Here is a 56,425-nt window from a genome sequence, read left to right on the forward strand (position 1 = left end):
TGGTCGACCAGCAGGCGGTGCTCCAGGTGCTGGCCGGCGTCGACGAAGTAGACGCCGAGCAGGTCGGCGTCGCCGCCGGGGGCGGTGTAGGACACGCTGGGCGACAGCCGTACCAGGTCGCCGCCGAGGGTCACCGTGAAGCTGCGGAAGGTGGCGTCCTTGGCCAGCTGGGCGTGGTGGTGGGAGACGTGCACGGCGTCGTCGTCCCAGTCCTGCAGGCTGACGACCTTGAGGGTGGCGCCATCGCCGACGACGAACTCGATGTTGTCGGCGTAGACCGCGCTGCCCTTGTGGTCGAGCACGATCACGGCCTCGGCCATCGGCTCGACGCGCACGACGATGTGGCCGTAGGCCGCGCCGTCGCCGGAACCGGTGAGCGTGACGACCGTGGGCTTGGAGGTGACGGCCTCGCGGGGCACGGTCAGGACCGTGGCCTTCTCGAAGCTGTTGTAGGCCTGGGCGCTGACCCGGTCGGCGGGCACGTAGGCCTTGCCGACGCGCGGGTCGTCGCGGCCCACGGTCTCCATCGTGACCTCGGCGGCGGCGTCGACGTCGACGACCACGTGGCCGGAGGCGGCAGCCGTACCGTTGTGCAGGCCCTTGAGGCGGGACAGCGGCGTGAAGCGCCAGGCCTCCTCGCGGCCGTTGGGCACCTCGAAGTCGTCCAGGCTGTAGGACTGCTTCTCGTGCAGGGTCGACAGGGGCTTCTCGTTCAGGCCCATCAGCCGACGGCTCCTTCCATCTGCAGCTCGATCAGGCGGTTCAGTTCGAGGGCGTACTCCATGGGGAGCTCGCGCGCGATCGGCTCGACGAAGCCGCGCACGATCATCGCCATCGCCTCGTCCTCGTTGAGCCCGCGGCTCATGAGGTAGAACAGCTGGTCCTCGCTGACCTTGGAGACCGTGGCCTCGTGGCCCATCTTGACGTCGTCCTCGCGGACGTCGACGTAGGGGTAGGTGTCGGAGCGGCTGATCTGGTCGACCAGGAGCGCGTCGCACTTCACCGTCGAGGCGGAGCCGTGGGCGCCCTCCTCGATCTGGACGAGGCCGCGGTAGGAGGTGCGGCCGCCGCCACGCGCGACGGACTTGGAGATGACGCTGGAGCTGGTGTGCGGCGCCAGGTGCACCATCTTGGAGCCGGCGTCCTGGTGCTGGCCCTCGCCCGCGAACGCGACGCTCAGCGTCTCGCCCTTGGCGTGCTCGCCCATCAGGTAGACGGCCGGGTACTTCATCGTGACCTTGGAGCCGATGTTGCCGTCGATCCACTCCATGGTGGCGCCCTCGTAGGCGACGGCGCGCTTGGTGACCAGGTTGTAGACGTTGTTCGACCAGTTCTGGATGGTCGTGTAACGGCAGCGGGCGTTCTTCTTCACGATGATCTCGACGACGGCGCTGTGCAGCGAGTCGCTGGAGTAGATCGGCGCGGTGCAGCCCTCGACGTAGTGGACGTAGGAGTTCTCGTCCACGATGATCAGGGTCCGCTCGAACTGGCCCATGTTCTCGGTGTTGATCCGGAAGTAGGCCTGCAGCGGGATCTCGACCTCGACGTTCGGCGGCACGTAGATGAACGAGCCGCCCGACCACACGGCGCTGTTGAGCGAGGCGAACTTGTTGTCGCCAACCGGGATCACGGAGCCGAAGTACTCCTTGAACAGCTCCGGGTGCTCCTTCAGGCCCGTGTCGGTGTCGAGGAAGATGACGCCCTTCTCCTCGAGGTCCTCACGGATCTTGTGGTAGACCACCTCGGACTCGTACTGGGCGGCCACGCCGGCGATCAGGCGCTGCTTCTCGGCCTCGGGGATGCCCAGCTTGTCGTAGGTGTTCTTGATGTCGGCGGGCAGCTCGTCCCACGAAGCGGCCTGCTTCTCGGTCGAGCGCACGAAGTACTTGATGTTGTCGAAGTCGATGCCGGTCAGGTCGGAACCCCACGTCGGCAGCGGTTTCTTGGAGAAGAGGCGCAGACCCTTCAGGCGCAGGTCAAGCATCCATTCCGGCTCGTTCTTGAGCGCGGAGATGTTGCGCACGACCTCTTCGGACAGGCCACGCTTGGCTGCCGCACCCGCGGCATCCGAGTCGGCCCAACCGAACTTGTAATTCCCGAGGCCTTCCAGCTCCGGGCGGTCGGTGACAGTCACCTTCCGGTCTCCTTGCTCTCTCTTATCCGAACGGGGCTGACGTGCGTGGTGCACACCCCGTCACCGTGTGCGATGGTCGCCAGCCGCTGCACAGGAGTGCCGAGCAGCTGGGCGAACGCCTCGGTCTCGGCCTCACACAGCTGCGGGAACTCCGCCGCCGCGTGCGCCACCGGGCAGTGGTGCTGGCAGAGCTGCTCGCCACCGGAGGCCGCCTTGCTGGCGCTCGCCGCGTAGCCCTCTGCCGACAGTGCCTCGGCCAGCACCTGGGTGCGCTGGTCTTCCGGCACCTCGCGCATGATCGGCTCGAGCCGCCTGACCAGGTCTGCCACCTGGGCGCGGGCGAACTCGGCCACCGCTTCCTCACCCATGCGCTCGGCCAGGAAGCGTAGCGCGCTGCCCGCCAGGCCGTCATAGGCGTGCACGAAGGCACTGCGCCCCGCGTCGGTGATGGCGAACAACTTGGCAGGTCGCCCCCGCCCGCGCTGACCGCGCGGCCGGACCGTACGAGGCTCGATCATCCCGTCGGCCAGCAACGCGTCGAGATGGCGGCGCACCGCTGCGGGCGTCAGCCCGAGCCGCTCGCCGAGCGAGGCGGCCGTGACGGGACCGTGCTCCAGGATCAGCCGAGCGACGCGGGCGCGCGTGCTGCGCTCGCTGCCTGGCTCGATCGATGGGGCCACGTTTTTCACAACATCAGTGTGCCGTAATTCCTTCCCAGTTCACAAACGGATCCGGAGAATGCGGGAATGCAATTTCTCACGCAGGCAAGCCTTACCTAACCGCGCGATGGCCCAGCAGGACGAAGGCCAGTCCCGCGGCCACCACGAGCCCGAGCATCACCGCGGCCATCGGCATCGCGGACCCCGCCCCGGCCAGACCCACCAGCGGGGCGGCGACGGCGCCGAGCGCGAACTGCAGGACACCGAGCAGGGCGGAGGCGCTGCCCGCCACCTGGTGCGGCTGCGAGGCCAGGGCGAGCGCGCCCGTACCGGGCAGGACCAGGCCCTGGCCGCACATGATGACGAACAGCCCGGCCACGATGCCGAGCAGCCCGAGCCCGGCGGCGGCGGCCAGCACGAGCAGGGCGGCCCCGGTCAGCGCGACGGCCAGCCCGGCGAACACCAACCGCCGGGGGTTCACCCGCCCGGCCAGGCGCCCGCCGATCTGCGCCATGATCGTCAGCCCGGTGGCGTTCAGCCCGAAGATCAGGGAGTACTGCTGCGGCGAGGCGCCGTACACCTCCTGCAGCACGAACGGCGAGCCGGAGATGTAGGCGAACATGGCCGCGAAGGCCAGCCCAGCGGTCAGCGCGCACGCCATGAAAGCCCTGTCGCCCAGCAGGCGCCAGAACGTGAGCACGGTGTGCTTGAGCCCGCCGCTCTCACGCTCCTCGGCGGGCAGCGTCTCGCGGACCCCGGTCAGGACCGCGGCCAGCAGCGCCAGTCCGGCCAGGCTGAGCGCCACGAAGACGCCGCGCCAGGAGGTGAAGGCGAGCAACTGGGCGCCCGCGATGGGGGCCAGGATCGGGGCCAGGCCGCTGACCAGCATGAGGGTGGCGAAGATGCGGGCGATGGCGGCCCCGTCGTACAGGTCGCGGACGATGGCGCGCACGAGCACCAGTGCCGCCCCGCCGAGCAGGCCCTGCAGCAGCCGGAACACGATCAGCATCGGGACGTTCGCGGCGAAGGCACACAGCAGCGAGGCCACGGTGTATCCGGCCACGCCCACGATGAGCGGGATGCGCCGCCCACGCACGTCGCTGACGGGCCCGGCGATCACCTGCCCGGCCGAGACGCCGATGAGGCAGGCGGTGAGCGTGAGCTGGACCTGGGCGGGGGCGCTGAGCATCTCGCCGGTGATGGCGGGCAGCGCGGGCAGGTACATGTCGATCGACAGCGGGCCGATCGCGCTGAGGGCGCCCAGGATCACCAGCAGAAGTCCGCGCCGGCCTACTGCCTTGGGCGCGGCTTCGACCACGGACATGCGTGAACCCTCTTCCCTCGCGGGCGGCTGGATGGCGACCCAGGAGGGCCGAGGGTTCTAAACCAGGATTAGGTCAACCTAATTCCCGGATTGTCACAAATTTTCACGCGGGTTCGTTGAGCTGGATGACGGACAGTGCCGCGCCCTGGGGGTCGAGGAGCACGCCGAACCGTCCGGGAGGCGCGTCCATGGCGTCGACCAGGATGTTCGCGCCGAGGTCGCGGGCCTTGGCGATGGTGGCGTCCAGGTCGGCGACCGCGAAGTAGACCATCCAGAACGACGGGACGGTGGCCGGGTAGTTCGGCGACATCGGCAGCATGCCGGCGATGCTCTTGCCGTTGTTGTGCCATTCGGTGTATGTCATGCCGCCGCCCATGTCCTGGGTGACAGGCGTCCAGCCGAAGACGGAGGAGTAGAAGCGCGTGGCGGCGTCCACGTCGCGGGTGGACAGCTCGTTCCAGCAGAAGGAGACGGGCTCGTTGACCAGTTCGGCGCCCTGGTGGTTGCCGGCCTGCCAGACGGAGCAGAAGGATCCGTCGGCGCCCTGGAAGACGGCCATGCTGCCCTCCTGGAAGATGGCCATGGGCTCCATCACGACGGTGCCGCCGGAGTTCTTGACGCGGTCGGCGACGGCGGCCGCGTCGTCGGTGGCGACGTAGGTGTTCCAGACCGAGGGCATGCCCTCGCCCATCGTGGGGCCGATTCCCGCGACCTTCTTGCCGTTCGACGTGAACTGCCCGTAACCCCCCGCCGCGGGGTCGTCGATCATCTCGGCCTGCCAGCCGAAGACCTCGCCGTAGAACCTGCGCGAGGCGTCGACATCGGTGCTGGAAAGGTCGACCCAGCAAGGTACGCCGGGTTCGTATCCACTGCGTTGCGACATTGCAACCCCTCCTCTGACGTGGACCTACCCCTCAGACTTTCACTCCTGCGGCCGGGATTCCGGGAAACGACGCGGTCAATTGCTGTCCATATCCGGCCAGGTCGGAGACCGCTCCAGGGGGTCTCTAGACTCGTGGCCATGGAATCCCCTGCCGTCGAGATCGTCGATCTGGTCAAGCGCTACGGCGGCACCACCGCCGTGGACGGCCTGACCCTGTCGGCCGGACGCGGCGCGGTCACCGCCATCCTGGGCCCGAACGGCGCGGGCAAGACGTCCACGGTCGAGATCTGCGAGGGGTTCCGCAAGGCCGACGGCGGCACCGTGCGGGTGCTCGGGCAGCCGCCCGACCTGCCCGAGCTGCGCCCCAGGGTCGGCGTGATGCTGCAGGCCGGCGGAGTGCCCCCGGCGGTGCGCTGCGCCGAGTGGCTGCGGCTGGTGTCCCGCTTCTACGCCCACCCGCTCGACTCCCAGACCCTGCTGGTACGGCTCGGCCTGGCCGAGCACGCCCGCACCCCCTACCGGCGCCTGTCCGGCGGCCAGCAGCAGCGCCTGTCGCTGGCGGCGGCCGTGATCGGGCGGCCCGAGCTGGTCTTCCTCGACGAGCCCACCGCCGGGCTCGACCCGCAGGCCAGGCACGCCTGCTGGGACCTGGTCGGCCAGCTGAAGACCGCCGGGGTATCGGTGGTGCTGACCACGCACCACATGGAGGAGGCCGAACGGCTGGCCGACCATGTGGTGATCATCGACAGGGGCCAGGTGGTGGCCGAGGGCAGCCCCGCCTCGCTGACCGGCGCCGAGCGGCAGCTGCGCTTCCGCGCCCGCCCCGCGCTCGCGCTCGAGGAACTGCTCAACGCGCTCCCCGACGGCAGCGCGGCCAAGGAGTCACCCGCGGGCCACTACATCATCGAGGGGCAGGTCGGCCCCGAACTGCTGGCGACGGTGACCGCCTGGTGCGCGGCCGAAGGCGTGACCGCCGACGACCTGCGCATCGAACGCCGCACCCTCGAGGACGTCTTCCTGGAGCTGACGGGCAGGGAGCTGCGATGACCACGCTGGACCTCACCCCCGCGCCCGGCGCGGCGCCCTTCCCGCGCATGGTGCTCGCGCAGGCCGGCGCCGAGGTGCGCGCGATCCTGCGCAACGGCGAGCAGCTGATGCTGACGCTCATCATCCCGGTGCTGCTGCTCGTGGGCTTCTCGCTGGCGCCGCTGGTGGACGTGGGCGGCAGCCGGATCGACTTCGTGGCGCCCGGGGTGCTCGCGCTGGCCATCATGTCGACCGCCTTCACCGGTCAGGCCATCGCGACGGGCTTCGAGCGGCGGTACGGCGTGCTCAAGCGGCTCGGCGCCACTCCCCTGTCGCGGCCCGGCCTGATGCTGGCCAAGACGGCTGCCGTGGTGGCCGTCGAGCTGCTGCAGGTGGTCGTGATCGTGGCCGTGGCGCTGGCGCTCGGCTGGCATCCGCACGGCTCGCCGCTGGGCGCGCTGCTGCTGGTGCTGCTGGGCACGGCGGCCTTCAGCGGGCTCGGGCTGCTGATGGCGGGCACGCTGCGGGCCGAGGCCACGCTGGCCGCCGCCAACCTGGTCTACCTGGTGCTGCTCGGGCTGGGCGGGGTGATCTTCCCGCTGTCGAAGTTCCCGCCGGGGATGCGGTCGGTGCTCGAGCTGCTGCCGATCTCGGCGCTCACCGGCGGCCTGCGGGCGGTGCTCGCCTCCGGCGCGGCCGTGCCCGTGGGCGCGGTGGGGGTGCTGGCCGCCTGGGCGGTGCTCGGGCTGGGGCTGGCGTCCCGCTTCTTCCGCTGGGAGTGAGTACGGCCCGCGCGCCGTACCGCTTCCTGGCCAGAGCGGCGACGGACTGGCTGAAGAGCAGGGCGTAGCGGCCGTGGGCCGCGACGGCTATCGCTACCCCTTGAGCGGGTTATGTCGGTCGCGGTCTGTACCCTCGGAGCTCTATGAACCCTGAGGAGCCCCCATGACCGCCTTCGCGCTGAACGAACCTTTCGACCGCCGGCCGAGCGTGCCGGAAGGGGTGCGTGCCGCCGCCAACTCGATCCCGCCCTCGACGCTGATTTTCCTGGGGATCCTGTCGGTGCAGCTGGGCGCCGCGTTCGCCAAGGAGCTGTTCGGCACGCTGCCGCCGAGTGCCGTGGTGTTCGTGCGGATCGCGGCCGGCGCCGCGATCATGGCGACGGTGGCCAGGCCCAGGCTGCGCGGGCTGACCTGGCGCGACTGGCTGGTGGGGCTGGCGTTCGGCGCGGTGCTGGCGCTTATGAACCTGACGTTCTACGAAGCGCTGTCGCGGCAGCCCCTGGGCATCACGGTGGCGATCGAGTTCCTCGGCCCGCTCGGTGTGGCGGTGGCCGCCTCGCGGCGCCGGCTCGACCTGCTGTGGGTCGGGCTGGCCGGGCTCGGCGTCGTGTTGCTGGCGCCATGGGGCCAGTCGGCCGGGACGAGCTGGGTCGGCATCGGGTTCGCGCTGGTGGCGGGGGCCTGCTGGGGTGCCTACATCCTGCTGTCGTCGGCCGCGGGCAAGCGGTTCCCCGGCACGCAGGGCCTGTCGTTCGCGATGGTCGTCTCGGCGATGCTGATCGCCCCCATCGGCATCACCACCGGCGGGTCCGACCTGCTCCAGCCGCACCTGCTGCTGATCGGGGTCGGGGTGGGCCTGCTGTCGTCGGTGATCCCGTACTCGCTGGAGCTGCAGGCGCTGCGGCGCATGCCCAAGCACGTGTTCGGCATCCTGATGAGCCTGGAGCCGGCCGCGGCCGCCCTCATCGGCGTCCTGCTGCTCGGCGAGATCCTCGGCGTGCAGCAGTGGGCCGCGATCTGCTGCATCGTGGCCGCCAGCCTGGGGTCCACCCGCCGTTCCTGACGCCGGAGATACGGCCGCCGCGCGCCCGGAGGATGGGGCCTCGGGCGCGCGGCGGTCATCCGACTCGGCCTGTGGAGTGGGCGGGCGGCCGAGCCGCGGAAGGGCATCGGCGGAGGGTGGGGTCCGCTTAGCCCAAAAAGTTCGTGAACACTTTCACAAAGCATCGTATCAGGGAATCGGACATTTCGCCCAACCTGCGAGGCTTCCCTTTGACAGGCCCACCTCGCATGATGTCTCTATGAGATGCATTGGCTACGCCCGGTGACCACGCCTGTCCGGCGGACGAGCGACTGGATGGCGGTCGTCCGGGCCGAGGAGAGCGCGCAGCCCGACGCCTACTACGTCGATCCCTGCGCCGAGGTGTTCGCCACCGAGCAGGCCAGGAAGGTGGTGGACGCCTTCAAGCCGTTCCATCCCCCGTCCGAGATCGTGCCCGTGCGCGGCAGGCTGGGCGACCAGACGCTGCTGTCCTCCCGCGTACGGCAGGCCGTGTCGGTGGGCGCGGGCAGCGACTCCCGCCCTTACCGGCTCCCGCTCGACCCGCCGTTCGTCTACTACGAGGTGGACCTGCCAGGACAGCTGTCCGGCAAGGCCGAGGCGCTGGCTGAGGCGGGATTCCAGCCCCGCTGCCGGGTCGTGTCCGTGGGGACGGACCTGCGTTCGCCGCCCCCGGCGGTGGCCCCCGGCTTCGACGCCATCGTCGCGACGCACTGGATCGTCGAGGGCGTCCTCTACTACCTGACCCGCGCCGAGGCCGACTCGGTGATCGGCTGGATCACGCGGCAGTCGGCTCCCGGCTCGTGGCTGACGTTCGACGTCCCGCATCCCTGCTTCTTCACCGATCCGGATCGCCGGCCGTTCCTGCGCGAGATGGCCGCGCGCGGCGTTCCCTTCGTGGGTGCCGTGGAGGACCCGGTGGCCTGGCTCGCCCCGCACGGCTGGACCGCGGAGGCCGCCACGCACCGCGACGTCGCCGAGGGCCGCTGCCCGTGGCTACCGCCTCTGCCGCCCCGCCTCAGCGCCCGCAAACAGGACATCTGGCTGACCCGCGCGCGCCGCTGACCGGGTCACTCGGGGCGGTCGGCCCAGATGCCGCGGACGTGCTGGATGTGCTCGGACATGATGTGCTCGACCGTGGCGGCATCGCCGGCCTCGAGGGCGTCCAGGAGAGCCAGGTGCTCCCTGCCCGAGTCGGTCAGCGTCCCCCTGGCGTACAGCTGGGACAGGCCGTAGAGGCGGGCCCTGTTGCGCAGGTCGCGGACCACCTCGACCAGGTGGGCGTTTCCTGACAGCGCCAGTAGTTCCACGTGAAACCGCAGGTCAGCGTCCACGTATGCGAGCAGATCCCCACGTTCCGCCGCAGAGACGATCTCCTGCGCGACAGGCCGCAACCGCGCGAACTCCTCCGCCCGCCCGGGGTCGGCCAGCCGGGTGACGGTCGGCACCTCGATCAGCTGCCGGATCTCGGTCAGCTCGTCCAGGTCGCGGTCTGACAGCTCGGTCACCCGGAAGCCCTTGTTCCTGACCGCCTCGACGAGTCCCTCCTTGGCCAGGTCGAGCATGGCCTCCCGCACGGGCGTCGCCGACACGCCGAACTGCGCGGCCAGCACGGGCGCCGAGTACACGACGCCCGGACGCATCTCGCCCGTGATCAACGCGGCGCGGAGCGCATGCGCCACCTGCTCGCGCAGGCTCTGCCGCTCCCCCACCACCGGCAGTTCGAGCCGATCCTCCGCACCCATCAGGGCCACCTCATCCTTCCTCGCACCCACCGAGGCCTCCTAGGTCCACGCTTCGTAGGCGGCGGCCGCGACCACGAGGTCTTCCCATGCCATACCCGTGCTCTTGAAGACGCGCGGCCCTCTGACGGGCGGGACCCTGCCGGCGACCAGGTCGGCGAGGTTTCCTGCCAGGTGACCAGAGGTGATCGTACCTTGGCGCAACGGGATGATCACATCACCTGCTTCAGCCAGGGCCGCGGTTCTGGCCTCGACGACCACGGTCGCCCGGGCGATCAGGTCCGAGTCGAGCTCGCGGACGTCGGGCTCGTGGGATCCGACGGCGACCACCGTGGCGCCGTCCCGCACGGCCTTGCCGGGGAAGAGCGGCTCGCGCGCCGTGGTGCAGCAGGCCACGATGTCCGCCTCCGCCACGGCCGCCTCGACCTCGGACGTCCCTGCGGTCAGCGAGGTCGCGGGCAGGCCCAGGGAATGGGTACGGCCGGCCAAGGCCTGGGCGCGCCCGGGGTCGCGGGCGACGAGCGTGACGTGGTCGAGGGGACGGATCGCGCGCATCGCCAGGATGTGGCCCCACGCCTGCGGGCCCGTGCCGAACACGACGAGCCTGCGCGCGTCGGGGCCGGCCAGGTGCTTGACGGCCAGCGCCGACACGGCCGGGGTGCGCAGGGACGTGATGGCGATGCCGTCCAGGAGGGCCACGGGTGTGAGGGTGTCACCGTCGAACAGCAGGTACGTCCCCTGGATCCTGGGCAGTCCCCTGGCAGGGTTGCCCGGGGCGATCGTGACGGCCTTCAGCCCCGCGTAGCGGCCCGCGGCGGCGGGCATCATGAGCAACTGCCCGCCCGGCAGGTCGACGCTCGGGCGCTGCGGGGTGTCCTCGGGGTCGAGGCCGCCGCGCAGCGCCTCCTCCAGGAGCTGTACGGCGAGCGTCACGGGCACCAGCCGCTCGATCTCCGCGGCGTCGAGATACGGAAGCGCGTTCATGACCCCAGCATCCCGCCTCGAGCCCCTACCCCGCCCCAACACCAGGAAGGCCGCGCCCCCACGCCCCGGCAGCGCCAGGGATGCGGGCTGCGGGTGACATGGGGGCTCGCCGTACCAAGGCGCCGGGCAGGACCGCACGCCGTCCCGCCGACGCGGCGCCAAGAGGGTGACGCCCTCAGGCCGACGCGGTGCCAGGGACGTCGGTCGCGGGTGACCGGTGGGCTCGCCGTGGCAAGGCGTGAGGTAGTGGCGTACGCCTTGCTGGGGGCGTGGCGAAAGGGGGTGGGGGTGTGGAGGTTTGGCGTGTTGAGGTGGTGGGGTGGGGTCATCGGAGGGTGAAGCCGGGGCCGAGAGGGTCGGCGGGGTCCAGGTCGAAGGTGTGGCGGCCCGTGCGGTAGGCCATGCCGTCGATTTCGGGGATGATGCCGTCCGGGGTCACCGATGCCACGCGGGCGTGGAAGGTGGTGCCGATGATGCTGGAGTGCTCGAGGGACTCCAGTGACGGGTGGTCGGCGGCCAGGAGGGCGAGCCGGGCGGCCGTGCCCGAGCCGCAGGGCGAGCGGTCCACCTCGCCGTCGGCGAAGACCGTGACGTTGCGCTGCCTGACGACCGTGTCCGTGCCGGGCAGTTCGTCGTAGAAGATCACGCCGTAGACGCCGGAGAGGCGGTCGTCCGTGGGATGGCGGGAGGCCGGATGGTCCGCCAGGGCGGCCTTGATACGGCGGGCGTGGGCGATCAGGTCGGTCAGGTGCTCGGGCGCTACCGTCAGGCCGACGGCCGAGGCAGGCAGCGAGGCGTAGATGGCCCCGCCGTAGGACACGTCCACCGTGACCCCCGCCACCGGCACGTTTCTGGCCAGCACGGTCGAGGGGACGTTGCGGAAGGTCACGGACTCGATGCGGCCCGCCGTACAGGAGACCAGGGCCGTGACCCGCCCCGAGGGGACGTCCACGACCACGGGCGTGACGCCGTCGGGGTCGGCCTTGACCAGGCCCTCCTGTACGGCGTGCACCGCCAGGGCGATGGTGCCGTGGCCGCAGGCGGTGGAGTAGCCGTCCTTGTGCCAGAAGAGCACGCCCAGGTCGGCGCCCGGGTCGTCGGGCGGGACGAGGAAGCAGCCGTACATGTCGGCGTGGCCGCGCGGCTCCTGGACCAGCAGTTGCCGGACGAAGTCGAACCCGGGGGCGTTGACCCGCCGCTCGAGCACGGTTTCGCCGGGGATGTCCGGAGCCCCGGAAGTGACGATCCGGAAGGGCTCCCCGGCGGTGTGGTAGTCGATCGTGGTGATCACGGCCCCTCCTTCGCCGGACCTGTGATCAAGATGCTCGCTCACAGGATGAACCCCTCGGGGAACGGGTCGCGGGGGTCGAGGAAGTACTGGGCGGTGCCGGTCACCCAGGCGCGGCCGGTGATCGTGGGCAGGACGGCGGGCCGGTCGCCCACGGTTGTCTCGCCGATCAGCCGCCCGATGAAACGGGTGCCGATGAACGACTCGTTGACGAAGTCGGTCTCCAGCGCCAGCTCACCCCTGGCGTGCAGCTGAGCCATCCGCGCGCTGGTCCCCGTGCCGCACGGCGAGCGGTCGAACCAGCCGGGGTAGATGGCCATGGCGTGCCGCGAGTGCTCGGCGGTGGAGCCGGGCGCGGTGAAGTAGACGTGGTGGCAGCCGCGGATGCGGGAGTCGAGCGGGTGCACGGGCTCGTCGGCGGCGTTGATCGCCTCCATCGTGGCCAGCCCGGCGGCGATGATCTCGTTCTTGGCGGCCCGGTCGAAGGGCAGCTTGTAGGCGTCGAGGTCGACGATGGCGTAGAAGTTGCCGCCGTAGGCCAGGTCGTAGCCGATGGCCCCGAACCCGGGCACGTCCACGACGGCGTCCAGCCTGTCGGCGTAGGCGGGCACGTTGCGGATCGTGGCCGACATGGCCATGCCGTCCTGGACGGCGACCTCCACCTCGACGAGCCCGGCGGGCACCTCGAGCCGGATCGTGGTGACGGGCTCGACGACCTCCACCATGCCGGTCTCGACCAGCACGGTGGCCACGCCGATGGTGCCGTGCCCGCACATGGGCAGGTATCCGGACACCTCGATGAACAGCACGCCCCAGTCGGCGTCGGGCCGGGTGGGCGGCTGGAGGATCGCGCCGCTCATGGCGGGGTGGCCGCGCGGCTCGTTCATCAGCAGGTGCCGGATCGGGTCCAGGTTCTCGATGGCGTAGACGCGCCGCTCGGCCATGGTGGCGCCGGGGATGACGCCCACGCCGCCGGTGATGACGCGGGTGGGCATGCCCTCGGTATGGGAGTCGACGGCGTGGAAGACCCGCCTGGTCCTCATCGGAGCCCCTCGGCCAGGGCCTTCTCCGTGGCGGCGCGGACCACGGCCTCCTGCTCGGGGTCGAGCGGCAGGCGCGGGGCGCGGCACGGCCCGCCGTTCCTGCCGGCGATGTCCATGGACAGCTTGATGGCCTGGACGAACTGCGTCTTGGAGTCCCAGCGGAGCAGCGGGTGCAGCTTGCGGTAGAGCGGCATGGCCGTGTCCAGGTCCCCGGCGACGGCCGCCCGGTAGAGCGCCACGGTCGAGGCGGGCAGCGCGTTGGGGTAGCCGGCGATCCAGCCGACGGCGCCCGCGAGCGCCAGCTCGACCAGCACGTCGTCGGTGCCGATCAGCAGGTCCAGCCCGGGCGCCAGCTCGGCCAGCTCGTAGGCGCGCCTGGGGTCGCCGGTGAACTCCTTGACCGCCACGATCAGGCCCTCGTCGTACAGCCGGGCCAGCAGCGCGGGGCTGAGGTCGACCTTGGTGTCGTAGGGGTTGTTGTAGGCGACGATCGGGATCCCGGCCTTGGCCACCTCGCGGTAGTGCTCGACCACGATCTGCTCGTCGGCCCGGTAGGTGTTGGGCGGCAGCAGCAACACGCTCCCGCACCCGGCGTCACGGGCCTGCTCGGCCCAGCGCCGCGACTCGGCCGAGCCGTAGGCGCCCGCGCCCGGCATCACGTTGCGCCCGCCCACGGCCGCCACCGCGGTCTCCACCACCTTGGCCCGCTCGTCAGGGGTGAGCGTCTGGTACTCGCCGAGCGAGCCGTTCGGCACCACGCCGTCACAGCCCTGTTCGACGAGCCACCGGCAGTGCTCGGCGAAGCCCTCGAAATCGACCGACAGGTCGTCACGGAGGGGCAGCGCGGTCGCCACCATCACACCGTGCCAGGGCTTAACGCGATTCGTCATCATCGATCCTCTCCAGTGCGCCGAGCGTGATCGGCTGAACAACGGGTCTCCGGGGGGCCTCGGGCGCCTCCCCGGTCAAGCAGGACACGGCGTAGCCGCACATCCTGCCCTGGCACCAGCCCATTCCCGGGCGTGCCAGCAGCTTGACGGAGCGCGCGTCGGTGGCTCCCAGCGCCTGCGCCTCGCGCACGGCCGACAGCGGCACCTCCTCGCACCTGCACACGAGCGTGTCCGCGGCCAGCCACTCCTGCCAGCCGGGCCGCACGGGGTAGGCCTTGAGCAGCGCCCGCGCGAACGCCCGCGACCTCGCCCGCCGCCGCACCAGCACATCGGGTACGGCGGGCCCGTCCAGCGCCCCCTCGTGGGAAGCGGCGGCGTGACGGGATGCGGCGGTCAGGGCGGCGGCGACGGCCAGGCCCGCGATGCGGCCCTCGAGTTCGGCCAGCGGGGCGCCGCCGACGCCGGTGGGCTCGCCGGCGGCCCACACCCCGGGCACGGAGGTGCGCTGGCGGGCGTCGACGGCGACGACCTGGGTGCCGTCGAGGTCGGCCCTGGTGGCGCAGCCGAGCTGGACGGCCAGGTCGAGCTGCGGCACGAACCCGTACGAGACGGCCAGCGTGTCGCACGCGATCGTCCGGGTCTCCCGCACCCGCCAGTCCCTGTCGAGCCGCCCGACGGTGACGTGGGTGAGCTCGTCGCGGCCGTGCGCGGCCACGACGGCCTGCCTGCCGTGGTACGGCACGCGGTGCCTGGCCAGCGTCAGCGCGTATCCTGCGGCCTCGCCCGCCTTGCCCATGGCAAGCAGCGGATGCCGCCCGAGCCCCACCCGGGATCCGGCCTCCAGCACGGCCGCGACGTCGGCGCCCGCCTGGGCCAGCCCGGCGGCGACCGGCAGCAGGAACGGTCCCGTGCCTCCCACCACGACGCGGCGGCCCGCGATCACGTGATTCCCCTTCAGCAGCGCCTGCGCGCCGCCGGCGGTGAGCACGCCGGGCAGGTCCCACCCGGGGAAGGGCAGCGGCCTGTCGTGCGCCCCGGTGGCGATGAGCAGGTGGCGGGCGTGCAGGGTGACGGGCTCGTCCTGGTGGGTGGCGTGCACGGCGAAGGTCTCGCCCTTGGCCACCGACCACACCTGGTGGCCGAGGCGTACGTCGGCCAGCTCGCCCACGGCCGCGGCCTGCCGCAGGAACCGCGCCAGCCCGGCCTGAGGGCCGGGGTCGGCGCCGCGAACGCCGTCGGGGGCGTGGCGGAAGTACTGGCCGCCCAGGCGGGCGCCCAGGTCAAGCAGGGCCACCCGGAGGCCCGACTGCGCGGCGGCGAGCGCGCCCGCCACCCCGGCAGGGCCGCCGCCGACCACAATGAGGTCATAAGTCATGACGTGGTCACCTCGTCCCCGGGCCTGGCCTCCAGCAGGCACGCCCGCTGCTCCCGAGCCCCGTTGACGGTGACCAGGCAGTCGAAACACACCCCGATCCCGCAGAACAGCCCGCGAGGCCGCCCGCCGAACCTGGTGGTCCGCCACGACCTGATCCCGGCGGCGTGCATCGCCGCCCCCACGCTCTGCCCCGGCTCGACGTTCACGGTCCGCCCGTCCACGCTGATCTCGAAGCTCATCGATCCTCCTCGAAACGGTCGGGACGGAAGGGCCGCAGGTCCATCGAGGGAGACTCCTCCGACAGCAGCTGCGCGAGCAGCCGCCCGGTCGCGGGCGCCAGCCCGATGCCCGCCCCCTCGTGCCCGCACGCGTGGTAGAGCCCGGGAACGCGTGGATCGGCCCCGATGACGGGCAGGTGGTCGGGGCAGTACGGCCTGAACCCGCAGTAGGTCCTGATCACCCGCACGTCGCGCAGCACCGGGAACAGCGCCGTGGCCTGCGCGGCCAGCCGCCGCAGCACCGTGGTGGACGGCGTCCTGTCGAAGCCGACCCGCTCCCTGCTGGCCCCGATGAGCACGGTGCCCGAGGCAGTGCCCTCGACCACGGCGGAGGTCTCCAGCCCTTCCGAGTCGCTGGCCACGTTCGTCACATAGGCGGCGGTGTAGACCTTGTGCCGGATCAGCGGCTCCCGCAGCGGCTCGGTCACCAGGATGAACCCGCGCCGCGGCAGGATCGGCAGCCGCACCCCGGCCAGTTCGGCGACCGACCCGCCCCAGGTGCCCGCGGCGTTGACCACAGCCCCGGCCAGGATGTCCCCGGCGGAGGTCCGCACGCCCCTGACGCCGCCGTCCGACAGCAGGAAACCGGTCACGTCCACGCCGGTGCGCAGCCGTACCCCGCCGAAGCGCTCGCGCGCGGCGCTGAGCAGGCGGGCGGCGGCCAGCATGGGCTGGACCTGGGAGTCCTGCGGGTAGAAGACCCCTCCCACGAGGTCCGGCGTGAGATGCGGCTCATATGCGGACACGTCGCGCGTGACGGTGTGCTCGACACCCTGCTTGGCGGCCAGCTCGACGAGCTGCTCCAGAATCGCGGGGGTTTCGGCGACGACCAGGCCGCCCTTGGCCTCGAACTCGAAGTCGATCCTGCCGGCGAGCGAGCGCCACAGCTCGTTGGACAGCAGGGCGAGGTCCAGCTCGGGTCCCGGCTCCTTGTCCGAGACCAGCACATTGCCCTCGCCCGCGCCCGTCGTGCCGCCCGCGACCGGGCCGCGGTCGACGACGGTGACATCCAGGCCGGCCTCGGCCGCGTAGTACGCGGTCGCGGCGCCCACAACTCCGGCACCGACGACGATCACGTCGGGCATGTCCACCTCCCGCCAGTAATATGTCACATATTTCCTTGGATGGGAAGGCGTTCGACCTCCACTGATGCCTCCCCCGTCACCGTGATGCGGACACCTGCCGCCTCGTCGGTGAAGACCTGCCCGGGCGCGTAGGCGGCGTCGTCGAGTTGGTGACACCCGGCGGCGGGCGGCTGGCCGGGACGGGCGTCCATGACCCTGATCGGGCCCTCGCCGGTGGCGACGGAGGAGTCGACCCGGTAGATGAGCACGCCGCTGGAGCAGGCCCGCGCGTCCAGGCCGGTCCGGGAGCGGGCCTCGACGGCGTAGGCGCTGGTCTCGCCGGTCTTGACCACGACGAGCCTGGTCGGGCCGTCGAGCCGGTAGCGGCCGCTGACAGCGCAGGCGACCTGGTCGTCGCCGAGCCAGCCGAGCTTCCACTGGTGCCAGCCGAAGTAGCGGGGCGCGGGGCCGCTGATGAGCCCCATCAGGTCCCAGCCTCCGACGAAGCGGTGGTAGTCGGTGCCGGTGAAGGCGTACAGGTCGGGCAGGCCGAAGATGTGCCCGGTCTCGTGGTCGATGACCTTGTAGCCCCAGCGCCACATGTCCTGGCCGAGCGTGACGGACCAGCGCACCGGCCGCCCGTCGGCGATCACCCCGGGCGCGGCCGGGTCGTAGAGGTAGGTGGGCGAGAAGGTGACGGCGGCGGCGTTCTTCGGCGGGACGATGTAGACGATGTCGTAGGAGGAGAAGTCCACGTCGGGATCGGCGGCGGCGACCGCGTCGCGGACGTAGCGCTGGTGCTGCTCGTAGGAGATGCCACGGTCGAACCCGTAGGCGGTGCTGTCGGACGGCATCCGGAACCAGGTCCGCACGGGCGTGATGGCCAGGCGCGCCCGCCCGTTGGAGGCGGTCCGCAGCCACCCGGCCGCCGGGCTGAGCGCGTCCTCGTACTCCTGGGTGCTCCCCGAGGCGGGCGCGTCGGGGAAGTCGACGAACAGCATGACCGCCCTGATCACGCCAAACGCCCTGCTGAACTGCCGGTGGTCGGTGTCGTGCCCTTCGTCGGTCCATCCCGTACGGCCCGGCAGCGCGCACCTCGAAACCGGGGCTTCCTTGTGCGGGACCGGGGTGAGCGTGAGGGCGACCGTGAGCGCCAGGTTGATGAGCATGGGGGGGTGTCTCCTTTTCAGAGCGCCAGTTGGATGAGCCGGTCGAGCACCTGCTCGCCGGAGGCGGTGACGCCGTCGTGCTCCCACTCGTTGGTCACCCACGCCCGCACGTTGCCCACGCGGGCCGCGGTCTCCAGGGAGAGCCCGGCGTCGACGTACATGTCGTCGTGGTAGACGGCGGCGGCCACGGGGACCTCGTTGGCCGCCAGCCGGTCGAGGTCGTACAGGCCGGGCCAGTCGTCGACGTGGGCGAGCAGGTGCGCGGCCTCGGCGTAGGGGCGCAGGGAGGCGATCTCCTCGAACATCCAGGGGTAGATCATCTCCCCGGTGAACGGCAGGTCCACGAAGGCCCGGTCGGCGGCCCAGGCGGTCGGCTCGCCGTACCGGCCGTAGATGCTCTCCTGCAGCACGGCGAACAGCGGGTTGCCGGTGAACCCGGTCTGCAGCATGACCCGGTAGCGGAAGTCGTGCGACAGCTCCTCGCCGTCCCAGGCGTCCTCGAGCAGCCAGTGCACGCGCTCGAAGCCGGTGCCCATCCCGAACTCCAGCCCGAGCGTGCGCAGCCGCCGCACCGTGAGCCGGTCGCCGTCGGGCAGCCGCACGTCGCCGGCCGTCAGGTGGGCCTCGATGGCCCGCATCCTGTCGGCGTCCTCGGGGTAGCGCGCGTGGAAGCGCCTGACCTTCTCCGCCACCCTCGGGTACGTCCTGGCGTACACCTCGTCCGCGGTCGCGGTCAGCCCCGGCAGGCCGCCGGTGACGTAGCAGGCCTTGAGAGCGTGCGGGGCGCGCGAGAGGTAGGTCATCGTGACGAAGCCGCCGTAGCTCTGCCCCAGGGTCTCCCAGCGCTCCACGCCGAGCTCGCGGCGGATGTGCTCGCAGTCGGCCACGATCGAGTCGGCCCTGAAGTGGCGCAGGTGGTCCGCCAGCGCCCGCTGCGAGCCGAGCCGCGCGGGGAGGCGCGGCGTGACCGGCGTGCTCCGGCCGGTGCCGCGCTGGTCGAGCAGCAGCACCCGATGGGTGCGTACGGCCCTGGCCAGCCACCCGTCGGCCGCCAGCGGCCTTGGCGACCTGCCGCCGGGCCCGCCCTGCAGGTAGAGCAGCCAGGGCAGGTCGTCGGCCTTGCGCGCGGGGTCGGCGACGGCGCGGGCGAACACCTCGATCGCGGGGCCGCCGGGGTCGGCGTGGTCGAGCGGCACGTGGAAGGTGTGGTCGGTCAGGTGGAGCCCTCTCAAGACGTTCCTCTCAGCTCAGCGGGTGGTGGCAGGCGACCTCGTGGCCGTTCTCCCGTCGCTCCAGCGGGGGCCGTTCGGCCGCGCACACGCCGGTGGCGCGGTCGCAGCGGGTGCGGAACGGGCAGCCGCTCGGCGGGGCGGCCGGGCTCGGCAGGTCGCCGGAGAGCACGACCCTGGGGCGGGTGCGCTCGATCTTCGGGTCGGGGATGGGCACGGCCGACAGCAGCGCCGCGGTGTAGGGATGGGCGGGAGCGCCGAACAGCTCCTCCCTGGAAGCGACCTCGACCACGGTGCCCAGGTACATGACGGCGATCCGGGTGCACACCTGCCGCACGGCGCCCAGGTCGTGCGCGATGAACACGTAGCCGAGGCGTTCCTGCTCCTGCAGGTCGAGCAGCAGGTTGAGGATCTGCGCCTGCACCGACACGTCCAGGGCCGACACCGGTTCGTCGCAGACGATCAGCTTCGGCCGCAGCGCCAGCGCCCGGGCGATGCCGATGCGCTGCGCCTGCCCGCCGGAGAACGTGCGCGGAAGCCGGTCGGCGTGCTCGGGCAGCAGCCCGACCCGTCGCAGCAGTTCCTCGATCTCGCCCGGCTCGGGCCGCAGCCCCTGGTAGCGGTAGGGGGCGGTGAGGATCTCGCGTACGGTCCTGGACGGGTTGAGCGACGAGTACGGATCCTGGAAGATCATCTGCAGGTCCCTGCGCACCGCCCGCAGGGCCCGTTCGCCGAGCCCGGTCAGCTCGCGCCCGGCGAAGCTGACCGTGCCCTCGGTCGGGTCGATCAGCCGGGTGATCAGCCGGGCGGTGGTGGACTTGCCGCAGCCCGATTCGCCCACCAGCCCGAGCGACTCTCCCTCGGCCACGGCGAGCGTGACGCCGTTGACCGCGGTGATCGGGCCGAAGCGTTTGACAAGGCCAGTGGCCTCCAGCAGCACGCTCATGTCACCTCCAGGCGGTGTGGCACGGGACGGTCGATGCGCGGCACCGCGGCCAGCAGCCGCCGCGTGTAGGGGTCGCGCGGGTCGTCGAACACGCTGACCGCGGGACCCCGTTCGACGGCCCGGCCGTCGTACATGACCAGCACCTCGTCGGCCATCCCCGCCACCACGCCCAGGTCGTGGGTGATGAGCAGGACGGCGGTGCCGTACTCCCGCCTCAGTTCGCCGAGCAGGGCCAGGATCTGGGCCTGCACGGTCACATCCAGCGCGGTCGTGGGCTCGTCGGCGATGATCAGCTCGGGTTCCAGGCAGAGCGCCATCGCGATCATCACGCGCTGCCGCATCCCGCCGGAGAACTGGTGCGGGTAGTCGCGGGCGCGCCTGCCCGGCTCGGGGATGCCGACGCGCTCCAGCATCCGCACCGCGACCTCGCGGGCGTTCCTTGAGCCCGTACGGCGGTGCGCGCGATACGCCTCGGCGATCTGGAAACCGACCGGGTAGTAGGGGTTGAGCGACGACAGCGGATCCTGAAAGATCATCGCCATCCGGTCACCGCGCAGCCGCCGCACCGCACGGGGCGGCGCCGACAGCAGGTCCTGCCCGCAGAAGCGGATCCGGCCGGAGACCGTGGCCTCGCGCAGCAGCCCCATCACGGCCAGGCTGGTGACCGATTTGCCGCAGCCGGACTCGCCCACCAGGCCCAGCACCTCGCCCGCGGCGACCTCCAGCGACAGCCCGTCGACCGCGCGCACCGGGCCGAAGGCGACGCGCAGGTCCTCCACACTCAGCAGGCTCATGCCGCCCCCAGCCTGATGCGCGGGTCGAGCACGGCGTAGAGCAGGTCCACGGTCAGGTTGGCCAGGACGACGAAGCCGGCGGCGAACAGCGTGACGCCCAGGATGACCGGCTGGTCGGAGCTGTTGATCGCGTCGGCGGCCAGCTTGCCGACGCCGGGCAGCCCGAACACCGACTCGGTGATGAGCGCGCCCCCGAGCAGCGCGCCCAGGTCCATGCCGAACACGGTCACGATCGGGGTGAGCGCGGGCCGCAGCGCGTGGCGGCGGATCACGGTGGCCTCCGGCAGTCCCTTGGCGCGTGCCGTACGGACGAAGTTCTGCCGCAGCGCGCCGATCAGCTCGGTGCGCGAGAGCCGCGCGTACATGCCCGCGTACAGCGTGGCCAGCGCGATCCACGGCATCAGCATCGAGGCGAACCACCCGGCCGGATCCTCGGCGAACCCCGCCACGCGCGGGTAGGGCAGCACCCGCAGCACCACGACCAGCACGTACTGCAGCACCAGCGCGGTCAGGTAGACGGGCAGCGACACCCCGCCGAGCGCCGCGGCCATCGCCGCGCGATCCCACCACGACCCCTTGCGCAGCGCGGCGAGCACGCCCGCGCCCACGCCCACCACCAGCCACAGCACGGCGGCGCCGAGCGCGATCGAGGCGCTCACCGGCAGCCTGCTGACCAGCAGCTCCCGCACCGGCACATGGGTCTGGAAGCTGAACCCCAGGCACGGCACCGGGCACTGGACGGCGGTCGCGCCGGTGCCGTAGGAGCGACCGGCCACCAGCCCCTTCAGGAACGCCGCGAACTGCTCGGGCACCGGCCGGTCCAGGCCGAGCTGCCCGCGGATCTCGGCGATCCGCTCGGGCGTGCAGGCCTTGCCGCAGGCCTGCTGCGCCGGGTCGTCGGGCGCCACGTAGAAGATCGCGAAGGTGAGCGCGCAGATGACCAGCAGGATCCCGGCCGCCGCGGCCAGCCGCCGCGCGAGGAAGGCGATCATCGCTCCCCCTGCAGGGCGTCGCCGACCAGGTGGAAGGAGAGCACCGTCACCAGCAGCAGCACCCCGGGGATCAGGAAGTAGACCGGGTCGGCGGCGTACCACGGCACCGCGGAGGCGATCATCTGCCCCCACGAGGGGGTCGGCGGCCGCACCCCCACGCCCAGGAACGACAGCCCGGCCTCCGTCGCGATGTAGCCGGGGATCGACAGCGTGGCCACGACCAGCACCGGGCCGGTCAGGTTGGGCAGGATCTCGCGGAACAGGATCGCGCCTCGCGGCGCCCCCAGCACCCTGGCCGCCTCCACGAACTCGCGCCCGGCCAGCGCCATCGCCTGCCCCCTGACGATCCTGCCGATGTACGGCCAGCCGAACAGCCCGAGCACCCCGACGAGGATCAGCTCCCGGTCGCCGTCCGGGGACACGGACATGACGGCGATCATGAAGATCAGGCTGGGGAACGACATGAGCAGGTCCATCAGCCGGCCCACCACCATGTCGGCCCACCCGCCCAGGTACCCGGCCGCCAGCCCGAGCGCGGTGCCGACGGCCGTGGACACGACGGTGGCCGCCAGCGAGATCAGCAACGAGACCTGCGCGCCCCACACGACCCTGGCCAGCACGTCCCGCCCGCTGCCCGGCTCGACACCCAGCAGGTGCTCGGGCCCGATCCCGCCCCAGCCGCCCTTGGGCAGCCCGCCCAGGGCCGGGTCGATCGCCTCGGGATGGAACTCGGTCGGCGACTGGCCGGTGGCCGCCGTGACGATCGGGGCCGCGGCGGCCGCCAGGACCAGCAGGCCGATGACGGCCGCTCCCGCGAGCGCGGCGCCTTTCAGCCTCATGCGGCGCCCTTGAGCCCGACCGTCGCGAGATCCACCCGGCCGACGAAGGCGACGTGGCCGTAGGCGCCGGTCACGTTGGGGCCGATCAGGAAGGCGGACCTGTCCCACAGGAACGGCACGATCGGGGCGTCCTTCATGATGCGGGAAGCCAGTTCGCCGTAGGCCGTGGCCGCTTCGGCGGGGTCGGTCATCGCGGCGATCTCGTCGAAGCGCCGGTCGACTTCCTTGACCGAGTACCGGGAGCGGTTCTGGTTGCCCTGTTTGACGATGGCGCGGCCGTCCAGGATGTTCGGCAGGAACGTCGACGGGCCTGTCCAGTCCGGGGTCCAGCCGTCGATGACCAGGTCGTGCTCCTGTGACAGGGTGCCCACCGTGCTCCAGTAGGCCGACGAGCTGATCTCGTTGACCTTGACGCGGATCCCCGCCCTGCCCAGGGCGGCCTGGACGGCCTCGGCCTGGGCCTTGCCGCCGGGGGTGGCGGGCGCGTCCAGGGTGAGGTCGATCCCGGCCGCGTGCCCGGACTCGGCCAGCAGCGCCTTGGCCCTGTTCACGTCCTGGGGGTAGGGGTCCTCCTGGGTGTGCCCGGGGATCGACGGCGGCAGGATCGTGGTGGCCAGGTCTCCCGCTATCGGACCTCCTCGGGTGGTCCTGAGCGCCTCCTTGTCCAGGGCGTAGGCGACGGCCTGCCGTACGCGGACGTCGTCGAGGGGCTTGCGGGCCGTGTTGAGCGCGAGGAAGCGGGTGTTGGTCGACTGGCCGAGCACCAGACGCTCCTTCAGCCGCGGGTCGGTCTGGACCTGGGCCACCGAGGCGGCGGTGATGGGCTCGAACTGGACAGCGTCGGCGTCCTCGCCCTGCGCGGCGATCATCCGCTGGTCCACCACGGCGGGGTCGAGGTTGAGATCGATGATCACCCGATCGGGCCGCGCGGTGCGCACCGGGTCGGTGGTCCTGTCCCAGTGGGGGTTGCGGACCAGCTCGATCCGCTTCTTGGGCTCGAACGAGGCGATCTTGTAGGGGCCGGAGGAGAAGGGCCGGTTGTCGTAGGCGACCCCGGCCTCCTTGTCCTTCGGCACCGGCGAGAACAGCGGCAGCGACACCGCCGAGCCGAAGTCGGCCACCGGCCGCACCAGATGGAAGACGATCGTCGCGTCATCGGGCGTCTCGATCGAGGCCAGCTCGTCACCCTGGAGCGGCCCCTTGTACGTCGACCCGCCCTTCAGCCAGGTCCGCGCGTACGGCGGGCCCTCGGGCAGCTCGGGGGCGAAGGAGCGCTCGACGCCGTACTTGACGTCCTTGCTGGTGATCGGGCGGCCGTCCTCGTACTTGACGCCGGGCTTGAGGTGGAAGGTCCAGGTCCTCGCGCCGTCGGACGGGGTGCCGAGGTCGGTGGCGAGGTCGGGCACGATCGTGCCGCCCGCGGCGCCGGGCGCGGCGGCGTTGGTGGTGAGCGTGCGGTAGATCAGGCGGGCCACGTCGATCGTCGAGGTGACGTAGTTGCGCGCCGGATCGAGATGCTCCAGGTCCAGCGGCGACAGCACGTGGAGCGTGCCGCCGCCCTTCTGCTGGACCCCGGAAGTGCTCTGCCCGCAGGCGCTCGTGACGGCGGTCATGACGGCGAGCGCGAGAAGGACACGTCTCCTCATCACCCCTCCTATGTGAAATGGCACATGTTGTTATGGCGGCATCCTGAACTCCCGGTTAACTGTCGGACAGCTCCCGAAAACCCATAACATCGGGTTATGGAGCTGGAGGTCCGCCACCTGCGCGTGATCTGCGCGGTGGCCGAGAGCGGCAGCCTCACCAAGGCCGCCAAGTCGCTGCGGCTGTCGCAGCCGGCGCTCACCGCCCAGCTGCGCAGGATCGAGTCGATGCTCGGCGGGGTGCTCTTCGACCGGACCGTGCACGGGGTGCGGCCCACCGCCTTCGGCGAGCTCGTGCTGGCCAGGGCCCGGTCGGTGCTGCCCGCCATCGACGACCTGGCACTGGGCCTGCGGGCGCTTGACCGGCCGCAGCGGCTGCGGATCGGTTCGGTCAACGCGCCGCTGCTGCCCGGGCTGGTGTCGGCGCTGCGCGGCGAGCGTTCGGGCACGACCGTCAGCACGGTCACCCGCGGGGCCTCCACCCGGCTGGTCGAGCTGGTCGAGGCCGCCCATCTGGACCTGGCCGTGGTCGGCGACTGCCCGGGGTTCGAGCTGGCCACCCGCCCCGGCGTGGTGCTGCATCCGGTGGTGACCGAGCCGACGTTCGCGATGATGGCCGCCGACCATCCGCTGGCCGCCAAGGCGGAGGTCACGTTGCGGGAGCTGGCCGGCGAGAGCTGGGTCGCGCCGCCGCCCGACGACGATCGCGTGCGGGAGTACTGGTCGACCGTCTTCCACGCCGCCGGGCTCAGGTTCCACGTGCTGCACGAGGTGGAGGGGCAGGTGCAGACCGACCTGGTGCTCGCGGGGCAGGGCATCAGCCTGTGCCAGGCGACCTTCCGCCAGCTGCCAGGGCTGGCGATCCGGCCGATCGCCGGCAACCCGCTGTGGTACCGCCACCTGCTGGCCTGGCACCGCGACGGGCCGCTGGCCGCCCGGTCCGAGGAGGTCGCCGAGGCGGCCGGTCGTGCCTATCAGACCGTGACGACCCGCAACGAGGTGTATCCGGCCTGGCTCGCGGGCTGATGGCAGGACCGCCCATACCGCCCCCTACCATCGATGACGTGAAGCTTTCGAAGGACCACCTCCTGTCGTTCTGGACTCCCACGCCGGAGTCCATGCGGGGATGGGCGCTGGCGTCCGTGGTGGTCAACGCGGGCATCACGGTGACCGGCGCGGCCGTGCGCGTCACCGGCTCGGGCCTGGGCTGCCCGACCTGGCCCAGGTGCACGCCTGACAGCTTCGTGCCCATCGCGCATCCCGAGACGGAGATGTCGACGATGCTGGTCGAGTTCGGCAACCGGCTGCTGACGTTCCTGGTGCTGGCCGTCGGCCTCGCCTGCGTCATCGCCGCGATACGGCTGGCGCCGCGCAGGAAGGCGCTGGTACGGCTGGCGCTGCTGCAGCCCGCGGGCATCGTGGCGCAGGCGCTGTGGGGCGGGCTCGTGGTGCGCAGCCTGCTCAACCCGATCACGGTGAGCGTCCACTTCCTGATCTCGATCGGGCTCATCGCCGCCTGCTGGATGCTCTACGCCCGCGCGGGCGAGGCCGACGGGCCGGCCAGGCGCACCGTGCACCGCGACATCCGCAGGCTCGGCCACGTCCTGCTGCTCGCGGTGATGGCGCTGCTCGTGGTCGGGGTCGTGGTGACGGGCACGGGCCCGCACTCGGGCGACGCGCTGGCCTCGCGCTTCCCCTTCGACATCGAGGCCGTGGCGCGCCTGCACGCCGACCTGGTCTACGTCGTGGTCGGGATGACCTTCGCGGTGCTGTTCTCGCTGCACGTCAGCAACTCGACCAGGATCGCGCGGCGGGCGGCGCTCGGCCTGCTGGTGGTCGAGCTCGCGCAGGGCGTCATCGGCTACACCCAGTACTTCCTGGCCGTGCCGGCCTTCCTGGTGGGGGTGCACGTCCTGGGCTCGACGCTGGTGTGGATCGGGGCGCTGCGGCTCGTCACGTCGCTGCGGACGCGGGGCCCGGTGGACGAGGCTCCAGCCCCCTCCCCCAGCGCGGCTACCGCCGCCGTCTGAGCCTTTGTGCCAGGGTATGTGGTGATAGGTCCGCCACTCCCCCACCGGTGCGAGGTGCCGTTTGCCTGGATTTATCGGCCGATTGGCGAAGCTGCTGGGGAATGTCCGCCACTCTCGTAAGGCGCAGCGGCGTGCCTACCAGGCGCTCGTGCTGGTCAGCGTGCTCACGCTGGCGCCGACGACCTGGGCCGTGCTCTACAGCGCGGGCCATCGGGAGGTGGCCGACACCGACGGGTGGCTGCGGCAGGTGCCCGACCTGGGGACGGCGCTGGTGCTCGGCGCCCGGGTGAACGGCGAGGAGCCGACCCCGATGCTGGCACGCAGGCTCGACATCGCCGCCGAGCTCTACCGGGCGGGCAAGGTCAAGGCCCTGCTGCTGTCGGGCGACAACAGCCGGGTCGGCTACGACGAGCCGACCACGATGCGCGACTACCTGACCGCCAGGGGCATCCCGGCGAGCGCGATGGTGCTCGACTACGCGGGATTCGACACCTGGGACTCGTGCGTGCGGGCGCGCAAGGTGTTCGGCGCGCAGCGGCTGACCGTGGTGACGCAGCTGTTCCACCTGCCCCGGGCGGTGGCGCTGTGCCGGGCGGCAGGCCTGGAGACGTACGGGGTGGGCGACGACTCGGCCAAGCAGTGGCCCGCGCCGACCTACAGCTACGCCGTGCGCGAGCTGTTCGCCACGGGCAAGGCCGTGGCCGACGCGCTGGTGTTCAAGTCCGATCCGGTCTTCCCCGGCCCTCCCGAGACGTCGCTGCGCCGCGTGCTCGCAGGTTGAAACACCAAAAGATGCCGATCTTCGGCGGCGTTTCTGGCAATTCCGCGACCTATCACGATCTTTGATCACTGGTTACATTCCAGGTCGGCCCGCGCAGCTCGTCATCCCGGGGGGGTCCGGGTTCTCCGCCGAACCTGTGCGGTGCGATGTTGACAGGAAGCCTCCGGCGCGTGGCGAGCGCAGCCTCGACGAGGAGGTTCGTTCGTGTTATCCAGTTCCGGCTTAACCCGTGCGTTAAGGCTGGCATCGGTGACGGTCACCCTAGGGGTCGTCGTCGCCATGGTCCCGGCCTCGGCGCACGCCACCCCGCCCCCATCACCCTCGAAATGGAAGGCCACCGCCATCACCGGCGGCCAGCTCACCGACGGGGCCAAGTCCGATACGGGCAAGCTCGCCAAGAGCGACCAGTCGCTGCTGAAGTCCACCTCGGCCGCGCCGGTCACGGTCATGGTCAAGCTCGACTACGACTCGCTCGCCGCCTACCGCGGCGGCCTCCCCGGCCTGCCTGGCACCAGCCCCGCCGTCACCGGCAAGTCCCTGGACATCAAGAGCGCCGACGCCAAGAAGTACGACAAGCACATCGAGGACGTGGAGAACGCCTTCCTCGGCGAGCTGGCCAAGAAGGTGCCAGGAGCCGTGGTCGGCCAGCGCGTCAGGACCGTCTACGGCGGCATCGCGCTCAAGATCCCCGCCGACAAGGCGGCCGACGTCCTGAAGCTGCCCGGCGCGGTGGCCATCCAGGAGGACAAGCCGCAGCAGCTGCTCACCGACTCCAGCCCCAGCTTCATCGGCGCCGACGCCATCTACAGCCAGCTCGGCGGCAGCGGCTCCTCGGGCAAGGGCGTGATCGTCGGCGACCTGGACTCCGGCGCCTGGCCCGAGCACCCCTCCTTCGCCGCCAACCCGTCGCTGCCCGCGCCCGCGCCCACCAAGGACGGCACGCCGCGGGTCTGCAACTTCGGCGACAACCCGCTGACCCCGGCCAACGACCCGTTCGCGTGCAACAACAAGCTGATCGGCGGGCGGCCGTTCCTGGACACCTACAACGCCGTCATCGGCGGCGAGGTCTACCCGGACAGCGCCCGCGACTCCAACGGGCACGGCACGCACACCGCCACCACCGCCGCCGGCGGCCCGGTGGCCGACGCGAACCCGCTGGGCATCAGCCGCGGCCCCATCCACGGCATCGCCCCGGCCGCCGAGGTCTCGGTCTACAAGGTCTGCGGCGCGCAGGGCTGCTTCCCCTCCGACTCGGCGCAGGCCGTCGGGCGGGCCATCCTGGACGGCGTCCGCGTCATCAACTTCTCCATCTCCGGCGGCAGCGACCCGTTCAGCGACCCGGTCGAGCTGGCCTTCCTGGACGCCTACGCCGCGGGCGTGCTGGTGTCCGCGTCGGCGGGCAACTCCGGGCCCGGCGCGAACACCACCGACCACCGCAGCCCGTGGGTGACCACGGTGGCGGCCTCGACGCAGTCCAGGACCTTCCAGTCGACCATCACGCTGAAGGGTTCCGGCGGCGCCACAGCCACGATCAAGGGTGCCTCGATCACCGCCGGGCTCAGCTCTCCGCTGCCGGTGGTGCTTGCCTCGGCGCCGCCGTACAACAACGCGCTGTGTACCGTCCCGGCTCCCCCCGGGCTGTTCGTCGGGAAGATCGTCGCCTGTGAGCGCGGCCCCAACCGGGCGCTGAAGGGCTTCAACGTCAGGCAGGGCGGCGCCGCGGGGATGATCCTGTACAACAGCTTCCCGTTCGACGTGTTCACCGACGCGCACTGGATCCCGTCGGTGCACATCGACAAGCCGGAGGCCGACACCCTGCTCAGCTTCCTGTCCGCCAATCCCGGCGCGACCGCGTCGTTCACCCAGGGGACGAAGGCCACCTGGCAGGGCGACGTGATGACGTACTTCTCCTCGCGTGGCCCCGGCGGTGACTTCCTCAAGCCGGACGTGACCGCGCCCGGTCTGCACATCCTGGCCGGCCAGACGCCGACGCCCGAGTCCGCGGCCGAGGGCCCGCCCGGCAACCTCTACCAGGTGATCGCCGGCACCTCGATGTCGGCGCCGCACGTGACGGGTTCCGCGGCGCTGCTGTTCGCGCTGCACCCGGACTGGACTCCCGGCCAGGTCAAGTCGGCCCTGGAGACCACCGCCACGACCGCGGTCACCAAGCCCGACCGCAGCACGCCGTCGGACCCGTTCGACCGCGGCGGCGGCCGGATCGACCTGACCAAGGCCGGTGACCCCGGGCTGACCCTGGACGAGACGGCGGCCAACTTCGCCGCCTCGGCGGCCGATCCGCTCAACAGGATCGACCTCAACCTGCCGTCGGTGAACGCGCCGATCATGCCGGGCGTCATCACCGCCAAGCGCACGGTCACCAACGTGACGAACAAGACGCTCACGTTCACCGCGACCGGCAAGACCGTCAGCGGCGCCAACATCACGGTGCTGCCGCCGGCGTTCAGCCTCAAGCCCGGCAAGAGCGCCAAGCTGACCGTGGTCATCACCGCGCCGGACCTGGCCAACGGGCAGTACTTCGGCCAGGTGGACCTCAAGCAGGTAGGCGGCTCCAGGGCGCTCCACCTGCCGGTGGCGTTCTTCCGCCAGCAGGGCGCGGTGCCGGTGGACCAGACCTGCGCCCCGGCCACGATCCCGCGCGGCACGGGCGAGTCGACCTGTACGGTCACCGTCCGCAACAACACCTTCAAGGACACCGAGGTGACCGCGCTCAGCACGCTCGACTCGCGGCTGCGGCTCAACAGCGTGACCGGAGCGACCCAGATCGGCAGCCAGGTCGCCACCGCCAAGGCGACGCTGACGGCCAAGCAGCCGGACAAGCCGGTCATCTCCCCCGGCGCCGGCCCGGCGGGCTACCTGCCGCTGGACGCGTTCGGGATCACCCCGCAGCCGATCGGTGACGAGCAGGCGCTGAACTTCACGGTGCCCGCCTACACCTTCGCGGGCAAGACCTACACCCGCCTCGGCGTCGTGTCCGACGGCTACACCGTCGCGGGCGGCACCAACGGCGCGGACGACATCGCGTCCACGCCGCAGACGCTGCCCGATCCGGCCAGGCCCAACGCGGTGCTCGCGCCGTACTGGACCGACCTGGACGGCACCGGCGCTCCCGGCATCTACATCGCGAACCTGACCGACGGCGTCAGCAGCTGGATCGTCGTCGAGTGGCGGCTGAACATCTTCGGCAGCACGGCGCAGAAGGTGTTCCAGCAGTGGATCGGGATCAACGGAGCGGAGGACATCAGCTACGCCTACGACCCGGGCAACCTGCCCGGCAGCCCGCCCGCGGGCTTCGGCCTGACCGTCGGCGCGGAGAACGACGAGGGCACGGGCGGCAGCCAGATCACCGGCCCGCCCACGCAGGACCTGGTCGTCCACAGCACGCCGGGCGCCCCCGGCGGCATCCTGACCTACACGATGAAGGTCAAGGGCGTCAGCACCGGGGTCGGCAGCGTGACCACGGCCACCTCGACCGACGAGGTCAAGGGCATCACCGTGGAGGTCGACAAGATCACCGTTCAGTGAGTCACTGACTGAGCCGCGGACGGCCCGTCCGTCCGCGGCTCAGCCGCGACCTGGGACGGGGTTGGGGAAGTCGGCGCGGGCGGCGCTCATGCACTCAAGCAGCGCCCGCTGCTCGGTGTGGAAGGTCTGCTCGTCGACGATGCGGCGGGCGGCCCGCTCGTGCAGCAGGCCCAGCTCGGTGGCCGCCAGCTGGTAGTCCTTCATCGCCTGCAGGGCGCGCTTGCCGCCGCGGCTGCTTGCCCACTGGCGGGCCCGGCGCCGCCGCGACAGCGCCGACAGCATGTGGACGTCGGCCGGGGTGACCAGGCGGGTCGGCTCGTAGGGCGGCAGATAGCGCTGCAGCAGCCCGACGACGCGGCGCCGGTCGCGGAAGACCACGCCGATCAGTACCAGCAGCACGACCAGCAGGATCAGGTAGGCCACGACCAGCCCTTGGAAGCCGCCGTAGGAGGCCAGGCCGTTCCACAGGCCGTGCAGCGTCATGGCGCCGATCCAGCCGACGAGGATGATGAAGACCCGCCCGGGGCCGCTGCGCTGCGCGGCATAGGCCACCGCGACGCCGATCATCGAGGTGAACAGCGGGTGCGCGAACGGCGACAGGATGCCGCGCAGCACCACGGTCACCGCCAGCCCGGCAGCCCCCGCCTCGGAGTTGAGCGCGGCCAGGTAGTAGCTGACGTTCTCGCTCATCGCGAAGCCGAGCCCGACCATGCTGGCGTAGATGATGCCGTCGGTCGGCCCGTCGAGCTCGGCCCGGCGGAACCTCAGTATCCCGAGCAGCACCAGGCCCTTCATGGTCTCCTCGACCGGGGGCGCGCCGAACGTGGCGGCGATGTTGCGCGCGCTGGCCTGGGAGATCCCCGCGGTGTCGACGATGTAGTGCAGGTTCAGCGAGTTGATGATGCCCGCCGCCAGCACGGCGACGCCCATGCCCCAGGCGAAGGCGAAGATCAGGTTGCTGCGCGGCTCCGGCTCGAGCCGGTCGAGCGCCAGCACGGCCGCCAGCAGCAGCGGCACCGGGGCGATCGCGAGCACCAGCGCGATGGCGAACTGCACGGGCGCGCCGTTGATCACGTCGAAGGAGAGCGAGACGATCGCGCAGATGCCCGTCAGGACCAACCCGAAGATCAACGCGAACGAGGGGCGGTCTTTGAACACCCAGCGTGGATCACGGGACGCCATAGAGTGACTTTAACTGATCAGGCCATCAGGCGAGGAGCGGGTCGATCGCGACCGCGAGGAAAAGCAGCGCCAGGTAGGCGTTGGACCAGTGGAAGAAGCGCATCGGCCGCAGGTCGACGCCGGTCTTGCCGGAGTTGAGGCGGCCCAGCAGGCGGTGCACCTCCCACAGGCACATCGCGCCCAGGACGGCCGCCACGATCGGGTAGAACATCGTGGTGTGCGCCACCGGCCACAGCAGCAGGGAGCAGATCACGGTCGCCCAGGTGTAGACGATCGACTCGATGATCACGCGGCGCTCGGTGGCGACCACCGGCAGCATGGGCACCTCGGCCGCCGCGTAGTCCTCCTTGTAGCGCATGGCCAGGGTCCAGGTGTGCGGCGGCGTCCAGAAGAACACCACGCCGAACAGCACCAGCGGCGCCCAGTCGAGCCGCTCGGTGATGCCCGCCCAGCCGATCATCACGGGCATGCAGCCGGCGATGCCGCCCCAGACGATGTTCTGCGCGGTGCGCCGCTTGAGGATCATGGAGTAGACCAGCACGTAGAACAGGATCGCGGCCGTCGACAGCGTCGCAGCGAGCCAGTTCGTGGTCACCCAGAGTCCAATTGTGGACAAAATTCCCAGCACGATGCCGAAGACGAGGGCGCCGCGGGGCGAGACCTGGTGCCGGGCAAGCGGCCTGCGCCTGGTGCGGCGCATCTTGACGTCGATGTCACGGTCGACGTAGCAGTTGAGCGCGTTGGCGCTGCCCGCCGACAGCGTGCCGAACACCATGACCGCCACGGACGTCCACAGGGGCGGCAGGCCGTGCGCGGCCAGGAACATCACGGGCAGGGTCGTGATCAGCAGCAGCTCGATGATCCGCGGCTTGGTCAGCGCGATGTAGGCCTTGACGACCGTGGCGAAGCTGCGCGGCGTCTCGGGCGCGCGCGCGGGGGCCGTCGTCTGCCTATTGGTGAGCACCGTCAAGGCGCTTCCAGCACAAGCGGAGTCAACGCGTAACCTCTGAATTAGAGCGGATCCATGGTGGGACAACCAAACTGTAGTGGCAGGGATGGCCGGTCCAGCCAAAGGGGGGTCTTGACCGCTCTGTGACACGCACTGCGTGGAGTGGGGGAATCGATCAACGACCCGACTCGGTTAGGGTCCGATGTGGGCGGGAAATGCCGACCGGCTACCACCAATGACAACTAGATTCCGGAGATCGAGCAGTTGAGCACCGAACTCGTGCCAGCCCTTGAATGGACCGACCTCGACAAGAAGTCGGTCGACGTCGTTCGAGCCCTGGCGATGGACGCAGTGGAGAAGGCGGGCTCGGGACATCCCGGCACCGCCATGAGTCTGGCCCCCGCCGCATACCTGCTGTTCCAGCGTACGATGCGCCACGATCCGACGGACGCGACGTGGCTGGGCCGCGACCGTTTCGTCCTGTCGTGCGGCCACTCAAGCCTGACGCTGTACATCCAGCTGTACCTGTCGGGCTACGGCCTGACGCTCGAGGACCTGGAGCGGCTGCGTCAGTGGGACAGCCTCACCCCCGGCCACCCGGAGCACGGGCACACGGTCGGCGTGGAGACCACCACGGGTCCCCTGGGCCAGGGACTGGGCAACGCGGTCGGCATGGCGATGGCCGCCCGTCGCGAGCGCGGTCTGTTCGACCCCGACGCCGCGCCGGGCACCTCGCCCTTCGACCACCACATCTGGTGCTTCGTCAGCGACGGCGACATCGAGGAGGGCATCAGCCACGAGGCCAGCTCGATCGCCGGCCATCAGAAGCTGGGCAACCTCATCGTCCTCTACGACGACAACCACATCTCCATCGAGGACGACACGCTGATCGCCAAGTCCGAGGACGTGCTCAAGCGTTACGAGGCCTACGGCTGGCACACGCTCAGCGTCGACTGGACCGAGACCGGCGACTACGTCGAGAACGTCGAGGCGCTGCACCAGGCGCTCGAGGCGGCCAAGGCGGAGACCGACAAGCCCAGCTTCATCCGGCTGCGCACGATCATCGGCTGGCCTGCGCCCAACAAGCAGAACACCGGCAAGATCCACGGCGCCGCGCTCGGCGACGAGGAGGTGGCCGCCACCAAGCGGATCATGGGCATGGACCCGGGCAAGACCTTCGACGTGCCCGCCGACGTGCTCGAGCACGCCCGCCAGGTGGCCGACCGCGGCCGCGAGGCCCACGCCGAGTGGGAGAAGGGCTACGCCAACTGGCGCGTGGCCAACCCCGAGCGGGCCGCCGAGTACGACCGCATCTCCCGCCGGCAGCTGCCGAACGGCTGGGCCAAGGCGCTGCCCGAGTTCGACACGGGCGGCTCGATGGCCACCCGCAAGGCCTCGGGCGAGGTGCTCAACTCGCTGGCCAGGGTGCTGCCCGAGCTGTGGGGCGGCTCGGCCGACCTGGCCGAGTCGAACAACACCACGATGAAGGGCGAGCCGTCCTTCATCCCCGAGGAGTACCAGACCAAGGAGTTCCCGGGTAACCGCTACGGCCGGACGCTGCACTTCGGCATCCGCGAGCACGCCATGGGCGCCATTCTGAACGGCATCGCGCTGCACGGCGGCACCCGCCCCTACGGCGGCACGTTCCTGGTCTTCTCCGACTACATGCGGCCGTCGGTACGGCTGGCGGCGCTGATGAAGCTGCCCGTCACCTACGTCTGGACGCACGACTCCATCGGCCTGGGCGAGGACGGCCCGACCCACCAGCCGGTCGAGCACCTGTGGGCGCTGCGCGCGATCCCCGGCCTGGACGTGGTGCGCCCGGCCGACGCCAACGAGACGGCCGCGGCGTGGAGGACGATCCTCGAGCACACCGACAGGCCCGCCGCGCTGGCCCTGACCCGGCAGAACATGCCGGTCTACGAGGGCACCAACGCCGACGGCGTGGCCCGGGGCGGCTACATCCTGCGCGAGGCCTCCACCGGCCAGCCGCGTGTGATCCTCATCGCCACGGGCAGTGAGGTGGAGCTGGCCATGGGCGGCCGCGACCTGCTCGAGGCGCAGGGCATCCCGACGCGGGTGGTGTCGATGCCGTGCGTGGAGTGGTTCCACGCACAGGACCACGCCTACCGCAACGCGGTGCTGCCGCCGTCGGTCAAGGCGCGTGTGTCGGTCGAGGCCGGCATCGCGCTCGGCTGGCGGGAGTTCGTCGGCGAGCACGGCGACTCGGTCAGCCTCGAGCACTTCGGCGCCTCGGCACCGTACCGGACGCTGTACGAGCAGTTCGGCCTGACGGCGGACCGGGTGGCCGCGGCCGCCAAGTCCAGCCTTGCCAAGCTGGGCCACGACAAGGGCGAGACGACGGGAAACTGAGATGAGTAGCGAGATCCTCAACAAGCTGTCGGGTCAGGGCGTATCCATCTGGCTCGACGACATCAGCCGCGACCGGCTGCGCACCGGCAACCTGGAGCAGCTGATCCGGGACAAGAACGTGGTGGGGGTCACCTCCAACCCGACGATCTTCGCCGGCGCGCTGGGCAAGGGCGACGCCTACAACAGCCAGCTGCACGACCTGGCCGTGCGGGGCGTGGAGGTGGGCGAGGCGGTACGCGCCATCACCACCTACGACATCCGGTGGGCCGCCGACGTGCTGCGCCCGGTGTTCGACGCCACGCAGGGCACGGACGGCCGCGTGTCGCTCGAGGTCGACCCGCGCCTGGCCCGCGAGACCGAGAAGACCGTGGCCGAGGCGCGCGCCCTGTGGTGGATGGTCGACAGGCCGAACCTGTTCATCAAGATCCCGGCCACCCTGGAGGGCCTGCCGGCCATCACGCAGGCGCTGGCCGAGGGCATCAGCGTGAACGTGACGCTGATCTTCTCGCTCGAGCGCTACCGCCAGGTCATGGACGCCTGGCTGGCCGGTCTCGAGGCCGCGCAGGCCAAGGGGCTGAACCTGGCCACCATCGAGTCGGTCGCCTCGTTCTTCGTCAGCCGCGTCGACACCGAGATCGACAAGCGGCTGGACAAGCTGGGCAAGGCGGAGCTGAAGGGCAAGGCGGGCATCGCCAACGCGCGCCTGGCCTACGCCGCCTTCGAGGAGGTCATGAACTCCGAGCGCTGGCAGCGGCTGCGGGCCGCGGGCGCCCGGCCGCAGCGGCCGCTGTGGGCCTCGACCGGTGTCAAGAACCCGGACTACGTCGACACCATGTACGTCGACGAGCTCGTCGCCCCCGGGACGGTCAACACCATGCCGGAGAAGACGCTCGACGCCACGGGCGACCACGGCCGCATCCAGGGCGACACCATCCGCCCCTTCTACGAGCAGGCCTGGAACACCATGGCCGCGCTCAAGGAGGCCGGCGTCGACTACGACGACGTGGTGAAGGTGCTCGAGGACGAGGGCGTGGAGAAGTTCGAGGCCTCCTGGAACGAGCTCCTGGAGAGCGTCAAGAAGAACCTGGTCGTCTAGGTAATGGACGTCACGTACCGCGACGAGAGGGTGGCGGATGCCGCCGCCCCCGTCGCGGCGCGGCTCGTCGACCGGGGCGTGCCCGAGCGGCTCGCCGCCGGCGACGCGTCGCTGTGGGGTGAGGGGACGGAGGCGGCCGATCGCCTCGGCTGGCTCACCCTGCCGAGGAGCTCCCGCGAGCTGCTGCCTGAGCTGGAGAAGCTGACCGAGCGGATCCGCGCCCTGGGCCTGACGCACGTGGTGCTGTCGGGCATGGGCGGCTCGTCGCTCGCGGCCGAGGTCATCTGCGACACCGCCGACGTGCCGCTGACCGTCCTGGACACCTCCGACCCCGGCCAGGTACGGCGGGCCCTGGCGGACCGGCCGGAGACCACCGCCGTCGTGGTGTCCAGCAAGAGCGGCACGACGGTGGAGACCCTGGCCCACCTGAGCGTCTACGAGACGCTGTTCCGCGAGGCGGGCGTCAACCCCGCCGACCGGATCGTGGTCGTCACCGACCCCGGCACACCCCTGGAGCAGCACGCGATCGACGCGGGCTACCAGCTCGTGCTGGCCAGACCGGACGTGGGCGGCCGCTATTCGGCGCTGTCGGCGTTCGGGCTGGTGCCGAGCGCGCTGGCGGGCGCCGACGTGGCACGCCTGCTGGACGAGGCCGAGGAGGTGCTGCCGCTGCTGGCCAAGCGCGACGGCAACCCGGGCTTCGACCTGGGGGTGGCGCTGGGCGCCGCGGCGCTGGGCGGGCGCGACAAGCTGCTGCTCGAGGACCAGCTGTCGGGGATCAACGGCCTGCCCGACTGGATCGAGCAGCTGGTCGCCGAGTCCACCGGCAAGCAGGGCCGCGGCATCCTGCCTGTGGTGGGCGCCGAATGGCACGGCGCCGCCGACGAGCTGGTGGTGGCGATCGAGTCCGACGACGGCGACCTGCGCGTGGACGGCCCGCTCGGCGCGCAGTTCCTGGTCTGGGAGTACGCCGTGGCGCTTGCCGGGCTGGTGCTCGAGGTCGACCCGTTCGATCAGCCGGACGTGGGCGAGGCCAAGCGGAACACGGCGGCGCTGCTGGCCATGCCCGCGCTGCCGATCGAGGAGCCCATGCTGGTCGACGGTCCCGTCGAGATCTACGGCGTGACCGGGGCCAAGGACCTGCCCGGCGTGCTGTCGGCGATGCTGAAGGCGGTCCCTGCCGACGGCTATCTGTCCTTGATGGGCTATCTTGATCGGCTGGCGGCCTTCGACGCTCCCGTGCCGGAGAACGCCGACTTCGAGCAGATGACCGACGCGTGGATGGCGGCCGACGCGGCCACGCTGCGGGCGCTGCTCGCCCTGCGTACGGAGCGGCCCGTCACGTTCGGCTGGGGTCCGCGCTTCCTGCACTCCACCGGGCAGTACCACAAGGGCGGGCCACGCAACGGGGTGTTCATCCAGATCACCGGGGCGGTTGCCGAGGATGTCCTGGTGCCGGGGGAAGAGTACTCGTTGGGGACTCTCCAGCTCGCCCAGGCGCTCGGGGATCTGGGCGCCCTGCTGGAGCGCGGGCGGCCCGCCGTACGCCTGCACTTGACCGATCGCGCGGCAGGTGTCGCGCACCTGCTCGCAGCCGCACAGGAGGCTTGAGATGAATGACCTGGCCGCGCCCGCGGAGGAAGCCGTGGTAGCGGCGACCGCCGCCGCGGGCCCCGCCACCACCCTCGACGTCGCGCTCAATCCGCTGCGCGACCCGCGGGACAAGCGGCTGCCCCGGGTGGCAGGACCGTGTGTGATGGTGCTGTTCGGCGTGACCGGTGACCTGGCCAAGCGCAAGCTCCTGCCGGCGATCTACGACCTGGGCAATCGCGGGCTGCTGCCGCCCGGTTTCTCGCTGGTCGGCTTCGCCCGGCGGGATTGGAAGGACCAGGATTTCGCGCAGCTGACGCATGACGCGGTGAAGGAGCACGCCAGGACGCCCTTCCGCGAGGAGGTCTGGAAGCAACTGCGTGAGGGCATCCACTTCGTGCCCGGCGAGTTCACCGACGACGGCGCCTTCGACGCGCTGGCGATGGCGCTGAAGGAGATTGACGAGACCCGGGGCACCGGTGGCAACTACGCGTTCTACCTGTCGGTGCCGCCGAAGTTCTTCCCGACCGTGGTCAAGCAGCTGAAGCGGACCGGGCTGGCCGACGCGCCGCCCGGGTCGTGGCGGCGGGTGGTCATCGAGAAGCCGTTCGGGCACGACCTGAAGAGCGCGCACGAGCTGAACGAGATCACCAACGAGGCCTTCGCCGAGTCGGCGATCTTCCGGATCGACCACTACCTGGGCAAGGAGACCGTCCAGAACATCCTGGCGCTGCGCTTCGCCAACAACCTCTACGAGCCGATCTGGAACCGCAGCTACGTCGACCACGTGCAGATCACGATGGCCGAGGACATCGGCATCGGCGGCCGCGCGGGTTACTACGACGGCATCGGCGCGGCCCGCGACGTGATCCAGAACCACCTGCTGCAGCTGCTGGCGCTGGTGGCGATGGAGGACCCGACCTCCTTCGACGCCTCCGCGCTGCGCAGGGAGAAGGAGAAGGTGCTCAAGGCCGTCCGGCTCCCGGCCGACCTGGGGCTGAACACCGCCCGCGGCCAGTACGACGCGGGGTGGCAGGGCGGCGAGAAGGTCGTCGGCTACCTGCAGGAGGAGGGCATCCCGCCCACCTCGACCACCGAGACGTACGCGGCCATCAAGCTGGAGATCGCCAACCGGCGCTGGGCGGGCGTGCCGTTCTACCTGCGCACGGGCAAGCGGCTCGGCCGCCGCGTGACTGAGGTGGCGGTGGTGTTCCAGCGGGCGCCGCACCTGCCGTTCTCCAAGACCGACACCGAGATCCTCGGCCAGAACGCGCTGGTCATCCGCGTCCAGCCGGACGAGGGCGTCACGGTGCGGTTCGGCTCGAAGGTGCCGGGCACCGCGATGGAGGTGCGGGACGTGTCCATGGACTTCGCCTACGGCGAGTCGTTCATGGAGTCCTCGCCCGAGGCCTACGAGCGGCTGCTGCTGGATGTGATGATCGGCGATCCGCCGCTGTTCCCGCACCAGCGGGAGGTCGAGCTGTCGTGGAAGATCCTCGATCCGATCGAGGACTTCTGGCATACGCAGGGCCAGCCCGAGGGCTATCCGTCCGGATCCTGGGGTCCGGAGTCGGCCGACGCGATGATGGCCCGCGACGGGCGTGTCTGGAGGAGGCTCTGATGCCCACTTTCATGCTGACGGACACGGTCGCGGGGAAGATCTCCTCGCAGCTGACGCACCTGCGGCACGCGATGGGCGCGCCGACCATGGGCATGGTGCTGACGCTGGTCGTGGTCTGCGACGAGCGCGACCAGTACGACTCCACCCGCGCCGCCACCGAGGCCGCCCGCGAGCACCCCTCGCGCATCCTCGTGGTCGTCAAGCGGGAGCCCGACGAGACCAACCGGCTCGACGCGGAGATCCGCATCGGCGAGTCGACGCCGGGCGAGGTGGTCGTGCTGCGCCTGTACGGCGAGCTGACCGAGCACGCCGACTCGGTGGTCAGCCCGCTGCTGCTGCCCGACACGCCGGTCGTGGTGTGGTGGCCGGGCGAGGCCCCCGCGGTCCCTGCCAAGGACCCGATCGGGGCGCTGGCCCAGCGGCGCATCACCGACGCCCGCTCCGCCCACGACGGGATCAAGGAGCTGGTGACGCGGGCCAAGGGGTACGCGCCCGGCGACACCGACCTGGCCTGGGCGCGGATCACGCCGTGGCGCAGCCTGCTCGCGGCGGCCTTCGACCAGCCGGTGGGCAAGGTGAAGAAGGGCACGGTCGCGGGCCCGGCCGGTCACCCGAGCGCGCCGCTGCTCGCGGCCTGGCTGTCGGAGCGCCTCGGGGCGCCGGTCAAGGTGACCGAATCGGGCGGGCCCGGGCTGACGTCGGTGCGGCTGGGGCTGAACGACGGGGAGCTGGCGGTCTCGCGCCACGACGCCCGCCTGGCCAGGCTGGCGCGTCCTGGCCAGCCTGACCGCAACGTGGCGCTGGCCCGCCGCCAGACCTCCGAGCTCCTGTCGGAGGAACTGCGCCGCCTGGACCCCGACGAGACCTACGAGTCCGCCGTCAAGCGCGTAGCCCGCAGCTATCGGGGTTAGTCGCCGGTTCTCGGGGCGGCAGCCGTACGGCAAGGCCGCCCCACCGCCACCCGCCGCACGGGGCTTGGCTCCGTCCGGGGAGACGCTCCTGCGGTGATGCGGGGCGGGCCGCCGTCACGACGCCCACCACCCATCTGCCCTGGGACCTACGGCCGGTTTGCGGTGGCTTGCCGTACCAGGGCGAAGCTTGTCGTAAAAGATCATTAAGAGAAGTCGAGAAACGCACCTCGGGGGTGGAAGAGTGGAGGACGTGAGCGTGGCAAGTGTGGTTGTGCATCGGGATGCCGACGTGCTGGCCAAGGCGGTCGCGGCGCGGATCATCACGCGCCTGGTGGATGTGCAGGCGGCCAGAGGCAGCGCGTCGCTGGTGCTGACCGGCGGGACGGTCGGCACGGCCACGCTGGCGGCGATCGCCGAGACGCCCGCGCGGGACGCCGTCGACTGGGAGCGGCTGGACATCTGGTGGGGCGACGAGCGTTTCGTCCCGACCGGCGATCCGGAGCGCAACGAGACAGGCGCGCGGGCGGCGCTGCTCGACCACGTGGACGTCGACCCCGAGCGGGTGCACGTGATGCTGGGCCCCGACTCGGGGCTGACGGCCGAGGAGTCGGCCGACGCGTACGCGGTCGAGCTGAGCAAGGCGGCGCGGCCCGAGGATCACGGGCCGGTGCCGCGCTTCGACATCATGCTGCTCGGCATGGGTCCCGACGCGCACGTGGCCTCGCTGTTCCCCGGGATGCCCGCGCTGTACGACACGCGCTCGGTGGTGGCCGTGCACGGCTCGCCCAAGCCGCCGCCCACCCGGATCTCGCTCACGCTGCCGGCCATCCAGGCCTCGCGCGAGGTGTGGGTGGTGGCCGCCGGCGAGGAGAAGTCGGGCGCGGTCCGGCTGGCCCTGTCGGACTCGGGGCCGGTCCAGGTGCCCGCGGCCGGGGCCCGGGGGCGCAGCGGCACCCTGTTCCTGCTGGACAGGGCGGCCGCCAGTAAGATCCCTCCGGGCCTCGGCCGCATCGCCTCCCCCTGAGGGTCAGCGGACGGGGTGGATGTACCAGGCCCCGTAGCTGCCGACGCACTCGAAGTCGGACCACTCGCCGTTCTCGATGCCCCTGTTGCCGGCGCTCAGGCACCCCGACTCGTACTCGTACGGGCCGAGCGAGGTGCCGAACGCGGCCGCGGGGGCGATCGGCGCGGGCGGAGCGGCGGAGGCCGATGCGGCCGTCGTCCCGGCCGCCAGGAAAGCGCCGATGATCAGTGCGCCCAGTGTGATGCGTCTCATGGTGAAATCCCTCCCGTTCGTGTTGTCACGATCGAGTGTTCTTTCACGCCGTCTCACAGGCGTTTCACGCGCGTGTCAGGGCGTCGATCTCGTCGAGCAGCGCTTCCTTGCGATCCTTGGGCAGGTAGGACGCGGTGACGCCGTTGCGCGCGAGCTGCGCGAGCTCGGTCTTGCCGAAGCCGAAGACCTCGGCCGCCACCCGGTACTCGCCCGCCAGCGTGGTGCCGAACATGGGCGGGTCGTCGCTGTTGAGCGTGACGAACAGCCCCTCCTCCAGCATGCGCGGCAGCGGGTGGTCGCCGATGTCCGCCAGCTGGCCGGTGCGGACGTTGGAGGTCGGGCAGACGTCCAGCGGGATCTGGGTCTCGCGCAGGTGCGCCACCAGCCGCGGGTCGTCCAGGCAGCTGATGCCGTGGCCGATGCGCTCGGCGCCGTAGCCGTCGATGACCTCCCAGATCGTCTCGGGCCCCGACATCTCCCCGCCGTGCGGGACGCTGTGCAGGCCGGCCGCGCGGGCGGCGGAGAACGCGTCGCGGTAGGCGTCCCGGTACTTGGGCCGCTCCTGCTCGATCCCGCCGATGCCGAAACCTACCAATGCGGCGGGAGGTTCCTGCAGGGCGTGCTCGACGGTGATGCGGGCGGACTCCTCGCCGTACTCGCCGGGGATGTCGAAGATGTAGGCCACCTCGACGCCGTACTGTTCGCGCGCCTGGGCGGCGGCCAGGTCGAGCGCCTCGGTGACGGCGCGCATCGGCAGCCCGACCATGTGGTGCGCGTAGGGCGTGACCTGGATCTCGAAGTAGCGCCCGCCCTGCGGGGCCAGGTCGCGGGCCAGCCCGGTGATCAGCGTGGCCACGTCCTCCGGCTCGCGGACCAGTGAGTTGACGGCCCGGTAGACGCGGGCGAAGTGGGGGAAGTCGACGAAGGTGTAGAAGTCGCGCAGTTCCTCCTCGGTGGTGGGAACGCCGTTGCCCGGGTGGCGGCGGGCGAGTTCGAGCACGGTCGGCAGCGAGGCCGAGCCCACCAGGTGCACGTGGAGTTCGACCTTGGGCAGGGCGTCGATGAAGGCGTCGATGGTCATGCCGCCGACCTTAAGCGGCTCAATCGGTGTGATCCTAGGCTTTTGGCCCGAATCTCACAGCAAGATGTCAGCTTTCCGCCGCTATGGTGATCGGGTGGATGCCGATGCCTACGAGCGCGGGTTCGCCCGCCTCACCGCGCACACCGTCGACCCGCTGCTCAACCTGGTACGGAAGAGCCGCGCGATCAGGCTGCTCGACGTGGGCTGCGGCACCGGCGTCGTCACCGGCGCGGCCATCGCGCTCGACGCCGAGGTGACGGCCGTCGACAGCGACCTCGACATGCTGGAGCTGACCGCCCGCCGCCATCCCTACGCGACCGTACGGCTGGCCGCCCTGCCGGAACTGCCCTTCCCGGACGAGACGTTCGACGCCGCCGCGGGAAACTTCGTGATCAACCACGTCGAGGACGTGCCCCGGGCCGTGGACGAGCTCCACCGCGTCCTGCGCCCCGGCGGCACGCTCGCGCTGAGCTGGTGGAACCGTCAGGAGATGACGGCCACGTCGGTCATCGCCGAGGCCGCCGGGATCACCGTCCCGCCGCCGGTCCCCGACGTGGCGGCGGCGATGCGGGAGGCGGGTTTCGGCGGCGTGGCGGTGGACACGATGCGCTGGCACCACCGGGTCGGTCTGGACGCGTGGTGGACCGACGTGCTGGCGGCGGGCGGCCCCCGGTTCGGGATGATCGCCGAGCTGCCGCCGGAGGAGATCGAGCGGATCAGGCAGGAGTACCTCAGGCTGGCCGAGCCCTACGCGGCCGGCGGGTTCCCCGTGTGCGCCCTGCTAGCCCACGGCACCCGCTGACCAGGCGCGCACCAGCGGCAGCAGGTAGGCGTCGATCGACTCGCCGACGAACGCGTCGTCGTAGACCGGTCCCGTGAAGATCGTCTGATGCCACACCAGCGCCTCGGCGAGCGTGAACACCCGCACGGGATCGACCGGCCCGTCCAGCTCGCCGCGCTTCCTGGCTCGCTCCAGCGTCTCTCCCACACCGCTCAGGTCCCTGGTGGGCATGTGCGCGCGCAGCGTGCGGGCCAGTTCCTGGTGCGAGACCAGCGTGGAGGACAGGCCGATGATCAGCGTGTGCTTGCGCTCGACCGCGCCGCACAGCCCGAGGAAGAGCGCGACCAGGTCACCCCTGAGCGACCCGGTGTCGGTGCCGGTGGGCACCTCCATGTCGAAGCGGCCGCAGATCACGTCCACGACCAGCTCGGGCTTGCCCGCCCAGCGCCGGTAGATGGTCGCCTTGCTGGCCTTGGCCCGCTTGGCGATCTGGTCGACCGTCATCCGGTCGTAACCCACCTCCGAGAGCAGCCCCATCGTGGCGTCGAGGATGGCCTTCTCCCGGTCGGGGTCGAGTGGAGCCACGTGCACGTCCTTCAGCTGTAGGCGATCTCCTCGAATCGTACGCCGGTCAGCTCGCTGGATACCTCCCACAGCCGCGCGGCGAGCTCGCCGGACCTGGCCGTCTTCGACGGGGTCAGGAGCTTGGTCTTGGGCCCGACGAACTCGCCGCCGCGGATCTCCGGCGACGTGGCGGCGTACAGCGAGGGCACCGCCCCGGCCGCGGGCGACCGCATGATCAGCGCCATCAGCGGCTTCAGCGGGCCGACCTTGACGATGTTGGTGGCGGTCATGCCCGGGTGGCTGGCCGCGCTGAGCAGGTCGGCGCCCGCCTTCTCGGCCCGGCGCTGCAGTTCGAGGGTGAAGAGCAGGTTGGCCAGCTTGGAGCGGCCGTAGGCGCTCATCCGGCCGTAGCCGCGCTCGAGCGCCAGGTCGTCGAAGTCGATCCTCCCGCCGGCGTGGGCGTCGCTGGAGACCGTCACCACCCTGGCCTGCCCAGCCCTCAGCAGCAGCGGGAGCAGCAGTCCCGTGAGGGCGAAATGCCCCAGGTGGTTGGTGCCGAACTGCAGCTCGAAGCCGTCCTTGGTGAGCCTGCGCGGGATCAGCCCGATGCCCGCGTTGTTGACCAGCAGGTCCACCCGGTCGACGGTGCTCGCGAACTCCCTGACCGAGGCCAGGTCCGCCAGGTCGAGCCGCCCGTAGGTGACCTTGGCATCGGGCACCTCCTGCCTGATCGCGGCCAGCGTCGCCTCCCCCTTGACCGCGTCGCGGGCGGTGACCACGACCTCGGCGCCGTGCCTGGCCAGCTCGAGCGCCGTGGGCAGGCCGATGCCGCTGTTGGCACCGGTGACGACGGCCTTCCTGCCGGTGAGGTCGGGCATGCCCGAGGGGCTCCACGTTCTCATCGCCACTCCTATGGTGTACGAAACCGTTTCGTACACCATAGCTGTACGAAACGGTTTCGTACAGCGCTCCCTTAGCGCGCCTTCTCCAGGCGCTGGCGGGCGTGGCGTTCCTCGCGGCGGGTGACCTCCAGGCGCTGGTCGGCGTCGGTCAGCTTCTTTCGGGCCTTGGCCAGCTTGCGCTCCAGGCTCGCGACCTTCTCCGCCCGCGCCTCGCGCTCCTGTACGGCCAGCGCCAGCGCGTCCCGCCACTCCTGGTAGGCGGATTCCGCCTCCTCCAGCTCGTGTGCACGCCTGGCAGCCTCCTCGGCCTTGGCCGCCTCGTCCTCCTCCTTCGGCTTGCGCTGGGGGCGTTTCCTGGGGGTGGGGGCGGGGGCGAAGCCGCTGTAGCTCAGCGGCTTGACCAGGCGGCCCTGCCGTACCTGGTCGGCGGCGTCGGCGTCGACCACGGCCGCCTCCAGCGTCTGCTCCACCTCGGCCGCGGCCGCGGCCGAGAGGCCGGGCCTGAGCGACCTGGCCAGCCTGCCGCTCACCTCGCCGCGGCGCCTGGTCAGCTCGGCCAGCGCATCGGCGTCCTGCGCCTGCCAGGCCGAGCGCAGCTCCTCCCCCAGCCGCAGCAACTCGGTGAGCTCGCCGGCATGCCGCCTGGAGGCCTGGTTGACCGCCCACGCCGACACGGTGGGTTTGCGCAGCGCCGCTATGTCGCGCGCCAGCCGTACCTCTCCCGCGTCCTTGGCCGCGCGGGCCTCGGCCTCGCGTGCGGCGGTGAACTCGCCCGGCGGCAGCGCGTAGAGGCGGTCGGCCACCTCGTCAAGATCCACACTGGTCAAATACCCCGCGGGGGCGACTTTGTAGCGCACCGGGGCTTGGCGGGGCGGGGGAAGCTACTGTGGAAGGAGTCCCTCGAACGGAGGCCCCCGTTGTTCGAGCGCTTCACCGACCGTGCGCGCAGGGTCGTCGTCCTGGCCCAGGAAGAGGCGCGGACGCTGGACCACAACTACATCGGCACCGAGCACATCCTGCTCGGCCTGATCAGCGAGCGCGAGGGCGTGGCCGGGCTCGCGCTCGAGGAGAGCGGCGTCGAGAAGGACGCCGTGCGCGCCTTCATCGAGCAGGAGGTGGGCCGGGGCTCCGAGCAACCCGCCGGGCACATCCCGTTCACGCCGCGTGCCAAGAAGGTCCTGGAGCTGTCGCTGCGCGAGGCGCTGCAGCTGCGCCACAACTACATCGGCACCGAGCACATCCTGCTCGGCCTGCTGCGCGAGGGCAAAGGACTGGCCTGCCAGGCCCTGGTGCACCTGAACCTGTCGCTGGAGGAGCTGCGGCAGCTGGTCATCGACCGGGTGGGCGCGGTGCCGCGCGAGCGGCCGAGCCCGGAGATGCTCTTCACCGGCACCTCGGCGCTGGCCGAGCGGCTGTCCAGGATCGAGGAGAGCCTGGCCCGCATCGAACGCCATCTCGGCATCGGCGGCCGGGACGACGAGGCGGCCTCAGGCTGACACCAGGGCGCCCACCGGCAGCCGGGCCTCCACCACGCCCGGGTCCTCGGTGTAGCCGAGGGTGGCGCCCAGTGAGATGAGCAGCCTGCGCATCCGCACGTTGTCGGACAGCATGGTGGCCCGGACCTCGGCGTACCCGAGGTCGCGCGCCTCCACCACGAGCATCCTGGCCAGTGCCTTGCCCAGACCGCGCCCCTGCCAGCGGTCCTCGACCAGGAAGGCCATCTCGGCGATGCCGGGGTCGGGGGTGAACATCAGGTTGGCCATCGCCACCGCCTGACCGTCGTGCCCGGCCACCAGCGAGTGCCCGCGGCCGCGGTCGCACAGCCTCTCGAACATCCTCGGCGGCAGCACGGGCATCGAGGTGAAGTAGCGGAAGCGGCGCGACTCCGGCGAGCAGCGCTCGTGCAGGTCGCGCACGGCCTCGCGGTAGATCGTGGTGAGCGGCTTGATCGTCAGCTCGGCGCCGTCGGCGAGCCTGACCGTCCGCTCGGCGCCGGCGTGCTCCGCGGGCGGCTGGGCCAGCCGTACGAACGAGGCCGCGCGGGCGGCCTCCGTCAGCGTGAACGGCAGGCCCGCACGGCGCAGCCGCACCGCGCGGCGCGCGGCGACGGGCACGACGAGCTGGGTGGGATCAGGCAGTTCGCTCACTTGTTCACCATAGAGCCAGCGGGCATCATCCGCGCGCAGCAGCTCCGCCAGCAACTCCGGCAGCCGCCACGGCATCGCGCGCAGCCGGGAGGCCAGCAGCAGCGCCCTGGTGGGCTCGTCGGTCAGCTCGTGCGCGCTGGCGGGGACCACCTGCACCCGCCGGCCGCCCGCCTCCTCCAGCGCCTCGCGCACGCTGTCGGCCGAGGCCGGGATGTCGGCGACGAACTCGTCTACGGTGCCGTCGGCGTCAGGATGGACGCTCAGTCCGAGAATGTTGCCGCCCTTTTCGGCCAGCGCCGCGGCCAGCGAAGCCAGCCGCCCGGGCCGCTCGTCCACCGTGGTGCGGATGCGCAAGAATCCCATGCGATCCAGCATGCGGGGAGTCTGTTACACCTCCGCTAACCTCGTGTTTCATCGCGAAGAGGAGTTTCATGGACATTGTCTATCGAGGTGGGCGGGTCTTCGCCGCCGCCGGGTTCGCCGAGGCCGTGCTGGTGCGCGACGGCGTGATCGCCGCCGTCGGATCGGAGAGCGAGATCGTCCGGCAGGCCGCCACGCACGACGTGGTGGACCTCGACGGCGGGTTGCTGGTGCCCGGGTTCACCGACGCGCACATCCACCCCGTGCAGGCAGGCTTGGAGCGCGCCAAGTGTGATTTGTCCGACATTTATGGACTTGAGGCTTATCTGGCGAAGATCGCTGACTATGCCGCTCAGCATGGTGACAAGGACTGGATCGACGGCGGCGGCTGGGACATGTCGGCCTTCCCCGGCGGGCTGCCGCACCGCTCCCAGCTGGACTTCCTGGACAGGCCCGCGTACCTGATCCAGCGCGACCACCACGCCGCCTGGGTCAACACCCGCGCGCTCGAGCTGGCCGGCATCACCGCGGGCACTCCCGACCCGGTCGACGGCCGGATCGAGCGTGACCCCGACGGGACGCCGAGCGGGGTGCTGCACGAGGGCGCGATGGACCTGGTCGGCCTGCTCACCCCGCGCCCCACCGCGCAGGACCTGGACGACGCGCTGGTCGAGGCCCAGCGGCACCTGTTCTCGCTGGGCATCACCGGCTGGCAGGACGCCATCGTGGGCTCCTACGCCGGCTCCGACGACCAGCTGCCCACCTACCTGTCGGCGGCCGGGTCGGGCAGGCTGGTGGCGCGGGCCGTGGGCGCGCTGTGGTGGGACAGGACGCGCGGCCTCGACCAGATCGACGAGCTGCTCGAGCGGCGGGCGCGGGCCGAGGGCCTGGATCGCTTCCGCGCCGACTCGATCAAGATCATGCAGGACGGCATCACCGAGAACTTCACCGCCGCCACGCTCGAGCCGTACTGCAGGTGCGGCGGCACCGGCCTGTCGTACGTCGACCCGGGCAAGCTGAAGGAGTACGTGGCCGAGCTGGACCGGCTCGGCTTCCAGGTGCACTTCCACGCGATCGGCGAGCGCGCGGTCCGCGAGGCGCTGGACAGCTTCACGGGGACGAACCCCGGCAACCGCCACCACATCGCGCACCTGCAGATCATCGAGCCGTCGGACGTGCCGCGCTTCGCCGAGCTGGGCGTCACGGCGAACCTGCAGCCGCTGTGGGCCACCCACCACGCGCAGATGGACGAGCTGACGCTGCCCTTCCTCGGCGAGCCGCGCTCGTCCTGGCAGTACCCCTTCGCCGACCTGCAGCGCGCAGGCACCCGTTTCTGCGCGGGCAGCGACTGGCCCGTCTCGGACGCCGACCCGCTGCAGGGCATGCACGTCGCGGTCAACCGCACCGAGCCCGGCGGCTCCGTGCACGCCTCCTACCCCACGGCCCAGGAGCCGTTCCTGCCCGAGCAGCGGATCGACCTGGCCACCGCGCTGACCGCCTACACGGCGGGCTCGGCCTGGATCAACCGCTCCCCCGCCGGGATCATCGAGCCGGGCCGGCCCGCCGACCTGGTGGTCCTGGATCGCGACCCGTTCGCGCTGCCGCTGGGCGACATCTGGACGACGAAGGTGCGGATGACGTTCGTGGACGGGAAGATCGTCCACGAGGTGTAATTGACCCTGTGCCGTTATCACGGGGGAAGAGGGTCGTGGTCGTCGACGATGACGACATCAGCCGCACCGGAATCGTCCATATCCTGACCGAGACGCCCGGCCTGGAGGTGCTGGCCGGGCTCGACCATCGCACCGCCGCCACCTGGCCCGGCTGGGCCGAGGTGGACGTGGCCGTCGTCGACGCCGCCGACGAGCGCCGGGGCGACGACCAGTTCCCCGGCGTGGCCGTCGTCCAGGCGATCCGTCAGGTCAACGGCCACGCCACCGTGATCGTCCTGACCGGCCACTTCCTGGACGGCGCCGTCCGCCGGCGGATGCGCGAGGCCAGGGCCGACTACTTCTACCACCGCAGCCAGCTCAGCGACGCGGCCAGGCTGCGGGCCACCGTGCTCGACCCCGCGGGCAGCGTCCCCGAGCCGCTCGATCCCGAGGAGGAGATCAGGCACGGCATCTCCGCGCACAGTAGGGTCAACGCCGCCGTCGCCTACGCCCTGGCGCAGGACCTGCCCGCCAAGCTGCGCGAGCGCGCCAACCCGCGCTCGCGCGCCTGGGAGCGGCTGCGCAGGGAGTTCAACCAGCAGGCCAGGCTGGCCGCCATGACCTCCGACGGTCGCGTTCCCGACCGCCCGCAGGACCTGCCGTCGCTGCCGCAGATCTCCCGCTTCCTGGCCTGGGCGACCCGCGTGAAGACGCGCGGCCTGGACTCTGACGGGTCCCGCGGCCTCGATGACTGATCCGCGACCATCACTGCGCATCTCACGCGCGGCGACGCGGGCCAAAGCGTTCACCGCCACCCGCTTGTTCCTCAATCTGCGCCTGGCCTCGCGGGTGACGGTCGGCATGTCGGCGGCCACGACCGGCCGCCCCTGGCTCGCGGTCGCGGCCTTCGCCTGCGTCCTGTACGACGTGCTCTACTACCTGGCGCTCCGGCGCGGCCTGCGCATCCCGCTCCCGGTACGGCTGGCGCTGGACGCCGCCGACGTGAGCCTCTGGTCGGTGCTGTACGGCGCCCCGCTCGACGCGCCCGCCCTGGTGGCCGGGCCCCTGGCCTTCGAGATGGCCCTGATGCACGGCGCGACCGGCCTGCGGGTACCCCTGGCAGTGTGCGTGGCGGCCAATGCCGCGCTGCTGGCCACCGGCGCGCCGCTGAGCCCTGCTCCGCTGTTGTGGCCGGGCTTCAGCGCGGTCTGCGGCCTGTTGTTCGACCGCTACCTGGAGGCCAGGCTCCGCCAACGGCTGCGCACCGCCGAGGCGGAACGCCAGGCCGCGAGGAGCCAGGCCGAGCTGGCCGGGCGGCACAGCGTCGCCGTCGGCGCCGACACCGTCGTCGACCTGCTCACCCGCACCTGGCCGCTGCTGGCCGTGCCTGGCAAGTCGACCGCCTCCCCGCTGTCGGCCTGGCGCCAACGGCTGTCGGAGGAGACGGCCGACCACGCCGAGTACCTGGCGGTGGCGCTGCTGCGCTGGGAGCAGCGCCACAACCTGGCCAGCCCCGATCTGTCGCGCGACGTCGAGTTCCGGCCCGCCGGCGGCTGCTCGTCGCTGCTGCTCACCCCGCACCAGGTCGGCGTCCTGGAAGAGCTCCTGGTACGGCTGGCGCCCACCGGGATCGTGACGGTGACCGTACCCCGCCCCAGGCCGCTCGGACTGCGGCAGGACCTGCACCTCGGCGACCGGGCCGTGAGCCTGCCCGCCGACGAGCGCCCGCACACCCCGCCCTTCGACCCCGGGCCCGCCATGATCGGCCTGGGCGCGATCGGCTCGCTCAGCCACGCCTACCCCGACATGGACGGGGTGCCGCTGCCGCTGGCGCTCGGCCTGACCGCGAGCGGGCTGGCGGTCGCCTGGTGGGCGCACCGGCGGGTGATGGTCCAGGGCACCTCCGCCCACGGCGTCGTGCTGGCGGCAGCGCTGGGCTTCGGCGCGGTGGACGCGCTGGTGTCCACGGCGTTCATGCGGACCCTGGAGTCCGGGGGGTTGACGCGCCTGCCGTACCTGCACTTCCTGCTCTTCGCCGGGCCGCTGGCGGTCATGTACCTGCGGGACCTCAGCGTGGCGCGGCGCTGGGGCACGCTGGCGGCGACGGGCGCGATCCTGGCGGTCTGCACGGCACTGCTGCCGGTGCCCCTGCACCTGGCGGACGTGACCGCCCTGTCGTGGCCGCTGGCCTTCACCGCCGGGGCGTCGAGCCTGCGCGACCTGCTCGACGAGGACAACTCCGGCTTCGACGAGGAGCTGGCCAGGGCGCGGGCCGCCGCGGTCAGCGAGGGCTACCGCGGCGGGCGCGCCGACGTCCTCCTGCTGGTGCGGGAGGCGGCTGAGGAGGCCAGGCGGCGGCTGGCGCAGGATCGGGCGGCGCTCAACCCGGTTTTCCTGCCGGAGATCGAGCGCCGCCTCACCGAGGTCGACCACCGCCTGGCCACCCTTCAGCGGGTCACACCGGGCAGGCCTGCTTGATGCCGTTCTCCCTGAGCATGCCCCAGCCGATCTGGGTGCCCGTCTCATCGTTGGCGTCGGTGAAGGTGATGCTGTTCACGTTCGTGGCGCCCATCAGGTAATGCCACCCTTCCCTGGGACCTTCGTCGAGTGTCATCCCGGAGGTGCCGTACCTGCCCTGGTCGAACTTGAACTTGATCGAGCCTGTTGCGTGGCCACGCGGAACGTAGAAGTAGAAGTGACACATCTGGCGGAGAGTCTTCACCGCGTAGGTCACCTCGACGCAGGCGTGGCCGCCGTTGGAGTTGGTGTAGCCGATCAACTCGCCGTAGGCGTCCCTGGTCTCGAACCACTGTCGCGATCCCGGGCACGCGGCCGTCTTGTTCTCCCAGGTGATAACGCCCGCTCCCGTGAAGTAGTACTGGGTGCGCGGCTCGGCGGATGCCGGGGACGCCGCGAGCAGGCCGGCCAGCAGGCCCGTTACGGCCCCCGCGGCCATGAGCGCAGTACGCATGTTGAGGTCGCTCCTTGTGTCGTGTCAGGCGCAGTGGCCGGTCTGGTCGGCGATGTCCTTGCCTGTGTAGACCCAGGCGTCAGGGACGGCTCGCCCTCCGGCTCCGTAGACGTCCCACTTGGTGGACGTGCCGTACGGGCCGGTCCTGGCCGGTCCCTCGATCCAGCACGCGACATAGATCGTCTCGCCGTACTGCAGGTAGGGCGTGACCTTCTGGTCCTCGTGGAGCGTGTAGATGGCGGTGTGACCCTCGTTGTCGCTCCGCCAGACCGTCACCAGGCGCGGCGCGAGCCCGGTGTCCGAGATGACCTCACCCTTGATGCCCCAGCGCGCCGTCCTGGTCTCCTGCGCCGATGCCGCGGTGGGCACCAGGCAGGCGATCACGACCGGGATCGCGGCCAGCCACATTCGTCTCTTCATCGGAACGCTCCGCACGCCCGGACCCCGTCGGCCTGCGTCACGCCCCGGCCGAGCTTCCCCGTGTAACGGTCCCCGAGGCCCGGCCGTGGCCGGTGTCCCCGTCAGCGCCCTCACCACTGTCGTCATCCGCACGTTGTTTCCCCTTTCCTGCTGCGGTGTGATCACCGTAGGGAAAGGGGGTGCGCGTTCCCGGCTACCGGATCGCGCAGTTCGCGCGCACGAAAAAGGCCCTCCCGGCGGGGAGGGCCTTACGTGTCTCGCCCGGTGTCTACCAGGGGGACTTGTTGTTACGCAGGCGCTCGAGCGCCTCCTCCAGGATGGCCTTGCCGTCCTTGTCGCTCCTGCGCTCCTTCACGTACGCCAGGTGCGTCTTGTACGGCTCGTTCCTGGGCGGCGCAGGCGGGGCCTGCTCGTCCTGGCCGGCTGGAAGGCCGCAGCGCGGGCAGTCCCACGTCTCGGGGACCGCCGCGTCGCTGGCGAAGCTGGGGCGCGTCTCGTGCATGTTGGCGCACCAGAACGAGACCCGCACTCTCGGAGCTGCCTCGCCGCGCTCGGCCTCCCCCATCGGGCCGGCGCCGACACGGCTGCCACGGATCGCGTTGCCACTACCCACGGATGAACTCCTCGCTCGATCGCCCCGCGAGACACGGGGGGAGAATCACTGTCACGCTTCTGCTCAGGGCTTGAGCAGCAGGCCCAGAGCGATGATGCAGACGAACCAGACGGTGCCCGTGATGACGGTCAGCCGGTCGAGGTTGCGCTCCACCACCGAGGAACCGCCGAAGTTCGACGAGAAGCCGCCGCCGAACATGTCCGACAGGCCGCCGCCCTTGCCCTTGTGGAGCAGGACGAGCAGGACCATCAGACAGCTCGCCAGGATAAGGGCGATGGAGATTCCGATTTCCACGGTATGCCTGTTCCTTCAATGCTCTGTTACGCGTGACGATTCAAACTTGCTTCTTGAGGGTACGGCTTGCTGTCAAGTCGCGCCTCCGGAACAACTCAGTTAGGCCGACAAATCGGGAAAACGGCAGATCTTGACGAACTCCCCTGCGTCGATGCTGGCACCGCCCACGAGCGCGCCGTCGACATCGGGTTGAGCCATGATCCCCACGATGTTGCCTGCCTTGACCGAGCCTCCGTAAAGGATACGGACACCCGAGGCCACTTCGGAGTCGTACAGCTCGGCGAGTCTGGCTCGCAACGCGCCGCACACCTCCTGGGCGTCCTCGGGAGTGGCCACCTCGCCCGTGCCGATCGCCCAGACGGGCTCGTAGGCCACTACTATCGATTTTGCCTGCTCGGCCGGGATTTTGCGCAGCGCTCCGTCGAGTTGCGACACGCTGTGCGCCACCTGGCCGCCCGCCTGCCGTACCTCCAGGCCCTCGCCGACGCACAGGATGGGCGTGATCGAGTGCCGGTAGGCGGCCTGCACCTTGGCGTTGACCAGGTCGTCGTCCTCCTGGTGGTACTGGCGGCGCTCGGAGTGGCCGATGACCACGAACGTGCAGCCGAGCTTGGCCAGCATCGCACCCGAGATCTCGCCGGTGTAGGCGCCGCCGTCGTACTGGGACAGGTCCTGCGCGCCGTACTCGATGCGCAGCTTGTCGCCGTCGACCAGCGTCTGCACGCTGCGCAGATCGGTGAAGGGCGGCAGGACCGCGACCTCGACGCGGTCGAGGTCCTTGTCGGTGAGCGCGAACGCCAGCTTCTGCACCAGAGCGATGGCCTCGAGGTGGTTGAGGTTCATCTTCCAGTTGCCGGCGATGAGCGGCTTTCTCACTGCAGCGCCTCCAGCCCCGGCAGGGACTTGCCCTCCAGGTATTCCAGGCTCGCCCCGCCACCGGTGGAGATGTGCGAGAAGCCGTCCTCAGGCAGGCCCAGCTTGCGTACGGCTGCCGCCGAGTCGCCGCCGCCCACCACGGTGAAGCCGTCGGAGGCGATCAGCGCCTCGGCCACGGCCCTGGTGCCGCCGGCGAAGGCGTCGAACTCGAACACGCCCATCGGGCCGTTCCAGAAGATCGTCTTGGCGTCGGCCAGCTTGGTCGCGAACAGCTCCCTGGTCCTGGGACCGATGTCGAGCCCCTCGCGGTCCTTGGGGATCGCGGTGGCCTCGACCACCTCGTGCTCGGCGTCCTTGTCGAAGTGCGTGGCCGCGAGCACGTCCACCGGCAGCACCAGGTCGACGCCGCGCTTGGCCGCCTCGTTGAGGAAGCCGCGCACCTGGTCGAGCTGGTCCTCCTGCAGCAGCGAGTTGCCGACCTCGTGGCCCTGGGCCTTGAGGAAGGTGTAGGCCATGCCGCCGCCGATGATCAGCCGGTCGACCTTGCTCAGGAGGTTGGCGATGACGCCGAGCTTGTCGGAGACCTTGGCCCCGCCGAGCACGACCACGTAGGGGCGCTCGGTGTCCTCGGTCAGCCTCTTGAGCACCTCGACCTCGCCCACGACCAGGCCGCCCGCCGCGTGCGGGAGCAGCTTGGGCACGTCGTAGACGCTGGCGTGCTTGCGGTGCACGGCGCCGAAGCCGTCCCCGACGTACAGCTCGGCCAGGTCGGCCAGCTTCGCGGCGAAGGCCTCGCGCGTGGCGTCGTCCTTGGACTCCTCGCCGGGCTCGTAGCGGAGGTTCTCCAGCAGGGCGACCTGGCCGTCTTCGAGGTTGTTCACGGCGCTTCGCGCAGATTCGCCCACGACGTCGGCCGCGAATGCCACATCCCGCCCGAGCAGCTCGCCGAGCCTGACAGCGACCGGCTTGAGCGAATACTTCGGGTTGACGGACCCCTTGGGGCGGCCCAGGTGGGCGCAGACGATGACCTTGGCGCCCCTGTCGACCAGTGCCTGAATGGTCGGGACGGACGCGCGGATGCGCCCGTCGTCGGTGATCGTCTCACCGTCCAGTGGGACGTTGAGGTCGGCGCGCACCAGCACGCGCCGCCCCGTCACGTCGAGATCGTCGATCCTGCGCATTAGAGTCCGCTACCCACCCGCTCGATCAGGTCGACGAGGCGGTTGGAGTAGCCCCACTCGTTGTCGTACCAGCCGATGACCTTGACCTGGTTGCCGATCACCTTGGTCAGGTTGGCGTCGAAGATGCAGGAGGCCGGGTCGGTGACGATGTCGCTGGAGACGATCTCGTCCTCGGTGTAGGTCAGGATGCCCTTGAGCTCGCCCTCGGCGGCGGCCTTGTAGGCGGCCTTGACCTCGTCCACGGTGACCTCGCGCGCGACGTCGACGGTGAGGTCGGTGGCCGAGCCGGTGGGGATCGGCACGCGCATCGCGAAGCCGTCCAGCTTGCCCTTCAGCTCCGGCAGCACCAGGCCGATGGCCTTGGCGGCGCCGGTGGAGGTGGGCACCACGTTGACGGCGGCGGCGCGGGCGCGGCGCAGGTCCTTGTGCGGGCCGTCCTGCAGGTTCTGGTCCTGCGTGTAGGCGTGGATGGTGGTCATCAGACCCTTCTCGATGCCGAAGGAGTCGTTGAGCACCTTCGCCAGCGGGGCCAGGCAGTTGGTGGTGCAGGAGGCGTTGGAGATGATCGTGTGCTGGGCGGGGTCGTACTTGTCGTCGTTGACGCCCATCACGATGGTGATGTCCTCGCCCTTGGCGGGCGCGGAGATGATGACCTTCTTGGCGCCGTTGTCGGCGTGCACCTTGGCCTTGGCGGCGTCGGTGAACAGGCCGGTCGACTCGAGCACCACGTCGACCCCGAGGTCGCCCCACGGCAGCTTGGCCGGGTCGCGCTCCTCGAAGACCTTGATGGACTTGCCGTCGACGGTGATCTCGTCGCTGGTCGCCTTCACCTCGTACGGCAGGCGGCCCAGGATGCTGTCGTACTTCAGCAGGTGGGCGAGCGTCGCGTTGTCCGTCAGGTCGTTGACGGCCACGATCTCGATGTCCTTGCCGCTGGCGGCGACCGCGCGCCAGAAGTTGCGACCGATACGGCCGAAGCCGTTGACGCCTACGCGGATGCTCACGGAACCGATCTCCTTGAACGTGATGGCGGGCTGAAACCTCAATCACGAACCCTATCGGACCCAAATTGGTTTAGACCACTCCA

General features: G+C 71.0%; 54 protein-coding genes (1 of these 54 cut by a window edge). 19 read left to right on the top strand and 35 right to left on the bottom strand.

Annotated elements, in window-relative coordinates; translation table 11 throughout:
- The 5 genes from sufD to KIK09_RS37030 form a co-directional block, all read right to left on the bottom strand.
- Positions 1-722: the 5' portion of a Fe-S cluster assembly protein SufD gene (gene sufD, locus KIK09_RS37010; RefSeq protein ID WP_214324095.1), read on the bottom strand. It extends 400 nt beyond the left edge of the window; 722 of the gene's 1,122 nt are visible here — the first part of the coding sequence; the start codon lies at positions 720-722; its stop codon lies off the left edge, out of view.
- A complete protein-coding gene (gene sufB, locus KIK09_RS37015; RefSeq protein ID WP_443678883.1) occupies positions 722-2,188 on the bottom strand; it encodes a Fe-S cluster assembly protein SufB in 1,467 nt (488 codons plus the stop codon). The genes sufD and sufB overlap by 1 nt, the downstream gene beginning before the upstream one ends.
- Positions 2,131-2,823, bottom strand: coding sequence for a helix-turn-helix transcriptional regulator (locus KIK09_RS37020; RefSeq protein ID WP_214324097.1), 693 nt, complete (start codon positions 2,821-2,823; stop codon positions 2,131-2,133). Before KIK09_RS37020 ends, sufB begins: the two co-directional genes overlap by 58 nt.
- A gap of 82 nt (positions 2,824-2,905) precedes the next feature.
- Positions 2,906-4,117 (bottom strand): multidrug effflux MFS transporter, encoded by a 1,212-nt coding sequence (locus KIK09_RS37025; protein WP_214324098.1) that lies wholly within the window; start codon positions 4,115-4,117, stop codon positions 2,906-2,908.
- A 103-nt stretch (positions 4,118-4,220) separates the two neighbouring features.
- Positions 4,221-5,000 carry a VOC family protein gene (locus tag KIK09_RS37030; RefSeq protein ID WP_214324099.1) on the bottom strand — a complete coding sequence of 260 codons (780 nt, stop codon included), beginning with the start codon at positions 4,998-5,000 and terminating at the stop codon, positions 4,221-4,223.
- Between the two features lie 138 nt (positions 5,001-5,138).
- Here KIK09_RS37030 and KIK09_RS37035 point away from each other — a divergent pair, with 138 nt between their 5' ends.
- From KIK09_RS37035 to KIK09_RS37050, 4 genes are all read left to right on the top strand, one after another.
- A complete protein-coding gene (locus KIK09_RS37035) occupies positions 5,139-6,047 on the top strand; it encodes an ABC transporter ATP-binding protein (protein ID WP_214324100.1) in 909 nt (302 codons plus the stop codon).
- A complete protein-coding gene (locus KIK09_RS37040) occupies positions 6,044-6,808 on the top strand; it encodes an ABC transporter permease (RefSeq protein ID WP_214324101.1) in 765 nt (254 codons plus the stop codon). The genes KIK09_RS37035 and KIK09_RS37040 overlap by 4 nt, the downstream gene beginning before the upstream one ends.
- Positions 6,809-6,971: 163 nt before the next feature.
- Positions 6,972-7,871 (top strand): EamA family transporter, encoded by a 900-nt coding sequence (locus KIK09_RS37045; protein WP_214324102.1) that lies wholly within the window; start codon positions 6,972-6,974, stop codon positions 7,869-7,871.
- A 261-nt stretch (positions 7,872-8,132) separates the two neighbouring features.
- Positions 8,133-8,933, top strand: coding sequence for a class I SAM-dependent methyltransferase (locus KIK09_RS37050; protein ID WP_214324103.1), 801 nt, complete (start codon positions 8,133-8,135; stop codon positions 8,931-8,933).
- A gap of 5 nt (positions 8,934-8,938) precedes the next feature.
- Here the strand turns inward: KIK09_RS37050 and KIK09_RS37055 are convergent, their stop codons facing one another.
- From KIK09_RS37055 to KIK09_RS37125, 15 genes are all read right to left on the bottom strand, one after another.
- The gene (locus KIK09_RS37055; RefSeq protein WP_214324104.1) at positions 8,939-9,613 is read right to left on the bottom strand and encodes a GntR family transcriptional regulator; all 675 of its coding nucleotides are present in this window, start codon (positions 9,611-9,613) and stop codon (positions 8,939-8,941) included.
- Between the two features lie 39 nt (positions 9,614-9,652).
- A complete protein-coding gene (locus tag KIK09_RS37060) occupies positions 9,653-10,594 on the bottom strand; it encodes an ornithine cyclodeaminase family protein (protein ID WP_214324105.1) in 942 nt (313 codons plus the stop codon).
- A 325-nt stretch (positions 10,595-10,919) separates the two neighbouring features.
- Positions 10,920-11,885: a proline racemase family protein gene (locus KIK09_RS37065; protein WP_214324106.1), complete on the bottom strand. Its 966-nt coding sequence runs from the start codon at positions 11,883-11,885 to the stop codon at positions 10,920-10,922.
- A gap of 38 nt (positions 11,886-11,923) precedes the next feature.
- Positions 11,924-12,925, bottom strand: coding sequence for a proline racemase family protein (locus KIK09_RS37070; protein ID WP_214324107.1), 1,002 nt, complete (start codon positions 12,923-12,925; stop codon positions 11,924-11,926).
- Positions 12,922-13,815, bottom strand: a complete 894-nt coding sequence (locus KIK09_RS37075; protein WP_214324108.1) for a dihydrodipicolinate synthase family protein — start codon at positions 13,813-13,815, stop codon at positions 12,922-12,924. The genes KIK09_RS37070 and KIK09_RS37075 overlap by 4 nt, the downstream gene beginning before the upstream one ends.
- Positions 13,799-15,190 (bottom strand): FAD/NAD(P)-dependent oxidoreductase, encoded by a 1,392-nt coding sequence (locus KIK09_RS37080; protein WP_214324109.1) that lies wholly within the window; start codon positions 15,188-15,190, stop codon positions 13,799-13,801. Before KIK09_RS37080 ends, KIK09_RS37075 begins: the two co-directional genes overlap by 17 nt.
- Positions 15,187-15,429: a (2Fe-2S)-binding protein gene (locus KIK09_RS37085; protein ID WP_214324110.1), complete on the bottom strand. Its 243-nt coding sequence runs from the start codon at positions 15,427-15,429 to the stop codon at positions 15,187-15,189. Before KIK09_RS37085 ends, KIK09_RS37080 begins: the two co-directional genes overlap by 4 nt.
- Positions 15,426-16,580: an NAD(P)/FAD-dependent oxidoreductase gene (locus KIK09_RS37090; RefSeq protein ID WP_308164532.1), complete on the bottom strand. Its 1,155-nt coding sequence runs from the start codon at positions 16,578-16,580 to the stop codon at positions 15,426-15,428. Before KIK09_RS37090 ends, KIK09_RS37085 begins: the two co-directional genes overlap by 4 nt.
- Positions 16,577-17,701 (bottom strand): M6 family metalloprotease domain-containing protein, encoded by a 1,125-nt coding sequence (locus KIK09_RS37095; RefSeq protein ID WP_214324111.1) that lies wholly within the window; start codon positions 17,699-17,701, stop codon positions 16,577-16,579. Before KIK09_RS37095 ends, KIK09_RS37090 begins: the two co-directional genes overlap by 4 nt.
- 17 nt (positions 17,702-17,718) lie before the next feature.
- Entirely contained in the window at positions 17,719-18,933 is a 1,215-nt protein-coding gene (locus KIK09_RS37100; protein ID WP_214324112.1) for an alpha/beta fold hydrolase, read from the bottom strand.
- 10 nt (positions 18,934-18,943) lie between these two features.
- The gene (locus KIK09_RS37105) at positions 18,944-19,876 is read right to left on the bottom strand and encodes an ABC transporter ATP-binding protein (protein WP_214324113.1); all 933 of its coding nucleotides are present in this window, start codon (positions 19,874-19,876) and stop codon (positions 18,944-18,946) included.
- Positions 19,873-20,670 carry an ABC transporter ATP-binding protein gene (locus tag KIK09_RS37110; protein ID WP_214324114.1) on the bottom strand — a complete coding sequence of 266 codons (798 nt, stop codon included), beginning with the start codon at positions 20,668-20,670 and terminating at the stop codon, positions 19,873-19,875. Before KIK09_RS37110 ends, KIK09_RS37105 begins: the two co-directional genes overlap by 4 nt.
- Entirely contained in the window at positions 20,667-21,662 is a 996-nt protein-coding gene (locus KIK09_RS37115) for an ABC transporter permease (RefSeq protein ID WP_214324115.1), read from the bottom strand. Before KIK09_RS37115 ends, KIK09_RS37110 begins: the two co-directional genes overlap by 4 nt.
- Positions 21,659-22,501 (bottom strand): ABC transporter permease, encoded by an 843-nt coding sequence (locus KIK09_RS37120; protein ID WP_214324116.1) that lies wholly within the window; start codon positions 22,499-22,501, stop codon positions 21,659-21,661. The genes KIK09_RS37115 and KIK09_RS37120 overlap by 4 nt, the downstream gene beginning before the upstream one ends.
- Positions 22,498-24,147: an ABC transporter substrate-binding protein gene (locus tag KIK09_RS37125; protein WP_214324117.1), complete on the bottom strand. Its 1,650-nt coding sequence runs from the start codon at positions 24,145-24,147 to the stop codon at positions 22,498-22,500. The genes KIK09_RS37120 and KIK09_RS37125 overlap by 4 nt, the downstream gene beginning before the upstream one ends.
- A 96-nt stretch (positions 24,148-24,243) precedes the next feature.
- On the opposite strand from KIK09_RS37125, the gene KIK09_RS37130 reads away from it, so the two are divergent.
- From KIK09_RS37130 to KIK09_RS37145, 4 genes are all read left to right on the top strand, one after another.
- Entirely contained in the window at positions 24,244-25,170 is a 927-nt protein-coding gene (locus KIK09_RS37130) for a LysR family transcriptional regulator (protein ID WP_214324118.1), read from the top strand.
- A 38-nt stretch (positions 25,171-25,208) separates the two neighbouring features.
- Positions 25,209-26,174 (top strand): COX15/CtaA family protein, encoded by a 966-nt coding sequence (locus KIK09_RS37135; RefSeq protein WP_308164534.1) that lies wholly within the window; start codon positions 25,209-25,211, stop codon positions 26,172-26,174.
- Between the two features lie 82 nt (positions 26,175-26,256).
- Positions 26,257-26,955, top strand: a complete 699-nt coding sequence (locus tag KIK09_RS37140) for a SanA/YdcF family protein (RefSeq protein ID WP_250574299.1) — start codon at positions 26,257-26,259, stop codon at positions 26,953-26,955.
- Between the two features lie 249 nt (positions 26,956-27,204).
- Positions 27,205-30,498 (top strand): S8 family serine peptidase, encoded by a 3,294-nt coding sequence (locus KIK09_RS37145; RefSeq protein ID WP_308164535.1) that lies wholly within the window; start codon positions 27,205-27,207, stop codon positions 30,496-30,498.
- Positions 30,499-30,537: 39 nt separating this feature from the next.
- On the opposite strand, the gene KIK09_RS37150 is transcribed toward KIK09_RS37145, so the two are convergent.
- Positions 30,538-31,680 carry a PrsW family intramembrane metalloprotease gene (locus KIK09_RS37150; RefSeq protein WP_214324121.1) on the bottom strand — a complete coding sequence of 381 codons (1,143 nt, stop codon included), beginning with the start codon at positions 31,678-31,680 and terminating at the stop codon, positions 30,538-30,540.
- A 25-nt stretch (positions 31,681-31,705) separates the two neighbouring features.
- The gene (locus KIK09_RS37155; protein ID WP_214324122.1) at positions 31,706-32,650 is read right to left on the bottom strand and encodes a heme o synthase; all 945 of its coding nucleotides are present in this window, start codon (positions 32,648-32,650) and stop codon (positions 31,706-31,708) included.
- Positions 32,651-32,971: 321 nt separating this feature from the next.
- Here KIK09_RS37155 and tkt point away from each other — a divergent pair, with 321 nt between their 5' ends.
- From tkt to pgl, 6 genes are all read left to right on the top strand, one after another.
- Positions 32,972-35,002: a transketolase gene (tkt, locus tag KIK09_RS37160; protein WP_250574422.1), complete on the top strand. Its 2,031-nt coding sequence runs from the start codon at positions 32,972-32,974 to the stop codon at positions 35,000-35,002.
- 1 nt (position 35,003) lies between these two features.
- Positions 35,004-36,098, top strand: coding sequence for a transaldolase (gene tal, locus KIK09_RS37165; RefSeq protein WP_214324124.1), 1,095 nt, complete (start codon positions 35,004-35,006; stop codon positions 36,096-36,098).
- Between the two features lie 3 nt (positions 36,099-36,101).
- Positions 36,102-37,709: a phosphoglucose isomerase-related protein gene (locus KIK09_RS37170; protein WP_214324125.1), complete on the top strand. Its 1,608-nt coding sequence runs from the start codon at positions 36,102-36,104 to the stop codon at positions 37,707-37,709.
- Position 37,710: 1 nt separating this feature from the next.
- A complete protein-coding gene (gene zwf / locus KIK09_RS37175; RefSeq protein ID WP_250574300.1) occupies positions 37,711-39,309 on the top strand; it encodes a glucose-6-phosphate dehydrogenase in 1,599 nt (532 codons plus the stop codon).
- A complete protein-coding gene (gene opcA / locus KIK09_RS37180; RefSeq protein WP_214324126.1) occupies positions 39,309-40,220 on the top strand; it encodes a glucose-6-phosphate dehydrogenase assembly protein OpcA in 912 nt (303 codons plus the stop codon). Before zwf ends, opcA begins: the two co-directional genes overlap by 1 nt.
- 250 nt (positions 40,221-40,470) lie before the next feature.
- Entirely contained in the window at positions 40,471-41,244 is a 774-nt protein-coding gene (gene pgl, locus KIK09_RS37185; RefSeq protein WP_214324127.1) for a 6-phosphogluconolactonase, read from the top strand.
- Between the two features lie 3 nt (positions 41,245-41,247).
- Here pgl and KIK09_RS37190 read toward each other — a convergent pair whose 3' ends face one another.
- Positions 41,248-41,496: a hypothetical protein gene (locus KIK09_RS37190; RefSeq protein WP_214324128.1), complete on the bottom strand. Its 249-nt coding sequence runs from the start codon at positions 41,494-41,496 to the stop codon at positions 41,248-41,250.
- Between the two features lie 64 nt (positions 41,497-41,560).
- The gene (gene add, locus KIK09_RS37195) at positions 41,561-42,577 is read right to left on the bottom strand and encodes an adenosine deaminase (RefSeq protein ID WP_214324129.1); all 1,017 of its coding nucleotides are present in this window, start codon (positions 42,575-42,577) and stop codon (positions 41,561-41,563) included.
- 94 nt (positions 42,578-42,671) lie between these two features.
- On the opposite strand from add, the gene KIK09_RS37200 reads away from it, so the two are divergent.
- Positions 42,672-43,379 (top strand): class I SAM-dependent methyltransferase, encoded by a 708-nt coding sequence (locus KIK09_RS37200; RefSeq protein ID WP_214324130.1) that lies wholly within the window; start codon positions 42,672-42,674, stop codon positions 43,377-43,379.
- On the opposite strand, the gene KIK09_RS37205 is transcribed toward KIK09_RS37200, so the two are convergent.
- The 3 genes from KIK09_RS37205 to KIK09_RS37215 all read right to left on the bottom strand — a co-directional run bounded on the left by KIK09_RS37205 (position 43,359) and on the right by KIK09_RS37215 (position 45,642).
- Positions 43,359-43,943 carry a TetR/AcrR family transcriptional regulator gene (locus KIK09_RS37205; protein WP_214324131.1) on the bottom strand — a complete coding sequence of 195 codons (585 nt, stop codon included), beginning with the start codon at positions 43,941-43,943 and terminating at the stop codon, positions 43,359-43,361. The genes KIK09_RS37200 and KIK09_RS37205 overlap by 21 nt on opposite strands.
- 11 nt (positions 43,944-43,954) lie before the next feature.
- Positions 43,955-44,824 (bottom strand): oxidoreductase, encoded by an 870-nt coding sequence (locus tag KIK09_RS37210; RefSeq protein WP_214324132.1) that lies wholly within the window; start codon positions 44,822-44,824, stop codon positions 43,955-43,957.
- Positions 44,825-44,895: 71 nt separating this feature from the next.
- Positions 44,896-45,642 (bottom strand): hypothetical protein, encoded by a 747-nt coding sequence (locus tag KIK09_RS37215; protein WP_214324133.1) that lies wholly within the window; start codon positions 45,640-45,642, stop codon positions 44,896-44,898.
- Positions 45,643-45,741: 99 nt separating this feature from the next.
- On the opposite strand from KIK09_RS37215, the gene KIK09_RS59520 reads away from it, so the two are divergent.
- Complete coding sequence (locus tag KIK09_RS59520) at positions 45,742-46,320, top strand: Clp protease N-terminal domain-containing protein (protein WP_214324134.1); 579 nt, start codon at positions 45,742-45,744, stop codon at positions 46,318-46,320.
- Here the strand turns inward: KIK09_RS59520 and KIK09_RS37225 are convergent.
- Positions 46,312-47,334, bottom strand: a complete 1,023-nt coding sequence (locus KIK09_RS37225; RefSeq protein ID WP_214324135.1) for a GNAT family N-acetyltransferase — start codon at positions 47,332-47,334, stop codon at positions 46,312-46,314. The genes KIK09_RS59520 and KIK09_RS37225 overlap by 9 nt on opposite strands.
- 68 nt (positions 47,335-47,402) lie before the next feature.
- On the opposite strand from KIK09_RS37225, the gene KIK09_RS37230 reads away from it, so the two are divergent.
- The 3 genes from KIK09_RS37230 to KIK09_RS37240 are packed head-to-tail and all read left to right on the top strand — an operon-like array spanning position 47,403 to position 51,461.
- Positions 47,403-49,004, top strand: coding sequence for an amidohydrolase (locus KIK09_RS37230; RefSeq protein ID WP_214324136.1), 1,602 nt, complete (start codon positions 47,403-47,405; stop codon positions 49,002-49,004).
- 35 nt (positions 49,005-49,039) lie between these two features.
- The gene (locus KIK09_RS37235) at positions 49,040-49,738 is read left to right on the top strand and encodes a hypothetical protein (protein ID WP_214324137.1); all 699 of its coding nucleotides are present in this window, start codon (positions 49,040-49,042) and stop codon (positions 49,736-49,738) included.
- Positions 49,731-51,461, top strand: coding sequence for a hypothetical protein (locus KIK09_RS37240; protein WP_214324138.1), 1,731 nt, complete (start codon positions 49,731-49,733; stop codon positions 51,459-51,461). The genes KIK09_RS37235 and KIK09_RS37240 overlap by 8 nt, the downstream gene beginning before the upstream one ends.
- Here KIK09_RS37240 and KIK09_RS37245 read toward each other — a convergent pair.
- From KIK09_RS37245 to gap, 7 genes are all read right to left on the bottom strand, one after another.
- Positions 51,439-51,954: a hypothetical protein gene (locus KIK09_RS37245; RefSeq protein WP_214324139.1), complete on the bottom strand. Its 516-nt coding sequence runs from the start codon at positions 51,952-51,954 to the stop codon at positions 51,439-51,441. The genes KIK09_RS37240 and KIK09_RS37245 overlap by 23 nt on opposite strands.
- Positions 51,955-51,978: 24 nt before the next feature.
- Positions 51,979-52,374 carry a hypothetical protein gene (locus tag KIK09_RS37250; RefSeq protein WP_214324140.1) on the bottom strand — a complete coding sequence of 132 codons (396 nt, stop codon included), beginning with the start codon at positions 52,372-52,374 and terminating at the stop codon, positions 51,979-51,981.
- Between the two features lie 268 nt (positions 52,375-52,642).
- Positions 52,643-52,987 carry an RNA polymerase-binding protein RbpA gene (locus KIK09_RS37255; protein WP_214324141.1) on the bottom strand — a complete coding sequence of 115 codons (345 nt, stop codon included), beginning with the start codon at positions 52,985-52,987 and terminating at the stop codon, positions 52,643-52,645.
- A gap of 63 nt (positions 52,988-53,050) precedes the next feature.
- Positions 53,051-53,281 (bottom strand): preprotein translocase subunit SecG, encoded by a 231-nt coding sequence (gene secG / locus KIK09_RS37260; protein ID WP_214324142.1) that lies wholly within the window; start codon positions 53,279-53,281, stop codon positions 53,051-53,053.
- Positions 53,282-53,380: 99 nt separating this feature from the next.
- Entirely contained in the window at positions 53,381-54,157 is a 777-nt protein-coding gene (gene tpiA / locus KIK09_RS37265) for a triose-phosphate isomerase (RefSeq protein ID WP_308164538.1), read from the bottom strand.
- Positions 54,154-55,338: a phosphoglycerate kinase gene (locus tag KIK09_RS37270; protein WP_214324143.1), complete on the bottom strand. Its 1,185-nt coding sequence runs from the start codon at positions 55,336-55,338 to the stop codon at positions 54,154-54,156. The genes tpiA and KIK09_RS37270 overlap by 4 nt, the downstream gene beginning before the upstream one ends.
- Positions 55,338-56,342 (bottom strand): type I glyceraldehyde-3-phosphate dehydrogenase, encoded by a 1,005-nt coding sequence (gene gap, locus KIK09_RS37275; protein ID WP_214324144.1) that lies wholly within the window; start codon positions 56,340-56,342, stop codon positions 55,338-55,340. The genes KIK09_RS37270 and gap overlap by 1 nt, the downstream gene beginning before the upstream one ends.
- Positions 56,343-56,425: the final 83 nt, after the last annotated feature.

It is taken from the genome of Nonomuraea sediminis, from assembly GCF_018531495.1.
GTDB classification, from domain to species: Bacteria; Actinomycetota; Actinomycetes; order Streptosporangiales; family Streptosporangiaceae; genus Nonomuraea; species Nonomuraea sediminis.

What these genes read in the sequence shown, in the direction of transcription:
- KIK09_RS37025 (WP_214324098.1), bottom strand. Translation starts at nt 4,117, where the DNA reads ATGTCCGTGGTCGAAGCCGCGCCCAAGGCAGTAGGCCGGCGCGGACTT.
- KIK09_RS37030 (WP_214324099.1), bottom strand. Translation starts at nt 5,000, where the DNA reads ATGTCGCAACGCAGTGGATACGAACCCGGCGTACCTTGCTGGGTCGAC.
- KIK09_RS37035 (WP_214324100.1), top strand. Translation starts at nt 5,139, where the DNA reads ATGGAATCCCCTGCCGTCGAGATCGTCGATCTGGTCAAGCGCTACGGC.
- KIK09_RS37040 (WP_214324101.1), top strand. Translation starts at nt 6,044, where the DNA reads ATGACCACGCTGGACCTCACCCCCGCGCCCGGCGCGGCGCCCTTCCCG.
- KIK09_RS37045 (WP_214324102.1), top strand. Translation starts at nt 6,972, where the DNA reads ATGACCGCCTTCGCGCTGAACGAACCTTTCGACCGCCGGCCGAGCGTG.
- KIK09_RS37055 (WP_214324104.1), bottom strand. Translation starts at nt 9,613, where the DNA reads ATGGGTGCGGAGGATCGGCTCGAACTGCCGGTGGTGGGGGAGCGGCAG.
- KIK09_RS37060 (WP_214324105.1), bottom strand. Translation starts at nt 10,594, where the DNA reads ATGAACGCGCTTCCGTATCTCGACGCCGCGGAGATCGAGCGGCTGGTG.
- KIK09_RS37070 (WP_214324107.1), bottom strand. Translation starts at nt 12,925, where the DNA reads ATGAGGACCAGGCGGGTCTTCCACGCCGTCGACTCCCATACCGAGGGC.
- KIK09_RS37075 (WP_214324108.1), bottom strand. Translation starts at nt 13,815, where the DNA reads ATGACGAATCGCGTTAAGCCCTGGCACGGTGTGATGGTGGCGACCGCG.
- KIK09_RS37080 (WP_214324109.1), bottom strand. Translation starts at nt 15,190, where the DNA reads ATGACTTATGACCTCATTGTGGTCGGCGGCGGCCCTGCCGGGGTGGCG.
- KIK09_RS37085 (WP_214324110.1), bottom strand. Translation starts at nt 15,429, where the DNA reads ATGAGCTTCGAGATCAGCGTGGACGGGCGGACCGTGAACGTCGAGCCG.
- KIK09_RS37095 (WP_214324111.1), bottom strand. Translation starts at nt 17,701, where the DNA reads ATGCTCATCAACCTGGCGCTCACGGTCGCCCTCACGCTCACCCCGGTC.
- KIK09_RS37105 (WP_214324113.1), bottom strand. Translation starts at nt 19,876, where the DNA reads ATGAGCGTGCTGCTGGAGGCCACTGGCCTTGTCAAACGCTTCGGCCCG.
- KIK09_RS37110 (WP_214324114.1), bottom strand. Translation starts at nt 20,670, where the DNA reads ATGAGCCTGCTGAGTGTGGAGGACCTGCGCGTCGCCTTCGGCCCGGTG.
- KIK09_RS37115 (WP_214324115.1), bottom strand. Translation starts at nt 21,662, where the DNA reads ATGATCGCCTTCCTCGCGCGGCGGCTGGCCGCGGCGGCCGGGATCCTG.
- KIK09_RS37120 (WP_214324116.1), bottom strand. Translation starts at nt 22,501, where the DNA reads ATGAGGCTGAAAGGCGCCGCGCTCGCGGGAGCGGCCGTCATCGGCCTG.
- KIK09_RS37125 (WP_214324117.1), bottom strand. Translation starts at nt 24,147, where the DNA reads ATGAGGAGACGTGTCCTTCTCGCGCTCGCCGTCATGACCGCCGTCACG.
- KIK09_RS37130 (WP_214324118.1), top strand. Translation starts at nt 24,244, where the DNA reads ATGGAGCTGGAGGTCCGCCACCTGCGCGTGATCTGCGCGGTGGCCGAG.
- KIK09_RS37150 (WP_214324121.1), bottom strand. Translation starts at nt 31,680, where the DNA reads ATGGCGTCCCGTGATCCACGCTGGGTGTTCAAAGACCGCCCCTCGTTC.
- tkt (WP_250574422.1), top strand. Translation starts at nt 32,972, where the DNA reads ATGGACGCAGTGGAGAAGGCGGGCTCGGGACATCCCGGCACCGCCATG.
- tal (WP_214324124.1), top strand. Translation starts at nt 35,004, where the DNA reads ATGAGTAGCGAGATCCTCAACAAGCTGTCGGGTCAGGGCGTATCCATC.
- KIK09_RS37170 (WP_214324125.1), top strand. Translation starts at nt 36,102, where the DNA reads ATGGACGTCACGTACCGCGACGAGAGGGTGGCGGATGCCGCCGCCCCC.
- zwf (WP_250574300.1), top strand. Translation starts at nt 37,711, where the DNA reads ATGAATGACCTGGCCGCGCCCGCGGAGGAAGCCGTGGTAGCGGCGACC.
- opcA (WP_214324126.1), top strand. Translation starts at nt 39,309, where the DNA reads ATGCCCACTTTCATGCTGACGGACACGGTCGCGGGGAAGATCTCCTCG.
- KIK09_RS37190 (WP_214324128.1), bottom strand. Translation starts at nt 41,496, where the DNA reads ATGAGACGCATCACACTGGGCGCACTGATCATCGGCGCTTTCCTGGCG.
- add (WP_214324129.1), bottom strand. Translation starts at nt 42,577, where the DNA reads ATGACCATCGACGCCTTCATCGACGCCCTGCCCAAGGTCGAACTCCAC.
- KIK09_RS37210 (WP_214324132.1), bottom strand. Translation starts at nt 44,824, where the DNA reads ATGAGAACGTGGAGCCCCTCGGGCATGCCCGACCTCACCGGCAGGAAG.
- KIK09_RS37225 (WP_214324135.1), bottom strand. Translation starts at nt 47,334, where the DNA reads ATGGGATTCTTGCGCATCCGCACCACGGTGGACGAGCGGCCCGGGCGG.
- KIK09_RS37230 (WP_214324136.1), top strand. Translation starts at nt 47,403, where the DNA reads ATGGACATTGTCTATCGAGGTGGGCGGGTCTTCGCCGCCGCCGGGTTC.
- KIK09_RS37240 (WP_214324138.1), top strand. Translation starts at nt 49,731, where the DNA reads ATGACTGATCCGCGACCATCACTGCGCATCTCACGCGCGGCGACGCGG.
- KIK09_RS37245 (WP_214324139.1), bottom strand. Translation starts at nt 51,954, where the DNA reads ATGCGTACTGCGCTCATGGCCGCGGGGGCCGTAACGGGCCTGCTGGCC.
- KIK09_RS37250 (WP_214324140.1), bottom strand. Translation starts at nt 52,374, where the DNA reads ATGAAGAGACGAATGTGGCTGGCCGCGATCCCGGTCGTGATCGCCTGC.
- KIK09_RS37270 (WP_214324143.1), bottom strand. Translation starts at nt 55,338, where the DNA reads ATGCGCAGGATCGACGATCTCGACGTGACGGGGCGGCGCGTGCTGGTG.